Source organism: Janthinobacterium sp. GW821-FHT03C10 (assembly GCF_059420865.1).
This window is the reverse complement of the sequence record NZ_JBWKUN010000005.1, coordinates 454,621-512,291: the sequence shown is the minus strand read 5'-3', so window position 1 is coordinate 512,291 and position 57,671 is coordinate 454,621. Positions and strand designations below refer to the sequence as shown.

Here is a 57,671-nt window from a genome sequence, read left to right as displayed (position 1 = left end):
CTTTGCCTTCCAGCGCCATACGTGCCGAACCTTTGATGATAGGCAGGTCGTCGCCTGGGAATTCGTACTTCGACAACAGCTCGCGCACTTCCATTTCAACCAGTTCCAGCAGCTCTGCGTCGTCGACCAGGTCGCACTTGTTCAGGAACACGATGATGTATGGAACGCCAACTTGGCGGGCCAGCAGGATGTGTTCGCGGGTCTGTGGCATTGGGCCGTCAGCTGCGGAGCACACCAGGATCGCGCCGTCCATCTGGGCAGCACCGGTAATCATGTTCTTGATGTAGTCGGCGTGGCCTGGGCAGTCAACGTGCGCGTAGTGACGCGTTTCCGTTTCGTACTCGACGTGGGCGGTGTTGATCGTGATACCGCGCGCTTTTTCTTCTGGAGCCGCATCGATCTGGTCGTATGCTTTGGCTTCGCCGCCGAATTTCTTCGACAGAACCGTTGCGATTGCAGCGGTCAGCGTGGTTTTACCGTGGTCGACGTGGCCGATGGTGCCGACGTTGACGTGCGGCTTGGTCCGTTCGAATTTACCTTTTGCCATTTTATTCTTCCTTAGAACAATGATTTAAATGTAGGGACCGGCATTCTCGTGAAAGCCGGCCCGGAACTTCTATTACTTAGCTTTCGAGCTTACGATTGCTTCAGTCACATGCTTAGGTGCTTCAGCATAGTGCTTGAATTCCATCGTGTAAGTCGCACGACCTTGGGTCGACGAACGCAACGACGTGGCGTAACCGAACATTTCCGACAGAGGCACTTCGGCCTTGATGATCTTGCCGCCACCGCCAGCAATTTCATCCATACCTTGCACCATGCCGCGACGCGACGACAGATCGCCCATCACGGTACCGGCGTAGTCTTCCGGCGTTTCCACTTCCACGGCCATCATCGGCTCCAGGATGACTGGCGATGCTTTGCGGCAGCCATCTTTGAATGCCATCGAAGCGGCCATGCGGAATGCATTTTCGTTCGAGTCAACATCATGGTACGAACCGAAGAACAGCGTGACTTTCACGTCAACGACTGGGTAGCCAGCCATCACGCCCGAAGTCAGCGTGTCGCGCACACCTTTTTCAACTGCAGGGATGTATTCGCGAGGAACGGTACCGCCCTTGATCGCGTCAACGAATTCGAAGCCCTTGCCCGGTTCTTGCGGCTCGATCTTCAGAACCACGTGACCGTATTGACCACGACCACCCGATTGCTTGACGAATTTGCCTTCCGACTCTTCGCACACTTTACGGATCGTTTCGCGGTAAGCCACTTGTGGCTTGCCGACGGTGGCTTCAACGTTGAATTCGCGCTTCATGCGGTCAACGATGATGTCCAGATGCAACTCGCCCATACCGGCGATGATGGTCTGGCCCGATTCTTCATCGGTACGCACGCGGAACGATGGATCTTCTGCTGCCAGACGGTTCAGCGCCAGGCCCATTTTTTCCTGGTCGGCCTTGGTTTTTGGCTCGACTGCCTGCGAAATCACCGGCTCAGGGAAGACCATGCGCTCCAGAACCACGCTGGCTTTTTCGTCGCAAAGCGTATCGCCCGTGGTGGTGTCTTTCAGACCCACAACGGCGGCGATGTCGCCAGCGCGCATTTCCTTGATCTCTTCGCGTTCATTCGCTTGCATCTGCACGATACGGCCGATACGCTCTTTCTTCTGCTTCACGGAGTTCAACACCGAGTCGCCCGAATTCAGGGTACCCGAGTAGCAACGGATGAAGCACAGCTGACCGACGAACGGGTCGGTTGCGATCTTGAACGCCAATGCCGAGAATTTCTCATTGTCGTCGGCAGCGCGCTCGACTGGCTGCTCGTCGTCATCCAGACCTGGGACAGGCGGAATGTCGATTGGCGATGGCAGGTACTCGATGACCGCGTCCAACATGGCCTGTACGCCCTTGTTTTTAAAGGCGGTACCGCACAACATTGGAACGATTTCGCTGGCGATGGTACGCTGACGCAGAGCAGCCTTGATCTCGGCTTCCGACAGGTCGCCTTCTTCCAGGTACTTGTTCATCAGGTCTTCGGACGCTTCAGCAGCGGCTTCCACCATGTTCTCGCGCCACTTGGCAGCATCGGCGGCCAGGTGTGCAGGAATGTCGCCGTATTCAAACTTCATGCCTTGCGAAGCGTCGTCCCAGATAACCGCTTTCATCTTGACCAGATCGATCACACCGGTGAAGACGTCTTCAGCGCCGATAGGCATCTGAATAGGTACTGGGTTGGCTTTCAGACGCGAACGCATCTGATCGTAGACCTTGAAGAAGTTGGCGCCGGTACGGTCCATCTTGTTCACGAAGGCCAGACGTGGCACTTTGTACTTGTTAGCCTGACGCCATACCGTTTCCGATTGTGGCTGCACGCCGCCGACTGCACAGTAAACCATGCAGGCGCCATCCAACACGCGCATCGAACGTTCCACTTCAATGGTGAAGTCAACGTGGCCTGGGGTGTCGATGATGTTGATGTGGTGCGCTGGGAAGTTGTTTGCCATGCCTTTCCAGAAGCACGTAACAGCAGCCGAGGTAATCGTGATACCGCGCTCTTGCTCCTGAGCCATCCAGTCGGTGGTGGCAGCGCCATCATGGACTTCGCCCAGCTTGTGGTTCACGCCTGTGTAGAACAGGACGCGCTCGGTCGTGGTCGTCTTACCTGCATCGATGTGAGCGGAAATACCGATATTGCGGTAGCGCTCAATGGGGGTCTTGCGGGCCATAATTAATCCTAAATGAATGGACAAAACCGAGCAGCATTTTTTTGCAAAAATGAGCCCGGCCTCGAACAACAGATGCTTGACAGCCGCCTTGCGGTAGCTGGCTTTATATTAGAAGCGGAAATGCGAGAACGCTTTGTTCGCTTCAGCCATACGATGGACTTCGTCGCGTTTTTTCATCGCGCCGCCGCGGCTTTCAGCCGCTTCCATCAGCTCACCGCCGAGGCGTTGTGGCATCGATTTTTCGCTGCGCTTGTTAGCAGCTTCACGCAACCAACGCATGGACAAGGCCATACGACGGACTGGGCGAACTTCGACCGGCACCTGGTAGTTTGCACCACCGACGCGACGGGATTTCACCTCAACCAGCGGCTTGGCGTTGTTGATTGCGGTAGCAAAAACTTCGAGCGGATCTTTGCCCGATTTTGCTGCGATGTGCTCGAAAGCACCGTAGATGATGTTTTCTGCAACCGATTTCTTACCGGACAGCATCAGCACGTTTACAAATTTAGCGACATCAGTGTTGCCGAATTTTGGATCTGGCAAAATTTCGCGCTTGGGTACTTCACGACGACGTGGCATATCAATTCCTTTCAATCTTCAGTTGAGCGCGCGTTCTTCGCACACTCGCGGACGACCATCATAGTCTTCCACTTACTCGACCAGATGCGGTCGACTACATTCACTTAGCTAGTTGCCACTGAGCGAAACTTGGGTTTGCTGCGTACAACTTATTACTTCTTGCCAGCTTTAGCGCGCTTGGTACCGTACTTCGAACGCGATTGCTTACGGTCTTTGACGCCTTGGGTATCCAGAGCACCGCGAACCATGTGGTAACGCACACCCGGCAAATCCTTGACGCGGCCGCCGCGCAACAGCACAACACTATGCTCTTGCAGGTTATGGCCTTCACCGCCAATGTACGAAATGACTTCGAAACCATTGGTCAGGCGAACTTTAGCGACTTTACGCAGAGCCGAGTTAGGCTTCTTTGGAGTCGTGGTGTAAACACGTGTGCAGACGCCACGTTTTTGCGGGCTGTTTTCCAGCGCCGGCGATTTGCTCTTCACGGTCAAAGCGACGCGTGGATTGCGAATCAATTGATTGATGGTTGGCATCGTTATAAATCCAACAAAAAACTACGATTAATAACCCGGGCAAGATGCCCGGCGACTAAAACCTCGTCCCGCTTTCATCTACTGCGCACCGGAGGCGCCCGCAGCCACTCGATAAGGAGCGGCCATGAAATGCCAAGTAATGCGTAAACGATGAGCAGAATAAAATCGAGAACTCGCTAGTTTAGACCTTGTGTTACAGGGGGTCAATCGGTTTACCGCTTTTTGCTATAAAAAAAGGCAAAAATCGCGGGCATTTGTGGCATTTTGACTAATCTTTGGCCGCGACGCGCGGGCGCTGGCACCTCCCGGCGATTGATGATTTGGCATTCTTTCCCTGCGGCCAAGGAGCGCACGGCCGCATTCTTGTATGACCGCAAGACAACAAAAGGATTGATAATAGCGGACATTTTTCGCTGCCTCCCTTTATGCGCTCCTTGCTTCGCCCCGCCAATCTGTTCCTGCTCCTGACGTATGCCTTGCTGACGGCCGTGCCCTTCATCCCCGCGCTGCTGGGGCGCGCGCTCGAGCATCCCTGGCAGATGCTCACCTTCGAGCTGCTGGCCTGGCTGGCCGTCTGGAGCGTGTTCCAGCGCCCCGCCTACTTCCACTGGCTGCTGGTGCCCGCCTTCCTGGCCCTGCCGACGGAAATCTACCTGTTCATCTTCTATGGCCAGGGCATTTCCACGCACCACCTGGGCATCATCTTCGAAACCAGCCCCAAGGAAGCGATGGAATTCCTCGGGCAAAAAGTATGGCTGATGGGCGCCGTCATGCTGGGCGTGATCGCCTGGTGCGCCCTGAGTTGGTATGCGGCCACGCGCACGCGCGACCTGGACTGGCGCGGCAAGACGCGCCCGGCCGCCTTCGTGCTGCTGATCCTGCTGGGCGGCTTCTGGTGGTATGGCTACGAATTCGGCTTCGAGGCCAAGGCCGTGCACAGCGCCCCCGCGCCCGCCAAGGCCAGCGGGCCGGCGGCCAGCGGCAAGGCGGGCGCCTCCGGCTTCGGCGACGCCAGTTCGGCCGACGACGACACGGCAGAGGAAGACGAAGAAAGCAGCAAGCCGGAGAACGCCAGCATCGCCGGCGCCGACGAAACGGGCCTGGGCTGGCCCAGCCTGCCCCACTGGGCGCGCCTGCCCTACGCCTTCGACACCGTCAGCAATTCCTGGCCCTTCGGCCTGGCCGTGCGCGGTTTCGACTTCTACAAGGAACGCAAATACCTGGCCGAGCTGGGACAGAAAAGCAGCACCTTCCGTTTCGGCGCGCACCAGCAGCAGCCCGATCCCCATCCGGAAGTGGTGGTCATGGTGATCGGCGAATCGTCGCGCTACGACCGCTGGAGCCTGAACGGCTACGAACGCGACACCAATCCCCTGCTGAAGCAGGAAGCCAACCTGGTGCCGCTGGCCGACGTCATCACGGCCGTTTCCGCCACGCGCCTGTCCGTGCCCGTCATCATCTCGCGCAAACCGGCCACGCAAAGCCTCAAGGATGGCTTCTCGGAAAAATCCTTCCTCACCGCCTACAAGGAAGCGGGCTTCAAGACCTACTGGCTGTCGAATCAGATCTCGTTCGGCCAGTTCGACACGCCCGTCTCCGTGTTTGCCAAGGAAGCGGACGTGGTGCAATTCCTGAACCTGGGCGGCTTTACCAACAGTTCGAACTTCGACCAGATCCTGTTCGACCCGTTCAGGAACGCGCTGGCCGACCCGGCGCCGAAAAAACTCATCGTGCTGCACACGCTGGGCAGCCACTGGAACTACAGCCAGCGCTATCCGAAATCGTTCGACAAGTGGCAGCCGTCGCTGTTCGGCGTCGACAAGCCCGTCTACACGGACACGGCCATCAAGCCGCAGCTGAACAACAGCTACGACAGCTCCATCCTGTACACGGACTGGTTCCTGTCGAACGTGATCGGCATGCTGAAGGACGATGGCCAGCGCACCGCCCTGCGCAGCTCGCTCGTCTACGTGGCCGATCACGGCCAGACCCTGTACGACGGCACCTGCCGCCTGGCCTTCCACGGGCATAACACGCAGTTCGAATTCCACGTGCCCGCCTTCGTCTGGTACTCGCCGCAATTCCAGCAGCACTATCCGGACAAGGTGACGCAGCTGCGGCGCCATCAGAAATCGCGCCTGTCGACGGAAAACATGTTCCACACCCTGCTCGACCTGGGCGACATCCGCTTCGCCGGCGAACAACCCGAATGGAGCATCGCCAGCCCCCGCTTCAAGCAGCACAAGCGCTACGTCGACAGCTACGGCTGGACCAACTACGACAACGCCATCATCCGTGGCGATTGCCGCGAAGTGATCGACAAGAGCACGCCGGAAAAGCAGGACAAGTAAGGGCGGCCATCAGGCCCGTTCCAGCACGCCGCCGCACTCGGCCGGTTGCGCCATGTGCGTGCTGAGCCAGTCGAAGACGCGCCCGGCCTTGTCCGCGATACCGGCGTCAAAACCGCGCTGCGCCAGCAGGGCGATGCCGTTCGTGGCCTGCAGCACGCCGGGCGCCAGCAGCAGCGCGCCCGCATCGTCGCGGCGCACGCACCACGGCGCCAGGCAGTCTTCCAGCAACGGCCCCAGCACCAGGTTGTGCGACGAGACGATCACCAGGTGCTGCGCTGCCAGGGAATGCAGCACGGCGGCGGCCGCCGCCACCGATTCGAGGTGGTTCGTGCCGCGAAAAATCTCGTCGATCAGGAACAGCGCCGGCGTTCCCTCCTCGGACCGAGCCAGCAATTCGCGCGCGCGACGCAATTCGGCGATATATAGACTTTCGCCGCCATCGAGAGCATCCTCGTTCTGCATGCTCGCATACAGGGGCAGCATGGGCACCTGGGCCGCCTGCGCGTAGCAAAAGCCGAAGGCGCGCGCACTGATCAGATTGAGGCCCACGCCGCGCAACAGCGTACTTTTACCCACCGCATTCTGCCCCGAAATGAAGGCGCCGCGGCCATTGAGCCGCAGCGACAGCGGCATGGCGCCTTCCAGCAGCGGATGCACCACGGCATCGAGCGACAACTGCCGCGCATCGGTTTCCTGCGCCCAACAAAACTGCGCGCGGCCGCGCAGGTGGCGCGCCAGGGCCAGGTCCGCTTCCAGGTCCGCCAGCAGCAGGAAACTCTGGCGCAGGAAGGCGCGTTCGCGCCGCACCACGCGCAGGCTGTGAAAGTAGCGCCGGATATTGCCCAGCATGAGCCAGTCGTCATATTCGCTCAGCAGGGGAATCATCTTGACCCAGCGCACTGGCGTGATCTGGCGGTTGATCACGCCGGCAGCCCGTCCACCTTCTCGCAGGTCCGCCGTGAACGGAGTATCGAGCGCGCCCAGGCGGCCATGCACCAGCAGTATCCGCTGCAGGGTAAAGACGCTGCGCTCCCACGGTTTGCAACGGTCGTGAAAGCGCATCTGCAAGGCCATCAGCAAGAGCCAGACGGGCACCGCGACGGCCCAGGCCAGTGGCGCAAACACCCACGCGGCCAGCAGCGACGCCAACAACGCCAATGTCGGCAGCAGCAGCCAGCGGCTCCACCACGGTGGTGCTGGCGGCGCTGCGCCGCACAGCAGCGCCGCCACCTCCATGTCTGCCGTCCGCAGCGGCTGCATGGCTTGCTCGATCACCGCCTGCTGTACCGGCGCGGCCAGCAGGGCCGCGATGCGCGCCCGCGAGGCGGCGTCCGCCGTGCCGCCCGCCAGTCGCTGATGCAATCGCTGCTGGCCAAGAATGCTGGTCTGCGTGGCCAGTTGCGCATGGTAGGCGTCGAGCAGCATTTCCTCCCACGTCTGGCTATCGAGCTGGGGCGAACCACCCTGGAGCCGCTGCAGCATGGCGATGTCGCTGGCGGCAAATGGATAATCGAATTCCGGCGGCTCGGGCAGGCTGGCGAACTGGCGCAGCCAGCGTTTTAAACTGGCCAACGGGGACGGCTTGGGGGACGAGGCAGGCATCATGCTCCAGAAAGGTGCCAGCATGGCGCCGCGCGCCATCACTGCCAGGCACAGATCAGGTCGATTGCCAGATTATCAAGATCCATACGTGCGCGGACACCCACTGGACGGCGCGGACACGCCGGACAACCGGACACTTTACATTTTCCCCTTGCAAATCAACACCTTGGTTCTGGCACGGAACCTGCATACAGAAGGGCATTGTCCACGAAATGTCCACCATGATCCGCGATACTTCTTCCCAAGATGCCGTAGTGAGCGCCCCACCGGGCCAGCGCCACAAGCAACGCGCCCTGCTGCTGGCCGGCGCCGTCCTCGTCATCGGCGGCACCGTCGCCGTGTTCTCCGGCTGGCGCAACAGCGAACATTCCGTCAACGCCAGCCGCCTGCGCATCGCCGACGTCACGCGCGGCACCCTGATCCGCGACGCGGCCGTCACGGGCCGCGTGGTCGCCTCGATCAGCCCCACCCTGTATTCGACCACGGTGGCCACCGTCACGCTGAAAGCGAAGGCGGGCGACACGGTGAAAAAGGGCGACATCCTGGCCGTGCTGGAGTCGCCGGACCTGTCCGACGCCCTCAAGCGCGAACAGTCGAGCGTGCAGCAGCTGGAGGCGGAAGTGGCGCGCCAGCAGATCCTGGCCAAGAAGCAGAAACTGCTGGCGCGGCGCGAAGCGGATACGGCGGAGATCGAGCGCCTGTCCGCGCAGCGCACCCTGGAGCGCTACGAAAGCGTGGCGCAGGTGGGCATCATCGCCAAGATCGACTACCAGAAAGCCAGGGATGCCCTGAATTCGGCCGATATCCGCAGCAAGCACGCGTCGCAGGCGGCGGGCCTGGAAAGCGAAGACGTGACCCTGGCACTGAAAACAAAAAGCAATGAACTGGAACGCCAGCGCCTCGTCCGCGACAACGCCCAGCGCAGGGTCGACGAGCTGACCGTGCGCGCCCCCGTCAACGGCTTTATCGGCACCCTGTCGGTGGCCAACCGCAGCGTGGTGCAAGCCAATACGGCCCTGATGACCCTGGTCGACCTGTCGCAGCTGGAAGTCGAGCTCGAGGTGCCGGAAACGTATGTGGCCGACATGGGCCTGGGCATGCGCGCGGAAATCGAAACGGGCGCCATCCGGGCGACCGGCAGGCTGTCGGCGCTGTCGCCCGAAGTGGTGAAGAACCAGGTGCTGGCGCGCGTGCGTTTCGACGGCGCACAGCCGGCCGGCCTGCGCCAGAACCAGCGCGTGGCGGCGCGCCTGCTGATCGATGAAAAACCGGACGTGCTGATGCTGGCGCGCGGCTCCTTCGTCGAAGCCGAGGGCGGCCGTTTCGCCTACGTCGTGCGCGATGGCGTGGCCATCCGCACGCCGATCAGGCTGGGCGCGACCAGCGTGGCGGCCGTGGAAATCCTCGACGGCTTGAAGCTGGGCGACAAGGTGGTCGTCGCCGGCACGGAAAACTTCGAGAACGCGGCACGCGTCTCGCTTAACTGAATCTCACTCATCTCACTCCCACAAGAGGCCCCGCCATGCTGCGCATGCACAACCTGAGCAAAGTCTACCGCACCCACATGATCGAAACCCACGCGCTGCGCGGCTTCGACATCCATGTGCAACAAGGTGAATTCGTCACCGTCACGGGGCCGTCCGGCTCGGGCAAGACGAGCTTTCTGAACATCGCCGGCCTGCTGGAAGAATTCACCGACGGCGAATACATCCTCGATGGCGTCAACGTCAGGGGCATGGACGACAATGCCCGCTCGCGCCTGCGCAATGAAAAGCTGGGCTTCATCTTCCAGGGTTTTAATCTGATCCCCGACCTGTCGCTGTTCGACAATGTCGACGTGCCGCTGCGCTACCGTGGCTTCAACCGCGCCGAGCGCAAGGAGCGCATCGAGGACGCGCTGGCCAAGGTGGGCCTGGCGTCGCGCATGAAGCATTATCCGGCCGAATTGTCGGGCGGCCAGCAGCAGCGCGTGGCGATCGCGCGCGCGCTGGCCGGCTCGCCCAAGCTGCTGCTGGCCGATGAACCGACGGGCAACCTGGACACGCAGATGGCGCGCGGCGTGATGGAGCTGCTGGAAGACATCAACGCGCAAGGCACCACCATCCTGATGGTCACGCACGATCCCGAACTGGCGCTGCGCAGCCAGCGCAATGTGCACATCATCGACGGCCAGGTGTCGGACCTGGTGCAGCACGGCGCCTCGCTGTCGGCCAGTCCGCAGCACGCCGCGACCGCGTAAGGAGAGACCATGTTCCGCTACTATTTCACGCTGGGCCTGCGCAGCCTGCGCCGCAACCGCGCCCTGACCGCGCTGATGGTGCTGACCCTGGCCGTCGGCGTGGCCGCCAGCGTGTCCACCGTCACCATCCTGCACGCCATGTCGGGCGATCCGCTGCCGCACAAGAGCGACCGTCTGTTCGTGCCGATGATCGATGTCGTCCCCTTGAAAAGTTATGTGCCGGGCGCCAAGCCCAGCTTCGGCCAGTCGCAGCTGGCCTATACCGACGCGAAGAATTTCATGGCCAGCAAGGTGGGCGTGCGCCGCACCGTCATGTACGGCGTGGCCGGCCCGGTCGAGCCGGCACGCACGGATATCGGCGCCTTCCAGGCCCAGGGCCTGGCGCCCACGCGCGATTTCTTCGCCATATTCGAAGTCCCTTTCCTGCATGGCCAGCCATGGAGCGAAGCCGATGACGCCAGCGGTGCCGACGTCATCGTGCTGAGCCGGTCGCTGGCGGAAAAACTGCTGGGTACGGTCAATCCCGTGGGCCGGCGCGTGATGGTACTGGGACAGCCCTATCTGGTCAGCGGCGTGCTCGATCACTGGGATCCCGTGCCGCGCATACACCGCATCATCGGCAGCAAGGGCGCCTTTGGCACGGAAGATGAATTCTTCATTCCATTTGCCAGCGCCATCCGCCATGAAACGCGGCATGACGGCGGCATGGCCTGCAGCGGCGTCGAACGCGGCCCCGGCTTCCAGGGCACCCTGGCGTCGGACTGCACCTGGCTGCAGTTCTGGTTCGAGATGGAAAGCGCGGGCCAACGTGGCGAGCTGCAGGCATATCTCGACAGCTATGCTGCCGAGCAGCGCAAGCTGGGCCGCATGCCGCGCCACGCGCCCAACGCACTGTACAACGTCAAGGAATGGATGGTGTTCCTGAACGTGGTCGACAACGACAACAAGCTGGCGGCCTGGCTGGCCTTCGGCTTCCTGCTGCTATGCCTGGTCAATACCATCGGCCTGCTGCTGGCGAAGTTTTCCGTACGCGCCAGTGAAGTGGGGATCCGCCGTGCGCTGGGCGCCACGCGGCGCGACATCTTTCGCCAGTTCCTGATCGAGACGGGCGTCATCGGCCTGGCCGGCGGCGTGCTGGGCCTGCTGCTGGCGTATGCAGCGCTGGCCGTCGTGCGTACGCAATCGAAGGAACTGGGCGCCGTGGCACACATGGATATTCCGATGCTGCTGCTGACATTTGCCGTCTCCGTGCTGGCCGCCCTGCTGGCGGGTTTGCTGCCCACCTGGCGCGCTTGCCAGGTGACGCCGGCGATACAGCTCAAATCCCAATGACATTTACCGTACCGCAATGAGGTTCAACATGGAAATCCGCCCCATCCTGTCGGCACTGATGCGCAGCAAAACCGGTGCCGTACTCGTCGCCGTGCAGGTCGCCATCAGTCTGGCCATCCTGGCCAACGCCCTGCATATCGTTAACCTGCGCCAGGCGATCGCCGCCCGCCCCACCGGCGTGGCCGCTGAAAACGACATCTTTTATGTCAACATCCAAAGCATGGACAAAGGCAGCCACCAGCGCGAGCTGGCCGACCAGAAACGCCAGGCCGCCTTGCTGCGCGGCCTGCCCGGCGTGCTTTCGGTGGCGCAGACCTCGCAGGCCGTGCTGTCGCGTTCCGGCAGCAGCACCAATGTCTCCATCAAACGTGGACAGCCCACGGCCAGCGCCACCACGTCGATGTATTTCACGCCTGACTCGCTGGTCAAGACATACGGACTCAAGCTGGTGGAAGGCCGTGATTTCCATCCCGACGAGGTGCTGGAAATCGATGAAAAAGTCGATGAGATCTTTCCCAAGGTGGTCATCGTGACGCTTGCCGCAGCGCAAAAGATCTGGCCTGGCGAAAGCAGCTTTGTCGGCAAGACCCTGCTCAACGGCACCGGTGACGATGACGACGAAATGCGCGTGATCGGCGTGTTGGAGCGGTTGCAGACACAGGTCGGCCAGGTCAGCGCGCACGGCGAGCATTCGCTGATCCTGCCGGCGCGCCTGACGGGTTCGCGCGATTCGCTGCTGTACGCCGTGCGGGCCGAGCCTGGACAGCGCGACCGCCTGATGAAGGAGGCCGAGCAAGCCATCCGCAGCGCCAGCAGCGAGCGCCTGCTGGTACGCACCGATACGCTGGAAAAGCACCGCACGTCACGCTACCGGGCCGACCAGGGTTTGTCCTGGATGCTGATCGCCGTCTCGGCCCTGCTGCTGCTGGTGACGGCCAGCGGCATCGTCGGCATCGCCAGCCTGTGGGTGACGCAGCGCAGGAAGCAGATCGGCGTGCGGCGCGCACTGGGCGCCCGCCGCATCGACATCCTGCGCTACTTCCTGACCGAGAATTTCATGATCACCAGCGTCGGCGTGGCGGCCGGCGTGCTGCTGGCCCTGGCGCTGAATCAGCTGCTGGTCAGCCAGCTGGAAATGGCGCGCCTGCCCTTGCCATATCTGCTGGTTGGCGCGCTGGTGTTCTGGCTGCTGGGCTTGGGCGCCGTGTACGGCCCGGCATGGCGCGCGGCCAGCATTTCGCCGGCCACCGCCACCCGCAGTACCTGAGCCGGCACCTGAGTGATATGCTGCGCGCATGCCTACCGTACTGATTATTGACGACAACGCCGCCGTGGCCATCGCGCTCGACGTGCTGTTTTCCCTGCACGAGATCGACGCCGTGCGCGCCGCCTCGCCCGAGGAAGGCCTGCACCTGCTCGAGCGCCACGCCATCGACCTGGTGGTGCAGGACATGAACTTCACGGCCGACACCACGTCGGGCGAGGAAGGCGGCGCGCTGTTCCACGCCATCCGCGCGCGCTACCCCGACCTGCCCGTGATCCTGCTGACGGCATGGACCCAGCTCGACGCGGCCGTCGAACTGATCAAGTCCGGCGCGGCCGACTACCTGGCCAAGCCCTGGGATGACCGGCGCCTGATCGCCAGCGTGCGGAACCTGCTGGAACTGGGACAGGCCAACCGCGCGCTGCGCCAGCGCGTGGTGGCCGAGCAGCGCCAGCGCCACGCCCTGGAACACGACTTCGACTTGCGCGGCATGGTATGGCAAGACCCGGCCACCGAAAGAGTCGTGCACCTGGCGTGCCAGGTGGCGCGCGCCGACGTTCCCGTGCTCATTTCGGGGCCGAACGGCAGCGGCAAGGAACGCATCGCCGCCATCGTGCAAGCCAATTCCCAGGTCGCCGGCGGCCCCTTCGTCGTGCTCAATTGCGGCGCCGTTCCCGTGGAGCTGATCGAGGCGGAACTGTTCGGCGCCGAGGCGGGCGCCTATACCGGCATCACGCGCGCGCGCGACGGCAAGTTCGACGCCGCCGACGGCGGTACCTTGTTCCTCGACGAGATCGGCAACCTGCCGCTGGCCGGACAAATGAAACTGCTGCGCGTGCTGGAAACGGGACGCTTCGAACGCCTCGGCTCGAACCGCGAGCGGCAAGTAAAAGTGCGCGTCATCAGCGCCAGCAACGCCGACCTGCCGGCGATGATCAAGGCCGGCACGTTTCGCGAAGACCTGTTCTACCGCCTGAACGTGATCGAACTGCGCCTGCCGCCGCTGGCCCAGCGCCCGGCCGACATCCTGGTGCTGGCGCGCCACTTCCTGGGCGGCGAAAAAACCCTGGACGCACAGGCCCAGGCCACCTTGCTGGCGCACGGCTGGCCGGGCAATGTGCGCGAACTGAAAAACGTCATGCAACGCGCCAGCCTGCTGGCGACCGGCCCGGTGATCGGCGCGCAGGAAACGGGCTTGCCGCTGGCTGGTGCCACATCGCCGCGCACGCCGCAGGATGTCGGCGCGACGGAACCGGACCGCGACAGCGTCGCCGCGGCGCTCGCGCGCGCGCATGGCGTGGTGGCGCAGGCCGCGCAGGAACTGGGGCTGTCGCGCCAGGCCCTGTACCGGCGCATGGAGCGCCTGGGCATCGCGCGCGGCTGATGGCAGACCGCCCCATGCGCCTCTCGCTGCTCACGCGCTGGACGGCGCTGATCGTCACCTTGCTGGTGCTGGGCATCGTCATCGCCCTGCTGCTCGCGCATTTCTTGCCAGGCCAGCCGCTGCTGGTGCTGGCCGGTACCCTGCTGTGCGTGCTGCCCGTGGCCGTCATTACCATCCGCGCGCAGCTGCAGGCGATGCTGTCGCTGTTTCGCGCCTTGAGCGGCACGGTGGCCAGCTACCAGGACGGCGACTTCGGCTTCAGCTTGCGCTGGCCGCAGAACGATGAACTGGCCGACCTGGTGGCGGCCCACAATGCGCTGGGCGACGTGCTGCGCAAGCAGCGCCTGGACCTGGTGCAGCGCGAACTGCTGCTCGACACCATGGTGCAAAACACGCCGGTGGCCATGCTGCTGGTGGCCGAGGGCAGCGCCATCGTCTACGCCAACCTGGCAGCGCGCCAGCTGCTGCACCACGGCCGCCGGCTCGAGGGGCAGCACTTGGCCGACATCGTGCGGCAGGCGGCGCCGGCCCTGGCCGAGGCGCTGGCGCGCCGCAACGACGGCCTGTTTACCAGCGGCGAAGGGGAACAGGAAGAGGTGTATCACCTGGCGCGGCGCAGCTTCAGCCTGAACGGGCGCAAGCACGAGCTGCTGCTGCTGCGCCAGCTGACGCTGGAGCTGCGGCGCCAGGAAGTGCAGACCTGGAAAAAGGTCATCCGCGTCATCAGCCATGAGCTCAACAACTCGCTGGCGCCGCTGGCATCGCTGGCCCATTCCGGCGCCGAGCTGGTACGCCGCGGCCAGACGGCGCGCCTGCCGCAAATCCTCACCACCATCGAGGAACGCACGCGCCACCTGGAAACCTTCATCCTCGGCTATGCGCGCTTTGCCAAGCTGCCCGCGCCGCGCCTGGCGCCGTGCGAATGGCAGCCCTTCCTCGACGGTCTGGCATCGCAAGCGGCCTTCACGCTCGACGGCCCGCCGCCCGCGCAGGCGGCCGTGTTCGATGCGGCGCAAATGCAGCAGGCGCTGCTCAACCTGCTCAAGAATGCGTTGGAGTCCGGCTCCAAGCTCCAGCATATCGGCCTGCACGTCAGCCAGGCGCATGGCCAGCTGCGCATCGAAGTGCGCGACCGCGGCCCGGGCATGAGCGGCGCCGTGCTGGAAAACGCGCTGGTGCCCTTTTACTCCACCAAGCGCAGCGGCACGGGGCTGGGCCTGGCCCTGGCGCGCGAAATCGCCGAAGCCCATGGCGGGCGCATCACCCTGGCCAACCGCGAGGACGGCGGCCTGGCGGTGACCTTGATTCTTCCCTTACTGGATAGAAATTAGTTCCTCGTGCAACTATCTTTACATCACAAAATCCCAGACTATTTTTAAGTAAAATATTGACAATAATAGTTTTAATTATCGCAACTCCTCGCGTCCTATGCCCGTGTGTTAGAAATAAGCTATTTAAGTTTGCATAATGATATAAAAATAGCTCATTGACAACGAATTATCTTGGCGATAATTTATCACTGCGGTACGGTTTTTTTGAAACATCAATCGTTTTTTCGCGGGGATCAACATGAAATTAAAATCACTCATCGCAGCGGCGGTACTCAGTGCCGCCTCCATCGGCAGCGCCAGTGCCGCCGCCTACACCGTCAACCTCGTCAATACCACGGGCAATCTGTGGACCAGCGGCTTCAACGCCGTGCCCAGTCCGCTCGGCGACTTCACCGATACCTTCACGTTCACACCCAACGCGACCTTCGGTTCCACCGCGCAAGCCTTCCTGGCCAACCTGTCCGTCACGGGCTCGGACAGTTCCTCCATCAGCTTCAGCAGCGCCAACCTGAACGGCATTTCGCTAAGCGGCTTTGGCGGCCCCACCGTCTTTGGCTATGCCCAGGGCGAAATCCTGGCGCCCACGAGCGTCCTGTTCAACGGCCCGCTGGTTCTGACCGTGATGGGCAACACCAAGGGGGGCAGCTATGGCGGCGTCTTCAACCTGAACCTGGCGCCCGTTCCCGAACCGGAAACCTATGGCATGCTGCTGGCCGGCCTGGGCATACTCGGCTTCCTGGCGCGACGCCGCAAGCAATCTTGAACGCTCCTCCCCAAAGACGCCGCGGCGTCTTTTTTCATGTGGCTGCTACACTGGCGCCATGACGACCGACTTTATCTCCACCAGCAACACCGCTTTCAGCCACCCGGGCCACCCGCCCGCCACCACCACCGAACACCGCGGCATCCGCTACCTGCACCTGGGCACCAAGTGGGTGCAGGGCGCCATGCGCCTGGATAAACCCGACGCCATCGAGCTCGAATACGTGCAGATGATGATGATGTGGATGCTGTTCAAGACGCAGCCCAAACGCATCGTGCAGCTGGGCCTGGGCAGCGCCGCACTGACCAAGTTCAGCTACCGCCGCTTTCCCGACGCCACGGTCACAGCCATCGAACTCAATCCGAACGTGATCGCCATCTGCGGCGCCCAGTTCGCGCTGCCGCCCAATGATGATCGCCTCGACGTGCGCGAAATGAATGCGCTCGACTTCGTGCTCGACCCGGCCAACCACGGCACGGTCGACGCGCTGCAAGTGGACCTGTACGACGAAGACGCGCGCGGCCCCGTGCTCGACACGCCCGAGTTCTACCAGGCCTGTTACGACTGCCTGACGGACGACGGCATCATGTGCACGAATGTCTTCGGCGACTTCCCCAACTACGACAAGAATTTGCAGGCGATGGAACTGGTCTTCGACGCCGTCGTCTGGGTGCCGGAAATGGAAGATGAAAACATCGTCGTGCTGGCCTTCAAGAAATCGCCGTCGCTCGACTTCAGCGACTTGTACGAACGCGCCGCCACCATCAGGAAACAGTTCAACCTGCCCGCCAAGAACTGGGTCAACGGCTTGAAGCAGTGGATGCTGGACCAGCAGTAAGGCAGTAGCACGGCATCACGCCGGCAGCAGCGCGCCCAGGCGGCGCGCCAGGCCATCCATGTTCTCGGCCGGCACCTGCGCATAACCGAGCAGGAAACCGTTCCAGCCCGCCCCGTCTCCCGTGCCGTGCGCGGACAGCGCCAGCGCCACGATGCCGTCCCGCGCGGCGCGGCGGCTCAGCGCCAGGTCATCCCATTCCGTGTCGTGAAAACGCAGCGCCAGGTGCATGCCGGCCGTGCCGCCATGGATGGCCGCGCCCGCGCACGCATGGCGCTGCAATGCCTCGCTCAAGGCGTCACGGCGCTGGCGGTACAGCCTGCGCATGCGGCGCACGTGGCGCGCAAACAGGCCGCTGCGCAGGAACTCGGCCAGCGCCAGCTGCTCGGCCACGCGGCCGCGCGCGGCGCCCTGCGCCTGCATCTGCGCGAAGGCCCCGGCCAGCGCGGCCGGCACGACGATAAAGGCGATGCGCAAGGCGGGAAACATGGTCTTGCTGAAGGTGCCCAGGTACACGACGGGCGCGTCGGCCACCAGTCCCTGCATGGCCGCCAGGGGCGGCCCCCCATGGCGAAACTCGCTGTCGTAATCATCCTCGATGATCAGCGCGCCCGCCGCCCGCGCGCGTTCGAGCAGCGCCATGCGGCGTGCGGGACTGAGCACGCTGCCGGTCGGATACTGGTGCGACGGCGTCGTGTAGATCAGGCGCGGCGGCGTATCGCGCCAGTCCTCGTCCGTCGGCGCGATGCCATCCATGTCGACGGCGATACCGGTCACCTGCAAGCCGGCACCACGGCCCGCCGCCAGCGCGCCGCCATAACCGGGATGCTCGATCCACAAGGTATCTCCCTGGTCGGCAAAGGCGCGCAGGCAGACATCGAGGCTGCTCTGCGTGCCGTCCGTGATGAACACCTGGCGCGCATCGCAGACGACGCCGCGCGCGGCGCGCAAATGGTCGGCGATGGCCATGCGCAGCTGCGGCTCGCCGGCAGGGTCGCCATAATTGAGCTGGCGCGGCGTCAGCGCGCGCCACGCGCGGTCCAGCATGCGCCGCCACTGCGCCAGCGGAAATTCGTCGAGCGCCGGCACGCCAGGCGCGAACGCGCCCATGGCGTCGGCGGGAAACACCACCGCCGCATTCACATCCTGTCCCGCCACGCCGCGCAAATGCCGGGCGCGGCGCGACAAGCCATCCTGGCCAGCGCTCGCTGGCGATGCCACCGGCACGCCGGCGCCGCCGGCGACGACGGTGCCGCGCCGGTCCGGCAAGACAAACCCTTCGCTGGCCAGTTGCTCGTAGGCGTACAGCACAGTATTGCGCGCCAGCCCCAGTTCTGCCGCCAGCACGCGCGTGGCGGCCAGGCGCGTGCCCGGCGCCAGCTGGCCGCTGCGGATCGCCGCACGCAGGCATTCATGCAGCAGGCGCTGGCGCGGCCAGCCCTGCTCGCGGTGCGTGCGCTCGAACGCGCCCAGCAGCAAAGCGAAATCCATGTGTCCCTCTCACCGTGGCTCCATATTATTTATCGGCTCTGGATCTTTTTTCAGGGCCAGATGCCGATTATAGTGCGGCCTGCTTCTTCAACCAACCGGACCTCCGCCATGACCGCTACCGCCCTGCCTCCCAGCCCCCGTACCCGCGTGCGCCGCGTCGCCGAACTGGCCAGCTATGAGCAAGCCGCCCTGTACGCCATCGTCGATGCCGCCTACCTGTGCCATATCGCCTTCCACGACGACAAGGGCAGCCATTGCATCCCGACCGCCTGCTGGCGCATCGAAGGCCACCTGTACATCCACGGTTCGAACGGCAGCCGCATGCTCAAACGCTTGCAAGACAGCGACGTCTGCGTGACCATCACCCATCTCGACGGCTTGGTGCTGGCGCGCTCGGCCTTCAATCACACGATGAACTACCGCTCGGCGATGGTGTACGGTCAGTTTGAAAAAGTAAGCGATATCGGCCAGCAGCATGCGGCCATGGACGCGCTGATGGAAAAGCTGGCGCCGGGGCGTCTGCCGCACGTGCGCGGCGGCAGCGCCAAGGAATACGCGGCCACCACCGTGCTGCGCATCGCGCTCGACGAATATGCCGTCAAGCAGCGTCAGGGCGGCCCGCTCGACGACGCGGGCGACATGGCGCATATCGTCTGGACGGGCGAACTGCCGTTTACCCACGGCCGTGGCGCGGCCATTGCCGATGCGCTCAACACCAGCGACATGCCCGCGTATGCCGCCGCCTGGAGCACGGAATCCGCTTGACCGGCCAGCGTGCTTGCCCGATGATCGGCATTGATGGCGATCGCCACCAAGTTAGCAACCGATCCAATCACGCATGGAGCATATGATGATGAAGCGAGTATCCCTGGCCGCGGCCCTGACGGTCATGCTGGCCTGTGGCGGCAGCGGCGCGGCGCTGGCCGCCGATGCGGGCGACGCGGCGCTGAAGGCGGCCATTGCCGGCAGTGCGCGCACGCCAGCCAATGCGCTGCGCGACAGCGCCCGCCACCCGTATGAAACACTGACGTTCTTCGGCATCAAGCCGACCATGACGGTGGTGGAACTGGCGCCCGGCGGCGGCTGGTACACGGAGATCCTGGCGCCCTACTTGCGCGACAACGGCAAGCTGATCGCCGCCGGCAACGACCCGCAATCGGCCAGCGAAGGCGCCCGCCGTGGCGCGGCGCGCTTCCAGCAAAAACTCGACGCCAACCCGGCCGCCTTCGGCAAGGTGGAAATCGGCGCCTTCGCGCCCCCCACCACCTACCGCATCGCGCCCAAGGGCACGGCCGACATGGTGCTCACCTTCCGCAATATTCACAACTGGATACCGATCGGCGAAGCGGGCATGCAGACCCTGTTCAAGGAGGTGTATGACAGCCTGAAACCGGGCGGCGTCTTCGGCGTCGTCGAGCATCGCCTGCCGGCGCACAAGGCGCAGGACGCCACGGCCAGCAGCGGCTACATGCACGAAGCGTATGTGATCAGGCTGGCCGAAGGCGCGGGCTTCAAGCTGGCGGGCAAGTCGGACATCAACGCCAATCCGAAAGACACGGCGGACCATCAGGGCGGCGTCTGGGCGCTGCCGCCCACCTACGCCAACAAGGATGTGGACCGGGCCAGGTACGCGGCCATCGGCGAGAGCGACCGCATGACCTTGAAGTTCGTCAAGCCATAGTCAATCCAACGGCGGCGTGCCGATCCGGCGCGCCGCCCGAGCACGGATCTAGATCCAGCTACAGGTGGATGCCGTACACGCCGCACAGGCGCTTGACCAGGGTGCAGGAACTGGCATCGCCATCCACCACGCACGCGGTGTAGGCTTCCTCGCAGGTTTCGCGCGATGGCAGGGCATACGCGGAAGAACTGACGGCGCCGGCAAAACCGACGGCGGCGCAAAAGACGAATACAGCTTTTTTCACATTGATCATTTTTATCCCATTCCCAAGAGTTGAGTCGTTATAAAAACCATGGCACAAGCGCCAGCCGCCCGCATTCAGCTATCTCCCAGGCATATGGCGCATGGAAATAGTAGCAGCTTGAAAAGTTAGTAAATGCGCAAACAAGAAATCAAGATAACGTTTCTTTTTCATCCCTTTTCATGGAATAAAAACCGGCCCGCCCCCCCTCCCGTCGCGCATTTGCATGGCGACAGGCGAAAAAAAACCGCAGCCCAGGCTGCGGTTCTTGTAGCGACCCCTTACTTCTTCGCTTCCTTCGGCTTCACGGGCACCAGGCTCAGGTCCTGGAAGTCGTAGCTGAAATCCGTCTCGGCCGACACGGGCGCCATCTTCACGCGGTCGATGCTGCCATCGGGGTTGAGCGAGAACGTCACGTAGGCATCGGCATTGAAGTTGCGCTCTTTCCAGCGCACGATGAAGGTGTCGTGCTGCCAGTGTTCCAGCTCGCCCGTCAGGTCCGGCGTGCGCGTGAAGCTGAGGATGTGTTTTTTGCCTTCCGGCCTGATCACGACCTTGCCATACCAGGCGTCCTCATACTCGCCGTCGTACGCCGCCAGCGGCAGCGACGGTTGCGATTTCGCCGCGCGCGCGCTCGACGCCTTGCCCTGCTTTTTCACTTCTTCAGCATGCTGGTCCTGCTCCACCTTGGCCACCAGCGCCAGCCAGTCCGACGGCGCCGCCTGCAGGTAATGGTCGAGGATGCGCCATTGCAGCGCCGTCATGGAGCCGCCATTTTCCGCATTGGTAAGGATGGCCACGCCCAGTTTCGCTTCCGGCACCATCACCACGCGCGAATAGAATCCCTGCAGCGCGCCGCCGTGCATGGCGACCTTCATGCCCTTGTAGTCGCGCAGCTGGAAGCCCAGGCCATATGCGCTGAAGTTCGGTTTCGTCGCGGCCAGCGCCGGCTTCGGCTCAGGAATCTTGATCGGCGTTTGCGCCGTCCACATTTCGCGGCCCTGCTTTTCGCTGAACAGGCGCGCTTCCTTGCCGTCCTTGCCCTGCACGCCGGCGATCTTGCCGCCGTCGAGCAGCACCATCATCCACTTGGCGATGTCTTCCGCATTCGTGTTGATGCCGACGGCGCCCACGGCGTTCGGCACGGGCATCGATTTGACGGCGGCGATCCTGCCGTCGATCTTGCTGTGCGCGCTGGCGACGTCGGGATTGCCCGCATTCTCGGCCAGGCTGGTGGTGGTGCCCGTCATGCCCAGCGGCGCCAGGATGCGTTCGTGCATGGCCTCGCCCCAGCTTTTTCCCGCCTTGTCGGCGATGATCTTGCCGGCCACGATATACAGCAGGTTATCGTAGGCATAGCTGTTGCGAAAACTCGTGGCCGGACGGATGTAGCGCAGCTTCTCGATGATCTCGTCGGTGCTGAACGTGGTGGTGGGCCACCACAGCAAGTCGCCGGCGCCCAGGCCCAGGCCGCTGCGGTGCGTCAGCAGATCGCGGATGGTCATGGCGCCCGTGACGTAGGAATCGTGCATCTGGAAGCCGGGCAGATGCTTGGTGACGGGATCGTCCCAGGCCAGCTTGCCCTCGTCGACCAGCATGGCCAGCGCGGCGGCCGTGAAACCCTTCGAGTTCGATGCCACCTCGAATACGGTCTGCGCATCGACGGCGGCCGCTTCGCCCAGCTTGCGCACGCCAAAACCCCTGGCGGTGACGACCTTGCCATCCTTGACGATGGCGATCGCCATGCCGGGCACGTCGAACACTTTCAGGGCGGTGGCGACGTCGCGCTCAAGATCGAAGGCCGGCGCAGGCGCGGGCGCTGCGGCAACGACGGGGGCGGCGTCAAATGCCAGCGCCGGCACGGTGATGCCGGAAAACGCCAGCACGATGGCGGCGGCGAGACGGTTCATGGTATGCATGGTCAAGGTGTCCAAAGAAAGGTTCAATGCGCTTGCGCGGCCATCAATTTATCGACGCTTTCCTGCGTCACCGGGTGGTAGCGTTCGCGCGCCTGCGCATACACGTCCCTGGCCCAGGCATGGCCTTGCGGCGTCTTCATCAAGGCGCTGTACAGGGGCACGACGAACTTCTGGCGACCCACGCTCAGCAGGAATGCCTGCAAGGGCTGGCGCACGTCGTAGCCGGCGTTCACGGAGGCCAGATAGAAGCGGTAGGCGACTTCATTGTTCCCGCTCTTGCCCACGCCGTAGACCTGGTCCAGCTCACGCAATTGCGCCGCGCTGGCCTTGTTGTTGATGTCGTTCAGGAAGTGCATCGATTCGATGGCGATCCACTTGTCCATGCCCAGGTCTTTCGTCGCCAGCTCGCCTTTCAGCCAGGCGTCGCGGTGCTGGTCGAGCAGCGCCAGGCGCGGCGAGACGACGCGCTGCGCGCTGGCCGGCACGCCCGTGCCATACAGCCATTCCTCGAGCTCCGCTTCCGGCATGACGTCCGGATGCCGCGCCAGCAGGTTCTTGCGCAGGTAGGCGATGAACTGCTCCGTCGTCACGCTCTGGAACGCATGCTGGTCGAACCAGCCGCGCAGGAAGGGATCGAACACGGCGCGGCCGGCGCGGCGCTCCATGGTGGCCAGGAACCAGGCGCCCTTCGGGTAGATGATGCCGTCATCCGTGTACGTTTCCGCCGGGTTGGCGTCGGCGTCGCGCGTGATCAGCGCCGTTTTCGCGGCCGGCAATTCGCGGATCGAGGCGGCCAGTTCTTCCTGGTCGACCTGCACGCCCATCTGCGCCACGTCGCTGCCGTACAGCTGCTCGACGATGCGCGTTGTGACGTAGGTGGTGAAGCCTTCGTTGAGCCACATGTGCTTCCACGAGGCGTTGGTGACCAGGTTGCCCGACCACGAGTGGGCCAGTTCATGCGCGATCAGGTCGACCAGGCTGCGGTCGCCCGCGATCATGGTCGGCGTGAGGAAGGTCAGGCGCGGGTTTTCCATGCCGCCGTAGGGGAACGACGGCGGCAGCACGATCATGTCGTAGCGCCCCCAGCCATACGGGCCGTACAGCGCCTCGGCAGCCTGGATCATCTTTTCCGTGTCGGCCAGTTCGTATTCGGCCGCCTTGATGCGCGGCGGTTCCGCATACACGGCGGAGCGTGGGCCGAGCTTGCGCACTTCCAGTTCGCCGATGGCGATCGCCAGCAGGTACGAGGGAATCGGCTGCGGCATCCTGAATTTCCAGCCGCCCTTGCCGGTCGCCTTTTCGTCGTTCTCGGCGCTCATCACGACGCGCATGCCAGCTGGCGCATCGATGCGCGCGCTATACGTAAAGCGCACGGCCGGCGTATCCTGCGACGGCACCCAAGAGCGGGCGTTGATGCTTTGCGACTGGCTGAACATGAACGGCAGCTTGCCAGACATCGTCTGCTGCGGCGTGAGCCACTGCAGCGCAATCGCGTTCGGCGCCGTGTGATAGTAGACGCGCACCTTGCCCGGCTGGCCCGTGGTGGTGATGCGCAGCGCCTGGCCCTTTTCCGGGTCAGCCTTGTCCAGCTGGTACGGCGCCATCTGCCAGGCGCCGCGCTTGTCCTGTACCTGCACCTTGGCGATCGACAGGTCGCGCGTATCGAGCACCAGCGTGCGCGCCGCCGGGTCGATCCAGTTCAAGGACAGCTCGGCATAGCCGGACAGCGTCTTTTGCTTGAAGTCGGCTTTCAGGTCCAGCTGCAGGTCGCGCGTGCGCACCTGGTCGTAACGCGCGTAGCTGAGGGGGTCGGCGTGCGCAGCCAGGGTCACCTGGCAAAGTAGCGCACAGCCCAGCGCGCGCAGGAAGGTCAAAGTTTGCATGGTCGTCTTTTGAATGATTTGCGAAAGCCCCGGTCCGTGTGCGCCGGGGCGTCGCGCAGAATAGCACTTCCGGCGCAGGCCGGCAGAAAAAAGCGCCGGACTGGCCGGCGCTGTTTCGCTATTTTGCTTCTGCCCTGGCTTGCGGCTTGGCCTCGGGCGCCTTCAGCGGCACATTAAAATCCTTCATCAGGTTATGCTTGTCCCGGTCCTGCTTGAACAGCTCCAGGCGCGACGGCGTGATCTTTCGCGGCCAGCTATTGTTGCTGGTGTCGATGTCGGCCGTCTCCCAGTACGGGTCCTGCACCAGGCCCACCATCGGCTCGTCCGTGATGATCACCTTGCTGATCTTGTGCGGCGCGTAGCGCCACACTTCGGCCGGCACGCGCTCGATAATTTTCTTGCCGCTTTTCAGTTCGATTTCCAGGATCAGCGGCATCACCAGGCCGCCGAGATTCGAAAAGTCGACCAGGTACAGATGCTTGCCCATGTTGTGCTGTTCCAGCAGATTTTTCTCCCACGGCTCCAGCGTTTCCTGCTCTTCCGCATAGCTGTTGCGGTCCTTGTTGGTGACCGTGAATTCATCGTGCCGGTTATAGAAATCCTTCAGCGCCGGATCGGTATCGACCTTCTTCGGCAGCGCCTTGTTGCGCTGGTCCGAGATCGAGATGGGCTGCGCCGCCTTCTGCGCCTTCTTCCACGCCTTTTCCGTTTCCGGATTCTTCGTGCTCACGCCATATTCACTGATGCCGTCGATGCTGATGTCGACGGCGTCGGTGGTATAGAACCAGCCGCGCCAGAACCAGTCCAGGTCCGTGCCGGAAGCGTCTTCCATGGTGCGGAAAAAGTCGGCGGGCGTCGGGCGCTTGAACTTCCAGCGCAAGGCGTACTGCTTGAAGGCGAAGTCGAACAGCTCGCGCCCGAGGATGGTTTCGCGCAGGATGTTGAGGGCCGTGGCCGGCTTGTCGTAGGCGTTCGCCGTGAACTGCAGCAAGGACTCGGAATTGGTCATGATGGGCACCTGGTTCTGGCTGCGCATGTAGTCGACGATCTTGCGCGGCTCGCCATTCCAGGACGGGAAATGCTCTTCCCACGCCTGTTCGGCCAGGTACTGCAGGAAGGAATTGAGGCCCTCGTCCATCCACGTCCACTGGCGCTCGTCCGAGTTGACGATCATCGGGAAATAATTGTGGCCCACCTCGTGGATGATCACGCCGATCAGGTCATATTTGGCCGTCTTCGAATACGTGATTTCACCCGTCTTCTTGTCCTTCACGGGACGCCCGCCATTGAACGCAATCATCGGATACTCCATGCCGCCCACGGCGCCATTGACGGAGATCGCGTTCGGATACGGATAGTCGAAACTGTACTTGTTGTACTGCTCGATCGCGTGCACGACGGCGCGCGTGCTGTACTGCTGCCACAGCGGATTGCCCTCGTTCGGATAGTAGGACATGGCCATCACGCGCTTGCCGCCGCTGTCCAAACCCTGCGCATCCCAGATGAACTTGCGGCTCGAGGCCCATGCCACGTCGCGCACATTGGCCGCCTTGAAGTGCCAGGTCTTCATCCCCGCCGGCTTGCCCTTTTCCGCCGCCAGCGCCTCGGCGGGCGTGATCACCAGCAGCGGCGTCGCGCTGTTTTTCGCCCGCGCCAGGCGCTCGCGCTGCGCCGCGCTCAACACGGCAGCAGGATTTTGCAGTTCCCCCGTGGCGGCCACCACGTGGTCGGCAGGCACGGTCAGGTACAGCTCGTAGTCGCCAAACTCCAGCGTGAATTCGCCGGAGCCGAGGAATTGCTTGTGCTGCCAGCCGGCGGTGTCGTAATACGCGGCCATGCGGGGAAACCACTGCGCGATCTGGAAAATCGCGTTCTTGTCGTCTTCAAAATACTCGTAGCCGGAGCGCTCGACGAGCACCTTCTGGTCATTGATCTGATACGACCAGTCGATATTGAACGTGATGCTCTGGCCGGGCGCCAGCGCCACCGGCAGATCGATGCGCAGCATGGTCTGGTTGACCACATATGGCAGCGGCTTGCCGCTGGCCGCTTTCACGGCGCTGAGCTTGAAGCCGCCGTCAAACTCGCGGCCCGCATGGATGGCGCGCAAGTCCTCGAATTTCAGCGCTTCGTCTTCGTTGCCGCTCAGCCAGGCCTGGCGCGACGGCGCGCTCAGGACGCGGCGCTGGTCGGCATCCTGGCGCAAGCCATTCTGGTCCAGCTGCAGCCACAGATACGCGAGGCTGTCGGGCGAGCGGTTGTGATAGGTGATCTGCTCGCTGGCCGTGATGGCGCGGCGCGCTTCATCGAGCGTGGCGCGGATCACGTAATCGGCGCGCTGCTGCCAGTAGGCGTGACCGGGCGCGCCGGACGCGGTGCGGTAGCTGTTCGGCGTGGGCAGCAGTTCTTCCAGCTGGCGGAACTTGTCGTCGAAGGGCGCGGCGGCGCACAGGCCGGGCAAGGGAGCAAACAAGGTCAAACACAAGGCAAGCAAGCGGACAAGGACCGGCATGGCGCATTCCATCTGGGAGTCGTGGACAGAACTGCATTCTAAGTCGAGTCTGTTTGCAATCGATCATTGTTGTGGAAGTCCCACACGCAGCACGGCGCCGGCGGCCGGCAGCACTGGCGCAGAAACAGGCATAGGCGTATGATGCGCCTCGAACATTGGGGAGTAGTCGTCCCGCGGTCCTGCCGCGGGAACCTGTATCAACATGATTGGCCCGCAGGCCATGGTGCAGGTGGTTGCAAAACTTGACGAGACCATTGATCCAGGGCGGCCGCATGGGCCGGAGTCGCCCGTGGATCATTGGTTAATTCGTCCGGCCCACGTACCTCTTGCACTCTCATGGAAGCATTCCTCATCTCCACCGGCATCGTCGGTCTCGCTGAAATCGGCGACAAAACCCAACTCCTGGCCTTTCTGCTGGCCGCCAAATTCCGCAAGCCCCTGCCCATCGTGCTGGCGATTTTCGTCGCCACCGTCGCCAACCACGCGTTCGCCGCCGCCGTCGGCGCCTGGATCACCAGCATGCTGGGCCCCGACGTGCTGCGCTGGGTGCTGGGCGTGTCGTTCCTGGCCATGGCCGCCTGGACCCTGATCCCCGACAAGCTCGATGAAGACGAGACGAAACTGGCCAGGTACGGCGTCTTCCTGACCACCCTGATCGCCTTCTTCATGGCGGAAATGGGAGACAAGACGCAGGTGGCGACGGTGGCGCTGGCGGCGCGCTACCACGATATCGTTTCCGTCGTGCTAGGCACCACCTTCGGCATGATGCTGGCCAACGTGCCAGCCGTCTACCTGGGCGACAGGATCGCCAACCGCGTCCCGCTGCGCCTCGTGCATGGCATCGCGGCCCTGATCTTTGCCGTGCTGGGTGTCGCCACCCTGCTGGGTGCGGGCGCGGCGCTGGGATTTTGAGACAGCCTGGATAATTTCTCATTTACAATATTCATGCTCATAATTACAATGTCGGCGACATGAATACCGGCGCGCCGATCCGGAACGGTCAGCGCGCTTTCTTGAGGAATATATGCAGTTGAACAGAAAAGCGGCGGCGCTGTGCCTAGCCGCTTGCGCCAGCCAGCTCCCCGCCGCCATGGCGGCACCCTTGCACCGCCACCGGACGGCAATGCCATCCGCGCCCGAAGTACGCACGCGCGACCTGCTGCTGTTCGGCGCCGGCCTGGTCCTGCTGGCAGGCCGGCGGCGCCCCGAGCAAGAGAAGTGGCAAGACACAACGACAAGACTACAGCAGCAGTAGCACCGCATACTCGCGGCCCTCGTCGCGCAGGGCGATGCTGTTGCCGCCCTGTGCCACGCCATCGAGCGACAGCCCCGCGGGCCGCCCCTGCGCCAGCTCCACCGTGATGGCATAGCTGCTGGCGCCGAAGCGGTAATGCAGCTTGAAGCTGTCCCATTCGGCCGGCATGGACGGCGCCAGGCGCAGCACGTTCGCTTCGCGCGTCAAGCCGAGCAAGGATTCGACGATCAGGCGATACAGCCAGCCCGACGATCCCGTGTACCAGCTCCAGCCGCCGCGTCCCACGTGCGGCGCCACGGCATACACGTCGGCCGTCACCACGTACGGTTCCACCTTGTAGCACGCCACCGCCTGCGCGTCGACGCCATGGCGCACGGGATTGATCATGCGCAGCAGCTCCCACGCCTTTTCGCCATCGCCCATGCGGGCAAACGCCATCGCCGTCCAGATGGCAGCATGCGTGTACTGCCCGCCGTTTTCGCGCACGCCCGGCACATAGCCGCGGATGTAGCCGGGATTGAGGTCGGCCTTGTCGAACGGCGGGTCGAGCAGCTGGATCACGCCGGAATCGCGGCGCACGAGGCGCGCATCGACCTGGCGCATGGCGCCGGCGACCCGCTCCTTGTTGGCGGCACCCGACAGCACGCCCCAGCTTTGCGAAATCGAATCGATCTGGCATTCCTCGTTCGTGTGCGAGCCCAGTGGCGTACCGTCGTCGAAATACGCGCGCCGGTACCACTCGCCATCCCATGCATGCTCCTCGACGTTGGCCGCCAGTTTCACGGCTTCGTCGCGGCAGAACTGGGCGAACGCAGCGTCGCCGCGCAGCATGGCCACTTCGGCGAAACGCTGCAGCACTTCGTACAGGAAGAAGGCCAGCCACACGCTCTCGCCCTTGCCATGTTCGCCCACCTTGTCCATGCCGTCGTTCCAGTCGCAGGAACCGATCAGCGGCAAGCCGTGCACGCCCATGCGCAAGCCATGGCGGATGGCGCGTACGCAATGCTCGTACAGGTCGGCCGACTCGCCCGAACGCACGGGCAAGTCATAGTAGGAATCCTCTTCCGGCTTGACGGCCCGTCCCTCGATGAAGGGCGCCACTTCCGACAGCACGTTGACGTCGCCCGTGGCGATCACATAGCGGCAGGCGGCCAGCGGCAGCCACAGGTAATCGTCGGAGCAGTGCGTGCGCACGCCCCGGTCCGACGGCGGATGCCACCAGTGCTGCACGTCGCCTTCGACAAACTGGTGCGCCGCGCACAGCAGCAAGTGCTTGCGCAGCAATTGCGGCGCCGTGTGGATCATCGCCATCGCATCCTGCAGCTGGTCGCGGAAACCGTAGGCGCCGCCGGACTGGTAATAGCCGCTGCGCGCCCACAAACGGCAGGCGATGGTCTGGTACATCAGCCAGCCATTGGCGATCACGTCGAGCGACGGATCGGGCGTCTCGATGCGCACGGCGCCCAGAGTGGTGTCCCAGTGCGCGTGTACCGCGTCGAGCGCCATGCGGGCCGCTTCCTTGCCCGCATGGCGCTGCACCATGGTGCTGGCGTCGGCATTGCGGCGCCCGCCCACGCCGAGCAGGAAGACGATCTCGCGCTCCTGTCCCGGCTGCAGTTCGAACGGCACCTGGATGGCGGCACACTGGTCCAGCCCCGTGCCCGCCTTGCCGGACAGGCGCACGCGGCGCAGCGCCGCCGGCTGCGCCAGGCTGCCGTTGCGGCCGATGAATTCATTGCGGTCGCAGGTAATCGAGCGGATGCTGGCGTCCGTATTGAAAAAGCCGACGCGGCCGGAAAACTCCGTGTTGTAGTTATTGCGCGCAAACAGCGCGCCGCTGATCGTATCGACTTCGGTGGCCACATGCATGCCGGACTTGGCGCGCAGGTCGGCCATCACCCATTCCACGTAACCGGTGACGGACAGGCGGCGCGGCACGCCGCTGTCGTTGCGCACCTTGATGACCGAGTATTTGACGGCCGCATCGAGCGCCACATAGGTGCACAACTCGGTGGCGATGCCGCCCTCGCTGTGCTCAAAAATGCTGTAGCCGAAACCGTGGCGCGTCACGTAGTCACCGCTGCCGCGCGCGGGCAGGGACGAGGGCGACCAGAACTGACCGCTCTGCTCGTCGCGCACATAAAACGCTTCGCCCGACAGGTCGGACACGGGGTCGTTCTGCCATGGCGTGAGGCGGAATTCATGCGCGTTCTCGCTCCACGTGTACGCCTGCCCGGCTTCCGACACCACCGTGCCGAACTGCGCATTGGCCAGCACGTTCGACCACGGCGCCGGCGTCTGTTTGCCTTCTGCCGTGGTGATCACGTATTCGCGCCCATCGGGCGTGAAACCGCCGAGGCCATTTTCCAGGATCAGCTCGCGCTGCGGCGCCCGGTGCGGCACGCCGCCATGCTCGCGCGCAGGGTCCTGCAGCAGCGGCGGCATGCGCAGCACGGGGCTCGGCGGGCGCTTGACCTGCTCGGCCAGGGTGCCGCGCAAATCGCTGATGATGGCGCGCGCCACCGATTGCAGCAAGATGCGGTCTTCATTGGCGATCTGCTCGGCCAGGCGCACGAAGATGCCGCCCGGGCGGTCGATCGCCTGCGCATCGATGCCCGAGGCGATCAAGCCCATGATCTGGTCGTGCAGCAGCTGGCGGTAGCCCGACTGCTCTTCGTACCAGATCACCAGGTCGACGATCAATCCTTTCAGGCGCCAATAGGCATGCGCCTGCACCATCTGGCGCGCCAGTTCGATATTGGCCGCGTCGCGTATCTGCAGCAGCACGATGGGCAGGTCGCCGGAAATCGCATACGCCCAAAGGCCGGACTGGCCGCGCTGGTTCTTGATCAGGATGCTCGCTTCGGCACGCAGGGCCGCATTCGGGTAGATTACGGCGTTGGCCAGGCGCGCATACAGCTGCGCGTCCGCTTCGCTGGCGTTCAACTGGCGCAGCACCACCTGGCTGTGCGTCCAGGCCAGTTCGAAGACGCGGTCGGCCAGATGGCGGTCCTGGTATTTGTCGATCAGGTGCAGCGCCGCCTCGCGCTGCTCCACCATGCCGGTGACGCTGTCGACGGTGACGGCCTGGTCGGGTTCGAGCGTGATGACGTAGCGGATGGCCACGATGGGGTCGAGCACGGAACCGTGGCCGCCGCTGAGCGGCCCGTCGTCCTGCAGCGCCTGCGGCAGCTGCGCCGTGTTGCCGCGGCCGATGAAGCGCGCGCGGTCCGTCTCGAACGACACTTCGTAGCGCTCGATATCGTGCACGGTCATCACATGCAGCAGCCACGGCATCTGCTCGTCTTTCGAGCGGGGCCGGCGCGTGCACAGGATCGCCTTTTCATGCGCAAGGATTTCCGTCTGCACGAACAGTTTGCTGAACGCGGGATGGGCCGCGTCGGCCGCCGCCGGCGCCATCACCACTTCGGCAAAGCTGGTGATCTCGATGCGCCGCTGGCGGTTCGAATTATTGCTGATGCGGGTGCGGCGGATTTCGATGTCGTCCTCGGGCGAGACGACGATTTCCGTGTACAGGTCGAGGCCATGGTCGGCGCGGCGGAACTCGGCCCGCCCTTCCGAAAAAATCACTTCGTATTTCTTCGGTTCGGCCAGGGTCGGCTGGTACATGGTGGACCAGACTTCACCGTCGTCGAGGTCGCGCAGGTAGCAGAAATTGCCCCAGTTGTCGCGCGTGCTGTCTTCGCGCCAGCGCGTCACGGACAGGTCTTTCCAGCGGTTGTAGCTGCCGCCCGCATTGCTCACCATGACGTGGTAGCGGCCATTCGACAGCAGCTGCGTTTCGGGCACGGCGCTGTTGGCCTGCGTAAGGATGCGCATCGGCATGGCCTGCTCGGGCGCGCCGCTGCGCAGCACCGCCAGTTCGGCCGTGTTCGAGTAAAACGCGCCGGCCTGCGGCGTGCGTTCCTGCAGCACCAGCAAGGCCGATTGCAGCAGCGGATCGGATTCGAAACGGCGCTGCATCGGGCGGTCGTGCAGCAGGTAGCTGAGGGCCAAAAAGCCCATGCCCTGGTGGTGCACCATGAAGGAGCGGATGATGGCGCTGCCCTGCCCGCGCGGCAGGCGCGCGGTGGTGAAATCGATCGCTTCAAAGAAGCCGTAGCGCCCCATGTAGCCGGCCGCCTGCATGCGCTGCAGGTTCTGGCACGACGCTTCCGGCTGCACCATCAGGCCCATCATGCTGGCGTACGGCGCCACCACCAGGTCGTCGGCCAGGCCCCGCTTCAGGCCCAGGCCGGGCACGCCAAAGGCGCGGTACTGGTAATTCAGGCTGGCGTCGACCGTGTTGTAGCCGGACTCGGAAATCCCCCACGGCACGTCGCGCTGGCGCCCGTAATCGATCTGCGCCTCGATGACGGAATGGTAGGTCTGGTCGAGCAGGGTATTCGGGTAGTTCGGCATCACCAGCAGCGGCATCAGGTACTCGAACATCGAGCCGCTCCACGACAGCAGCACGGGCTGGCCGGCCACCATGCACAACTGGCGGCCCAGGGCGAACCAGTGCTCCTGCGGCAGCTGCCCCTGGGCGATGGCGATGAAGCTGGCCAGACGCACTTCGGAAGCCAATAAATCGTAGTAGCTGGGATCCAGGCGCCGTTCGCTGACGTTGTAGCCGATGGCCAGCAGCTTGGTCGACGGGTTGTACAGGAAGCCGTATTCGATCTGCGCGAAGTCGCGCGCCTGGCCCGCCGCGTGGGCGATGTCGCGCATGTGGCGGCCCGCCTGTTCGCGTCCCTGCGCCAGCAAGGTGGCCAGCTCGGCAGGCGTGTCTTGCGGCGCTTCCAGGTTGGCCAGTTCGCGCAGGGTCGGCACGCGCAGCCATGCCGCATCGATGCCGGCCTGCGCCGCCCACGGCGCCAGTTGCAGCAGCTCGGCCAGCGCCGCGCGGCACTGGCGCGCCAGCGCGCCCGTCCACATGGACAATTCGCCATCCTCGCTGTGCAGGGTCAGCGACAGCAACGCCTCGGCCGCGCCGTTCGCGGCACTCAGGTAGGCATGCCATTCGGCCAGGGTGGCGGGCGCGGCGGGTGCCTGCAGCAGGCCCATGCTCTCGCGCATGGCCTTGCCCTCGCCTTCGGCGGCGATGAATTCCTGCAGCACCTGCGCCGTCGTGCGGATGCCCTGCGCCACCTGCGCGCCGATGATGGGGGCGTCGTACAGTTCCACCAGTCCCGGCTGCAAGGTCAGCAGATGGCCGGCCAGGTTGCCGCTGTCGACCGTCGAGATATACATCGGCTGCAACGCCTTGAGCGTTTGCGTGTCGTACCAGTTATAGAAATGGCCCTGGAAGCGCTCCAGCTCGCCCATGCTGTGCAAGGTGGCGCGGCTGCGCTCGATCAACTGGCCCAGGGTCACATAGCCGAAATCGTAGGCCGTCAGATTGGCCAGCAGCGCCAGGCCGATATTCGTCGGCGAGGTGCGGTGCGCCACCACCAGGTTCGGATGCTCCTGCATGTTATCGGGCGGCAACCAGTGGTCGTCCGGCCCGACGAAGGTATCGAAATACGCCCAGGTCTTGCGCGCCACGCCATGCAGGAAACGTCCCTGCTCGGCAGACAGGCGCGCCACGGCCCGCTCGATGGGACGGCTGATCCACCAGGCGATGGCGGGCGCGGCCAGCCACAGCAGCAGCACCACGGCGGCGGCGGGCAAGGCGGCCGGGCGCCAGTACAGCAAGGCGCCGAAGGTGGCCAGCGCCAGCGCGGGCGAGCACCACATGGCGCGCCAGCTGTCGGCTTGACTGCCGGAAGAGCTGTGCAGGTTCGAGGCGCGCCAGTCGAGCAAGTGCTTGTGCGACACGCCCAGGCGCCACAGGGTGCGCGCGATGGCGTCCAGGCTGATCCACGCTTCGTACGGCAGGAAGACGAGGGTCAGCATGGCGTGCGAAAACTGCACGCCGCAGCGCCGCTCGAAGGCCGCCAGATGCTGGCGCCACAGGGTGTCGCGCGGCTTGCGCAGCAGATCGTACAGGGCCGAAAAGACGGGCGGCAGGAAGATGATGGCCAGCACGGCCGCGCTCCAGAAGGCCACGTGCGGCAGGAAGCCCCACACCAGCAGCAGCGACAGAGTGGTGGCCGGCGCCACGACGCTGCGGCGCAGGTTGTCGAACAGCTTCCAGCGCGACAGCATCGACAAAGGATTGCGTTCGCGCTTGCCGGCGCGGCCCGGCACCCGGCCCAGCAGCCAGCCGATCAGCTGCCAGTCGCCGCGGATCCAGCGCTGGCGGCGGCTGACGTCGGCGTCGTAGCGGGCCGGATATTCTTCATACAGCTGCGAGTCGCTGAGCAGGCCGGCGCGCAGGTAGCAGCCTTCCAGCAGGTCGTGGCTGAGGATTTTATTGTCTGGCAGGCGCTGGCCCAGCACGCGCTCGAACATGTCGAGGTCATAGATGCCTTTGCCGATGAAAGAGCCTTCATAAAACACGTCCTGGTACAGGTCGGAGACGGTGCGCGTGTACGGGTCGATGCCCGGTTCGCCGCCGCACAGCAGCTCGTAGCGCGACGCGTTCGCGCTGGGCAGGGCCACGGCCACGCGCGGCTGCAGGATGCCGTAGCCGGCCACCACGCGCGTGCCGGCCGCGTCGAGCACGGGACGATTCAGCGGATGCATCATGGTGGCGATGAATTCGCGCGCCGCGTCGCGCGGCAGCTGCGTATCGGTGTCGAGCGTGATCACGTATTTGATCGTGCGCAGGCCGCGCAACTCGCCTTCCACCAACGAGAATCTGTCGCGCGCGCCGCCGCGCAGGAAGGCGTGCAGGTCGGACAATTTGCCGCGCTTGCGCTCCTGCCCCATCCACGCATTCTGCTGCGAATTCCACAGGCGCGGACGGTGCAGCAGCAGGAACGGCCCCACATGGCCCAGCTCTTCCGGGTCGGCCGGGTCGCCGTTGTCCTTGAACTCGGCGCCCTCCACGCGGTATTTCTCGTTCAGGCCACGGATGGTCTCCTGCGCCTGGCGCAGCAGGGCTTCGTCGCCGGGCATCGTTTGCGCGGACGCATCGACAAAGTCCGTCAGCAGGCAGAAACGCAGGTTCGGGTCGCGGTTGGCGAGATAGCGCACTTCCAGCGCCTCGCACAGGGCCGCCACGTTTTCCTGGCTGTAGATCAGGGTCGGCACCACGACGATGCCGCGCGCATCGGACGGAATGCCGGCCTGGTAATCCATGCGCGGCAGCGGATGCGGCGACGTCATCAAGGTTGCCAGCCAGTTCACCACGGCCACGGCCAGCTGGCTGCTGCCCAGCAGCGCCAGCGCGCCCAGCGCCGCCAGGGGCCAGCCCTGCACGCCATGGCGCACGGCGCGCTCGAGCAGCAAGGCGCTCGTCGCCAGGGTCAGGAACGAGATCGCCCCCAGATAGACGGCCAGCGGCGCGGCGCGCGCCGTATGCTGCAGCGCCTCGATGAAGGGCAGCCTGGCGCCAGCCTGCTTTTCCAATACCAGCGCGCCGCGCCCGACCAGGTAAAAGCCGATATGGCCGCGGCGCGCGTCATTGCCGTTGCCGTGCGTGTGCGCCAGCTGCACCACCATTTCGGCCACTTCCACTTCGCTGCGCGCGCTGCGCCTGGCGATGCGTTCGATGGCGTGGCGGTAGCTGTCGCGCGTGGCGAAATCCATCAAGCCATACGTGCCGGCCGGGTCCAGGCGCAGGGTCTGCTCGACCACGCTCATGGTCTCGACGAACTCCTGCCAATCCATGGTGCCGAGAAAACGCAGGCTGCCGATGCTGTTGGCGATCGAGACCTGGTCGGCCGCCTGCTGCCCGATCTCGGACTGGATCTGCTGCTCGATGGTGAGGCCCGACTCGGCCAGCTTGTGCGTCAGCCACGACAGCGCCAGGGTCAGCGAGGAGCTCTGTCCCTGCAGGCGGCGCGACAATTCGGCCACGAAGGCGCTGGTCATCGGCGGATTCGAACGGGCCATGTCGGCCACCAGCAGGATCAAGCCGCTGGGATTGCGCTCGGCGATCTCCGTCATCTGGTCGGCCCAGGTATTGGCCAGGTCCCGCTGCATGCGGTCGTCGGCCACGCGCGCGGCGACGCGGCGCAGGTTTTCGATCAGGGCCAGGCGCAGCATGATGGGCACGGCCCACAGTTCGCCCAAGGTCAAGGTGGCCACGTCCTGGTACGCCTCGACGAAGTGGCACAGGTTTTCCAGGTCGACGCGGCCATCGCCGTGCGAGATGATTTCCAGCGCGATTTTATACACGCGCGGGCAGCCCGCATCCACGCCGGAACTCAGCCGTGGCAACTCCTTGCTGTAATTCTTCGGCAAGTGGCGCCGCGTGGTGCGGATCTGCTCTTCGATCAGGTAAAAATTATCCAGCAGCCATTCCGAGGCGGGCGTGACCTGGCGCCCGCTTTTGACGGTCGCCGTCAGCTCATTGACGGTGGCCGTGATCAGGGCCGCATTGTCGGCCAGGCGCGCCAGCAGGCGGTCGCGGCCATGATGCCTGCCCACCGCATGACCGGCGGCCACGTGCTTGCCGTGGGCGGCCATCTGCATGGCGCTGAATAATTCCGAACGCAGGGGCAAGGCATCGTCGCGCGCGGCGTCGAAGGAGTCCGGTGCAAGGGAATGGTCGCGGAAGATTTCTTTGACTTTGGAAACCTGTTCCTTGATCTGCTGCGTGACAACTGCTGTGTACTCTTTCAACTTGGGCCTCGCTAGGTGCGCGCAGGCAACCAGCGGCCACCGTCATGCGGGCCCAGTCTGGAAGAACACGATCGGACACTGGCGAAGACGGAAAGCGAAGCGCCGGAGCGTTGCGACGAATCTCAGGGTATAGGGAGATTTTCTGAACTTCATCGTAGGGGTGCCCTGTGCGCAAGACCGTGCGCTAGCGTACATACTCGACGCATTGGGGAGGTTTCAGTACAGAAATCAGCGCCTTGAATGGCAGAAAGATGCCGACAGGAAATGAATGGAAGAAAAGGCGCGGCGCGCACCGTGCCGATGATGGCACGGTGCAATATTTCATGGAAGAAAGTTCAAGAAGTTCAGGCCGCAATCGCCAGCGGATGGCGCGTCGCCTCCGCCATCGCCATGCCGCCGTTGAGTTGCCACGCCGCGCCGTGGCCGAGGCGGCGCAGGCAGGCGGCGGCGCGTGCGCTGCGGTTGCCGCTGCGGCAGAAAAACACCAGCGGGCGCTGCGGCTGCTGCAGCCAGGCGGCCACCTGCCCCGCCAAGCGGCTCAGCGGTACGCTGCGCACCGCGCAGCCCTCGAACACGGTGCCGGCGCACGCCGCGTGTTCATACGCTTCGCGCACGTCGACGAGGATGGCGTCGGGATGCTGGCGCAGGAAGGCGGGCAAAGCGGCCGCGTCAAGCTGCAGTGCGCTGGCGGCGGCCTCGCCTTCGCGTGCGGTGCCTACGGTGCCGCAGATGCCGCCGTCGTCGCCGGACGCGCACAGCACCGTGTCTTGCGTCAGCAGCGCCGCATCCAGCAAGGGCGTCAACGCCTCGGGCGCCAGGGCGCCGATGAAGGCGAAATGCTGCCCCAGCAGGTACACATGGGTGTCGCCGCACTCGATGCGGCGCAGGCGCTGCTGGCCCAGCGCCAGCTCACCGTCGATATCGACGTGACCGACTTGTTCGATCTCGAGTTCCTGCAGCAGCGCCAGACGCGCGGCGCCATGGTCCAATGGCGCCGCCGTGTGCACGATGGCGCGCAGGGCCAGGTGCTGGCAGCGGATGAAGGCGGCCAGGCGCGGCACGAGCGCGGCGGCGGGATCGATGACGACGCAACTGGCGCTGGCGGCATCGCTGATCAGCCAGGTGCACTGGCCATCGACGCTCAGCTGGATTATGCCGTCCTGCGCGCCGTCCTGCGGCGATGGCGCCAGCGCCGACGGCAGCAGGCAGCTGCTGCGCAGCGCTGCGCCGCAGCGCTCGATGCGCGCGCAGGCGGAAGCGACCGTCGCCGCATCGATCAGGGGGCCGAACGACAGGCGAATGGCCGAGCTGGCGCGCCATTGCGGCACGTGCATGGCTTCCAGCACATAACTGGGCAGCGCCTTGGCGGCGGAACACGCGCTGCCCGAGCTGACGCGCACGCGCGCCGCGTCGAACAGGTCCAGCAGCTCTTTCGAGGACAGGCCCGGCACGGAAAAATTGAGCGTCGTCGGCAAGGACAAGTCGAACGGCATATTGAAAACGATGCCGGGAAAAGCGCGTTCCAGGCTGGCCACCAGCTGCTCGCGGAAAGCGGCCAGGTCGGCGTGGCTGCGGAAGGTCTTGCCATCGTCGAGCGCGGCCAGCACGGCACCCAGCGCGGCGATGCCGGCCATGTTTTCCGTGCCCGAGCGCAGGCCCGCTTCCTGGCCGCCGCCCATCATCAAGGGCGTAAACGAGGCGCCGGCGCGCACATACAGCATGCCGATGCCCTTGGGCGCATACAGCTTGTGGCCGGAAAACGGCGCATAATCGATGCGCGTGGCGGCCAGGTTCAGCTTCAGCTTGCCCAGCGCCTGCACGCAATCGACCATCCAGTAGGCGTCGGCGCCCCGTTCCTGCAGCAGCTGGGCGATGGCGGACAAGTCGCTGACGACGCCCGTTTCATTGTTGGCCGCCATCGTGCACAGCATGGCCGCCTCGCCGATCAGCGCATCGAGCGCCTGCAGATCGTGGCGCCCCTGCGCATCGACGGGCAGCTTGCGCACTTCCAGGTTCAGGCCCAGTAACCGGTTCCAGTGCGCCAGGCTCTCCGGCACGGCCTTGTGCTCAGTCGCGCCATACAACAGCAGGCTGCCGATGCGCTTGCCCGCATCGCGCCGTTCGCGCAGCGCGCACAGGGCCGACAGCACGGCCGTCTGGATGCCCTCGGTGGCGCCGCTGTTGAACATCAATCGGCCGTCGCCCACGCCCAGCAAGCCGCCGGCGCGCCGGCGCACGCCATCCATCATAGCCTTGGCCTGCAAACCCGTGGCATGGGTGCTGCTGGGGTTGCCATAGCCCTGCTCCATCGCTTGCCGGGCGGCGGCAACGGCGGCGGGCAGCACGCAAGTGGTGGCATTGCTGTCGAGGTAGATTTCTTTCATGATGGCAGTCCGAATATTCTATAAAAAAGGCGCAGTTAAAAAGGCGCAGCGCAAGCGGCTGGAACATCTCGATAGTCTACCGGCCTGCCCCCGTGAAGATATGCCAAAAGACACTGCAAACACGGTACTATGCAGCATGTTCATGCCATAAAAACCGGAATACTAAAATGAATTCACCAAACTTCTCGCTCGACAAATTCGACTGCGCCATCCTCGCCGCCCTGCAGCAGGACGGCACCCTGTCGATCGCCGCCCTCAGCGAAAAGATCGGTTTGTCCAGCACGCCATGCTGGAAGCGGGTCAAGCGCCTGGAGGAAGAGGGTTATATCGAAAACCGCGTGGCCATCGTCAACCGGCAAAAGGTGGGCTTGCCCGTGACCGTCTTCGTCAGCGTGCGCACGGGACAGCACGATGAAAAATGGCTGCGCCGCTTTGCCGCCGCCGTCATCGTCTTGCCCGAGGTACAGGAATTTCACCGCATGAGCGGCGACATCGACTACCTGCTGAAAGTCGTCACCACCGATATCAAGGGCTACGATACCTTCTATAAAAAGCTCATCAAGGCCGCGCAGCTGACGGGCGTGTCGTCCGCCTTTTCCATGGAACAAATCAAGTGCAGCACGGAATTGCCGCTGGAATTGATCGCCCACGGCTTGCCGGCCTGAGGCGTTTTCCGGCCACGCGGGGCCAATGTGGAAAAACGCGTTGCTGCAACGCAACATTAGTGAACGAAAAGCAGCAATGGTGCGGTGGGACGACAGGCCCGGCCGGTATACTGGCCGCTCGCCTGCCCGCTTTTCTGTCTATTGTGCAGGCCATCCTCCAAGGTCTTCCATGTCTCTGCTGCGCCGCCTCTCCATCCAGAAAAAACTCTTGTTCAGCATGGGCTTGTGCCTGCTGCTCTTCATGGCGATCTCGTCTTTCCTCAGCGTGCGCATGAGCAGCGATTACGTGCGCGAGCGCGTCGTCAGCCAGGAATTGCCGGCGCAAGTGGGCGAGATCCGCAACGACGTGCTGCGCCAGATCAGCCAACCCCTGTCCGTGGTACAGACCATGGCCAACGATGTTTATCTGCAAGACTGGGAAGACGCCGGCTTGCCCGACAGCGGTATCGCCACCTTCCAGCGCTACGCCACCGTGGTCAAGGAAAAGAACAAGGCCGCCTCGATCAACTGGGCCTCGGCCAGCACGGGCAAGTATTTCACCACCGAAGGCTTGCTGCGCACCCTGGACAAGAACCAGGCGGCCGACCAGTGGTTCTATGGCTTGCTGGCCGGCGACAAGGCCTATACGCTCGACATCGACAAGGCGGACAATTCCAGCGACCTGATGCTGTACCTGAATGCGCGTGGCCGGACGGCGGGCGGCAAGCAGATCGCGGCCGGGCTCGGACTGTCCATCAATGCGCTGGCCGACACCATCCGCAGCTACAAGATCGGGCAGACGGGCCATGTCTACCTGGCGCGCGCCAATGGCGTGCTGCTGGTGCACCGCGACACGGCCCTGGCCGACGGCAAGCACGCCCTCAAAGATCTGCCCGGCTTCAGCGATACGCTGAGCAAGAACCTGCTGACGGGCAACAAATACGCGTACGCCGTCTACGACGCGCCCGCGGGACGCCAGTTCGTCGCCGCCTCCTTCGTGCCGGAACTCAATTTGTATGTGATGGCCGAAGTGCCGCAAGCGGAAGTGCTGGGCAATGTCACGCGCTCGGCCCTGATCGCCGCCCTGATCGCCGGCCTGGTCGGTGGCGGCATCGCCCTGGCCATCATTTATGTCATCAGCCGCGCCATTGCCGCCCCTGTGGCGCGGGCAGCGGACATGCTCAGCGAAATCGCCAGCGGGAATGGCGACCTGAGCCGCCGCATGCCCGTCGAATCGGAAGACGAGGTCGGTGCGCTGGCGGCTGCCTTCAACCGCTTCGTCGCATCGCTGAACGTGACGATACGCGAAGTTCGCGACAGTACCGGGGCAATTGCCAGCGCATCGAGCCAGATCGCGTCGGGCAACCTGGACCTGTCGGCGCGCACGGAAGCCCAGGCGTCGAGCCTGGAAGAAACGGCGGCAGCCATGGAAGAACTGACGTCGACCGTGAAACAGAATGCGGACAATGCGCGCCAGGCCAATCAACTGGTGGTGTCGGCCTCGAGCCACGCCGTCAAGGGCGGCGAAGTGGTCGGGCAAGTCGTGCAGACGATGGGCGCGATTACGGAAAGTTCGCGCAAGATCGCGGATATTATCGGCGTGATCGACGGCATTGCCTTTCAAACCAATATCCTCGCCCTGAACGCGGCCGTCGAGGCGGCCCGCGCGGGCGAACAGGGCCGCGGCTTTGCCGTGGTGGCAACCGAGGTGCGCAACCTGGCGCAACGCTCAGCGGCTGCAGCGAGGGAAATCAAGGACTTGATCGTCGACTCGGGCGGCAAGGTGGAAGCGGGCAGCAAGCTGGTCGACTCGGCCGGCGCCACCATGCAGGACATCGTCGGCTCCGTGCAGAGGGTGGCCGACCTGATGGGAGAGATCGCTTCGGCCAGCCAGGAGCAAAGCCAGGGCATCGCGCAAGTCAATGCCACGGTCACGCAGATGGATGACGCTACCCAGCAAAACGCGGCCCTCGTGGAAGAGGCGGCGGCGGCAGCCCAGTCCCTGCAGGATCAGGCGGGCCGGCTGGCGCAGGTGGTCAGCGTCTTCAAGCTGGAAGAAACGGGGCATGCGGCGCCGCAGCAGCCTCGGCAGCCAGCGCACAAGCCCATGCTGCCCACGCCAGCGCGCCCGAAAGCGCCGGCCAGCGATGCGTGGGAAGAATTTTAGAGAATGTTGGAAGACGCTTAAATCGCCGGCGCTTTCACGCTGGCGGCTTGTTTAAAGAAATCATAGATGCCGCTCTCGCTCATGCGGCGGGCATTCGCCAGTTCGCCGCCCTTGGTGGCGTACAGCACCTGGTTGTTGTCGCTCGATACGAGCACGGCAGCCGGGATGCCTTTCTTGAGCGGATTGCCATAGGCATGCGCCACGTCCAGGTTATGGTCGAAGTTGCCCACGTCGACCTTGACGACCTTGAACTGCTGTTGCATCAACTCGGCATTCTTGCCTTCCTTCAAGGCCTTGTCGAGCGCACGGCAATCCTCGCACCAGTTGGCGCCAAAGATCAGCAAGACAGGCACGTGCGCCGCCTTGGCCTCGGCCAGCGCGCGGGCCACGTCGGCCTTGGCGTCGGCCGCCGCGTTGTACGGCAGATGCGGCGTGGCGACCGGGTTGGCCGGTGTGGGGGCGGCGGCAATGGCGGTACCGGCAAGCAGCAGGCTGGCAAAGAATGGGGCGACGAAACGGGAAAGGCGCATGCAGGACTCCTGAAAGAAATCGTGAAGCCAGCTGAACAGCTGCCAGCGGGCGTGATTGTCTAGAATATGCCTGCTTGTAGGAAATATCCACCATTTAATTGCACTGTGCTTATGCGGAAAACGTATAAGCGCGTATCAGCGCCACCAAGGAGTCGCCGCTTGAGCACGCCAGATATATTACCCCCAACGCTGTCCGGCGCCGCGCGCATGTTGCGCGACGCCTATCCCGGCGGCATGCCCGATACGGCATATTTCGCCGTGCTGGCCCTGCTGTATGAACACTTTTCCGACCGCAACCTGGCCGAGCTGATGGCCGCCGTCACGGGCAAAGATGCGGCGGTGGTCCTCAATGACATCTATGCCTGCGCCAGCAGCGAGCCGGCGCCGTCGACCATCGCAGCCGTCAGGACGCTGCTGGCGCGGCACGGCTTGCAGGCCGTCTGCGCCGAGGATTAATGCCCACCGGCAGCGAAATGGAACGCATGGGATAATATGGGGCTCACACTGAGCAACGCGGCCCGAACGCGCCCTCCCCATGACGACTTCTTTCCTGGCACGCTGGCTGCCGCAACCGAACAACGGCAGTCGCCGCGAACAATTGCGCGCTTGCGCGGGCGCCATCTGCGGCTTGCTGCTGACGGGCCTGATCTGCCATTTCCTGCTGGCCCCTGACAGCGCCAGCGTCTACCTGATCGCGCCCATGGGCGCCTCGGCCGTGCTGCTGTTCTGCCTGCCGGCCAGCCCGCTGGCGCAACCGTGGTCCGTGGTGGGCGGTAACGTCGTCTCCGGCCTGGTCGGCATGGCCTGCGTCAAATGGCTGGGGTCCAGCGTGGGCGTGGCGGCGCTGGCCGCCTGCCTGGCCATCGGCGCCATGTTTGCCCTGCGCTGTCTGCATCCGCCGGGCGGCGCCGTGGCGCTCACCACCGTCGTCGGCGGCGCCAGCGTGCATGCGGCCGGCTTTGAATTCGTCTTCATCACCGTGCTGTTCAATTCCGCCGTGCTGGTCGCCTGCGCCGTGCTGTACAACAACCTGACGGGACGCCGCTACCCGCACGTCCAGCAACTGGTCACGCCGCATCCGCACGCCACCAAGGATGACGTGCCCAGCAACCGCCTGGGCTTTTCGCCGGACGACCTCGATGCCGTCTTGCGCCAGCACAGCGAAGTGCTCGACATCAGCCGCGACGATCTGCAAGCGATCTTCCTGCAAACGGAAATGCGCGCCTACCAGCGCCGCTTCGGCGTCGTCACCTGCGCCGACATCATGTCGAAAGACGTGCTCAGCGTGGAATTCGGCACGCCGCTCGATGTTGCCTGGCGCACCATGCGCGAGCACGATGTGGGCGCCCTGCCCGTCGTGAACCGGGCACGCCGCGTCATCGGCATCATCACGCAGACGGATTTCCTGCGCCATGGCGGCCTCGACGATTACCAGGGCATGCGCCAGCGCCTGCGCGGCTTGCTGCAGCGCAGCGGCCTGTCCCACGGCGACAAGCCGGAAGCGGTGGGGCAGCTGATGACGCCGTCGCCGCACACGGCCCGCCTGGGCACGCCCATCATCGACCTCGTGCCGCTGATGGCCGACGCCGGCTACCACCATATTCCCATCCTCGACGATGAAGAGCGCCTGGCCGGCATCATCAGCCAGTCGGACCTGATGGCGGCACTGTACGAAAGCCGCTTTGCCGAGGCGGCAGCATGACGCCATTCCAGGCACTGCTGACCGGCCCCGACGGCGGCCCGGCGGGCATGGCCGTCAGCGCGCATTTCTTCGGCAGCCAGCTGGCCATCGACGCGCCCGGCCCCACGCTGGACGTGGCGCAGCTGGTCGTCAGCGTGGGCGGTGTCGACGGGCCGGAACTGTTCCTGAACTGGCTCGACGCACAAGGACGGCAAGCGTCGCTCAAGCCGCTGACGGCGGACGACATCGCCATCGTCTTGCGCGCAGCGCCGGCCGCGCTGCAGCCGCAACTGCAGCGACTGTGGGGCGAGCGCCAGCGCAACCGGCGGCAAGTGTCGGGCTGGCTGGCCGGTTTGACGGGTGCGGCCGTCGTCGCTTCCGCCCTGCTGTGGTGGCAAGGCGGCCATGCCGTCGGTGCGCTGGCGGGACTGATACCGATGTCGACGGAGAAGCAGCTGGGCGAACTGGCCCTGGCGCAAGTGCGCGCGCAAGGCGGCATCGTTGAGAGCGGCGTGGCGCAGCAGACGGTGCAGGACATCGGCGGCAAGCTGACGGCCGGTTCGCGCTACCCGTACCGCTGGCTGGTCAAGCAGGACGACACGGTCAACGCGTTTGCCATGCCGGGCGGCATCATCGTCGTGCATACGGGCTTGCTGCGCCAGGCGGGGGATCCGGGCGAGCTGGCCGGCGTGCTCGCGCATGAAGTGCAGCATGTGGAACAGCGCCATTCGCTGCGGCAGATGATCAGCAGCCTGGGCTGGGGCGCCCTGGTGGGCGTGACCATCGGCGACATCAGCGCCGTGGCCGCCATGCTGGCGCACCAGGCCGGCACCCTGTATTTCAGCCGCGACATGGAGGAAGAGGCGGATCGCCTGGGCTTGCTGGCCTTGCAGCGTGCGCAGATCCGCCCCGACGGCATGCTGCGCTTTTTCCAGCAGCTCGATGACAAGGACCAGGCCGGCGTGCCCGGATGGATTTCCTCGCACCCGCAAACGGCGGCGCGCGCGCAGCAGATCCGCAGCCTGATCGCCGCCACGCCCTGCCCGGCCTGCCTTCCCTTGACCAGCAGCCACTGGCAAGCGATGAAAGCGGCCCTGCCGCCTACGGCAAAATAGCAACATTCCTCCCGCACAATTTATCCAAACGCACCGGGCAATGGCGTATGCTTACGCCCCGGCTGCTCCTTCGCGAGCGGCCACCCCGCCCCCCAACGCCTCCGTTCATTCCCTCCTTACAAAGGATCTCGCGCATGAAGCATCGTTTTGCCGCCGGCACCCTCGGCACCCTGGCCATCTCCCTGTTGCTCGCCTACGCCCCCACGGCGCAAGCGGCCCAGCCCGCTGCAAAAACCGCAGCCGTGGCCGTCAGCGCGCCAAAAGCCAAACAACAGCTGCAAGTGCTGGCCGACCAGTACTACGATGCGCAGGCCCGTTTCGAGCCGATCAATGCCACCGAGAGCGGCGACAACCGTTTTGACGATCAGCTCGGTTCAGCCATCGTGCCCGCCGCGCGCGCAAAGCAGTTCGCCCTGTACCGCCAGTACCAGAAGACCCTGCGCAGCATCGCCCGCGCGCAGCTGTCGCATCAGGACCAGATCAACTACGATATCCTCGACTATGAACTGACGACGGCGCTGAGCTTCGAGCGCTTCCCCGAATATTTGCTGCCGCTCAACCAGATGGACAGCATGCCCGTCACCCTGGCCAATTATGCGGGCGGCGAGGCATCGCAGCCTTTGACCACGGTCAAGGAGTATGACGCTTACCTGAGCCGTATCGGCCAGTTGCCGGGCTGGATAGACCAAGCCATCGCCAACATGAAAGTCGGCATGCAAAAGGGCATCGTGCTGCCGAAGGCGCTGACGCAGTCGGCCCTGCCGCAATTCAAGAAGCTCGTCAGCACCACGCCGCAGGAGAGCGTGTATTACACACCCATCAAGAACTTGCCGGCCAGCTTTTCCGACGTGGACAAGGCGCGCCTGACGCAAACCTACACCGTCATCATCGAAGCCAAGCTGATGCCTGCGTTGCAGCGCCTGGCCACCTTCATGGAACGCGATTACCTGCCGGCCGGCCGCACGAGCAGCGGCTGGAGCGCCCTGCCCGATGGCGCGGCCTGGTACCAGGCGCGCGTGGCCAGCAGCACCACCACGGATTTGAAACCGGAGCAGATCCACGCCATCGGCCTGAAGGAAGTGGCGCGCATCCAGGAACAATATGCGATCGTCGGTCCGAAGATGGGCTACAACGGCCCGGCCGCCGGCTTGCCCGTGTGGGTCTCGGAACAGGCGAAATACCGTCCGTTCAAGACGGAGCAGGAAGTGCTCGACGTCTACCGCAAGCTGAACGTGCTGCTTGACAGCAAATTGCCCGCCCTGTTTACCCTGGTGCCGAAAGCACCGCTGGACTTGCGCCTGGAACCTGAACTGAGCCGCGACACGGCCGCCGACCATTACACGGCCCCGGCCGCCGACGGTTCGCGTCCGGGCGTGTTCTGGTCCGTCGTCACCGATCCGAAACTGTATGGCGATACGGGCATGACCACCCTGTTCTTGCATGAAGGCAAGCCGGGCCACCATTTCCACCTGGCGCTGGTGCAAGAGATGGACTTGCCGAACTTCCGCCGTTTCGGCGGCAACAATGCCTTCACGGAAGGCTGGGCCCTGTATGCGGAAACCCTGGGCAAGGAAATGGGCCTGTTCGACGATCCGGCCCAGTATTTCGGCCATTTGAACGACGAGATGCTGCGCGCCGTGCGCCTGGTGGTCGACACGGGCTTGCACACCAAGGGCTGGACGCGCGAGCAGACGATCAAGTACATGCGCGACACCCTCGGCTATGACGCCGTGGCGAGAAGCGAAACGGAACGCTACATGGCCTGGCCAGGCCAGGCGCTGGGCTACAAGATCGGTTCGCTGAAAATCGTCGAACTGCGCCAGCGCGCCCAGCAGGCGTTGGGCGACAAGTTCAGCCTGCCGAAGTTCCACGAAGTGGTGCTCGGCGACGGCACCCTGCCCCTGAAACTGCTGGAAGCCAAGGTCGACCGGTGGATCGCGCAGCAGAAGTAAAGCAGTAAGGTAAAGCCCTCCCGCCACAGCGGCAGCGCCAACCGGGGCTGCCGTTTTTTTTTCGTGCCGATGCTTGATCTGGCACAGACCGGCCGCATCTCGCGCACGCCTGCCGGAACGCGTACCAGGCAATGCTGCCTAACTCCCAGACACGCAAGGGAGGCAGCATGCAAAGCGAAGACAGGAACGATGGTGCCATGGCTGGCCCGCCCGCCTGGCAAGCGTCAGCGGAGACGCCCTATCACGGGCATGACGCCATTCTTCACTACACCAGCACGCGCGGCCAGGCCGATGGCCGGCCGCAGCGGCACATTCCCGACGATACCGCGCACGGCCGCCATGCCATGATCAGAGCCCTTGGCTGGCTCAGCATCGGCCTGGGCCTGGCCCAGCTGCTGGCGCCGCGCGGCCTGGCGCGGGCCAGCGGCCTGCGCGGCGTCTCGTCTTTCTGGATACGCGCCATCGGCCTGCGCGAAATGGCGTGCGGCGTGGCCTTGCTGCGCGGCGACACCGCTCCAGCATGGCGCTGGTCGCGCATCGCCGGCGACGCCATGGACCTGTCGCTGCTGGGCGTGGCCATGGCCAGCCGGCGCCATGCGCGCGCGCGCCTGGCGGCGACGGCAGCCGTGGTGGCGGGCGTGACGGCCATCGACTATATCGCCAGTGCGCAACTGGCGCCGCGCAAGTTGAGCCAATTACCGGCGCCCGGCGAACAGGGGCTGGCGCTGCAAAAGAGCGTCATCGTCAACCGTTCCGCCGACGATTGCTACCGCGCCTGGCGCGACCTGCAAAACCTGCCCCGCTTCATGCCGGGCCTGAAGTCGGTGCAGCTGATCGATGCGCGCCGCTCGCGCTGGCACAGCGTCGCAGGCGAGTGGATAGGCGAACTGACGCGAGAGCGTCCGGGCCAGGGCATGCGCTGGCGCGCGGCGGAAAACCATGCGGAAACGGGGGCGCTGGAACTGTCGCCCGCACCCGGCGGGCGCGGCACCGTGGTCACCATGCAACTGCACATGCAGCCGCCAGCCGGCAAGGTGGGTGCGGCCGTGGCAGGCCTGTTCAGTCAGGCGCCCGCCTACCAGATCGAAACCACCTTGCGCCGCTTCAAGCAGTGGATGGAAACGGGCGAGGTCAGCACCACCGAGGGCCAGCCGTCGGGCAAGCGCAGCTTCAAGACGCGCTTGCTGCACAAGGCTGGCGGCACGGCCGCTGCCCCTCGGCCGCAAGCAAACGGAGGTGTGTCATGAAAGCCAATTGCTGGCACGGCAAGCGCGACGTGCGGATCGAACAAGTGCCCGATCCCGCCATCCTCAATCCCGGCGACGCCATCGTCAAGGTCAGTTCCACGGCCATCTGCGGCTCCGACCTACACCTCTACAATGGCGTCGTGCCCAGCATGGAACAAGGCGACATCCTCGGCCATGAATTCATGGGCGAGGTGGTGGAGGTGGGCTCCGCGGTGCGCAAGCGCAAGGTGGGAGAACGGGTGGTGGTGCCGTTTCCCATCGCCTGCGGACGCTGCTTCTTTTGCGAGCAACAGCTGTACTCGGTGTGCGAGAATTCCAATCCCAACGCCTACATGGCGGAAAAGATGTGGGGTCACTCGGGCGCAGGCATCTTTGGCTATTCCCACCTGACGGGCGGCTATGCGGGCGGCCAGGCGGAATACGTGCGCGTGCCGTTTGCCGACGTCGGCCCCATCCAGGTGCCGGACGAGCTCAAGGATGAACAGGTGCTGTTCCTCTCGGACATACTGCCGACCGGCTACATGGCGGCCGAAGCCTGCGCCATCGCGCCGGGCCAGGTAGTGGCCGTGTGGGGCTGTGGCCCCGTGGGACAGTTCGCCATCCAGAGCGCCTTCCTGCTCGGCGCCGAACGCGTCATCGCCATCGACCATTACCCGGAACGCCTGCGCATGGCACGCGAACTGTCCGGTGCGGAAACCTTGCATTTCGATGCGGTGGACGTGCCCGACGCCCTGCGGGAAATGACGGGAGGACGGGGTCCCGATGCCTGCATCGATGCCGTCGGCATGGAAGCGCACGGTTCCGGCGTCAGCTATATCTACGACCGCCTCAAGCAGACGATGAGACTGGAATCGGACCGCCCCACGGCCCTGCGCGAAGCACTGATGGCGTGCCGCAACGGCGGCGTCGTCTCGGTGCCGGGCGCGTATGGCGGCTTCAGCGACAAGATCCCGTTTGGCTCCATCATGAACCGTTCATTGACCATCAAGACGGGGCAAACACACGTGCAGCGCTACATGCAGCCGCTGCTGGAACGGATACAGCGGGGTGAACTCGATCCCGGCGCCATCATTTCTCACCACTTGAGCCTGGACGAAGCGCCGCACGGCTACGAGATCTTCCAGAAGAAACAGGAGCAATGCATCAAGGTCGTGCTGCATCCCGGCCCTTGAGCGGCGCCGGCAGGCAGCACCAGCAGCTCAGACGAGCAGCGCGGCACTCATCGAGCGCACTTCCTCGGCCGATTCGGCCAGGATGCTTTGCAGGGTCTCGTTGTCGATAATGAAATCGATGACGGAATCGGCGGGAGTGAGCATTTCCACGTACGTCACCTGCAAGGGCGACGGCACGGGCGACAGTTGCTTGGCCAACAACAAGGTGTCGAGCAGGGAGTCCGGCGGGATGGATAGCAAGCCATCGCGCAAGCCTTCGATGGCTTCGCTCACGGCCAGCGGGATCAGCAGCTTCTTCATGACTTCGCGAGAAATGATTTCTTCGGCGGACTCTATCCAGTGATCGGCATCGTCGTCAAGCAGGCCGGGGAATTCATCGGCACGCGACAACAAGTAAAAACCGCCCACTTCATGCACGATGCCGGCGAACAGCGCCGTGTCGGCATCGACGTGCGTCACGCGGCGGGCAAGGATGTGCGCCAGCGCCGCCACGTGCGCAGTGTGCTCCCACAGCTGGGTCGCCTTCTGGCGCAGGACGGGGTCGATGATCTTGCTGCCGAACTGGCGCACCACCATCGCCGCCACCAGCGCGTACAGATTGCGGTAACCCATGCGCATGACGGCCGCGCGCACGCTGGTTACGGGTGCCGCGTCGCCGCGGCTGTACACGGCCGAGTTGGCCAGCGCGACCGTGCGCGCCGCCAGCAGGGGCTCGGCCAGTACCAGTTTGATCGCATGGTCGATATGGCAGTCCGGTTCAGCCAAGGCCAATTGCAATTGCAGTGCGGAATTAACGCTGGTGGGAAACGTTAATTCTCCGCGCACCGCCTGGGAAACAATTAAACCAAACGCCTGTAATTTGTTCATCATACGATCTATCCGCCTCAGATATTATTCCAGCAAACAATTTCACTTTATAGCAGAAACTGCTTTCCAGTCCCGACCTTTAGAATACAGATGGCATGTCATTCGTCTGCATTGGGGAATCCGGCAATGCCAGGGCATGCAATAGCGATTCATCGCCGATAACAAACAACTTCGGCTGCTGTAATACCTGCAGCAGAAATGGCTGGCCCTCACGCAGGCGTCGGCGATAATCGGCCAGCGTATAGAGATTGGGATTGATTTTACGCCGTAAGGTTCGCTCGGCCGGGGCCAATCCCGTCAACAGATCGCCATAATTGGCTTCCTCTCCCACCAGCAACAAATCGATGGCGCTGCCAGGCAGGTCCTGTCCCTTCGCCGTGGCCCCCGACACGAATGCCAAGTGCAACTGGGCACGCAAGGGCGCCAGAGTCATGCTGAGCACGCCAACGATGCCGAAGGTTTTCTGCACCAGTCCGCTCAACTCCGGATACACGAGACTTTCCTTGTTGGGCCAGAAGCGCCGCACGTTGCCGATCCGCTCCGATGTGATCAGGCCGGACTCATGCAGCCGGCGCAATTCCCGCTGCGCCGACGCGCTGCCCAAGCCCGTCAAGCGCATGATCTCGTTCAAGTGAAAGCCCTCGTTCACGCGGACAAAGAGCAAACCCAGCAGTTTCTGCTGGGCGGGAGTAAACAGGGCTTGGGCAATCATGTGCCAAATCTTAGCATGAATGCACCGGAAATTGGCACGGCAAGCGTGCTTTGCGCTGCTACAACAGAGTGTGGCGGCGTGACGGCATCGTGCACCATCGCCATGGTTGCGCACTCCTGATCGATCGAAAAACCGGCGTGCCATCTCACACTCGCAGTTGTCGACGAACCTTTCTTTCAGGGGAGCGCTTGTATGTCATCAGCAGCGTGGCCGGGTTTGTCGCAGGACAACTCGATACGGCGGCCTTTGAACGCCTTCTATATCAAGACGCAGATACGGAGCGCCTGTTGTCCGCGCAGCCAGCGCCCAGGTATGCGCATGCGGGGCACACGCTGTATCACTATCTGATATCGCTCGACCTGCGCAATCCGGCAGACGTGCTGAACGCGCAGGGCGCCCTGGCTGAATTTGTGCACGCCGCCGGCATTCCGGTAGCGGTCTCGGAAAAGCCCACCCGGCTGCACGCGCTTTTGCTGGCGGCGCAGCCGAAGTGGCTGGATGTGGATCTGGCCTACGCAGCGGCACTGCTGGACCAGGCGCCACCGCATGCGAACAAAAGTGAACGGACGCAGTGGTTGCGGGCGCAATGGCGCAATTTGTTTCGCTATGCGAAGAAGCCTTCCCCGTTGGCTGCAAGCGCCGAACTGGTCCATCGAAGCGCACGGTCCGCTGATATTTCTGGGACAACTCACGGTGGATGGCTATTTTCATGACGAGGCCGCCGTCTATATATTTTACGATGCAAGCAAAAACGCGTGCCGATCGATACTGCAGACTTGCTGATGCCATGGCGTCCCTGGACGCTGCTTTCTGTTTGCGCGCTAAGACCGCAGCAAGAAACATAAAAAATACCATCAGGAGTTTCTCCCTGGTGCCGTTCTGGTCAGCTACCGGCGCCTGGTGCGCGACTACGAGCAGCGCATTGATGTTTCGGAAAATATGATTTACCTGGCCATGGGTTCGTTGCTGCTGCACCGACTAAATTTCCGCTAAGTTATTAAACCGTTTCTGAAGGCATACGCAATAACTTTTCTGATTACCTGGAATTTTCATCAATTAAATTATTGCAAATTCCCGGGGAAATAAAACGAATGACATCCATGCGATTGCAATTAATAGCAAATTGTACGCTGCTTGATAAAATTCAAAACGGCACCCGAAGGTGCCGTTTTTGTCAGCTGGCAGCGTAGATTACGCTTCGTCGCCGTGGTGTTGCTGGGTCTCGATGGCCAGCAGATCGTCGCTAGCGTCACCGGCCAGCGTGGCTTTATCGGCCAGCAGCGGGGCTTGACGCTCTGCCATTCCCACGCGGCCGTCTCCTTGCCTGTGCGGTGGAAGGCCGCAGTCAGGAACATCGCAGTGACGAGCATAAAAAAACGGCACCCGAAGGTGCCGTTTTTGTCAGCTGGCAGCGTAGATTACGCTTCGTCGCCGTGGTGTTGCTGGGTTTCGATATCCTGCAACGCTTCGGCAGCTTCGCCGGCCATCGAGGCTTTCTCGGCCAGCAGCAGCGCTTGACGCTCTTCCACTTCCCACGCTTCTTTCTCTTTGCGTGCGCGGTGGAAGGCCAGGCCCGTACCGCCAGGAATCAGGCGGCCGACGATGACGTTCTCTTTCAGGCCGCGCAGACCATCGCGCTTGCCCATGATCGCCGCTTCGGTCAGCACGCGGGTGGTTTCCTGGAACGATGCGGCCGAGATGAACGAATCGGTCGACAGCGATGCCTTGGTAATACCCAGCAAGACGTTCTCGTAGGTCGCAGGAATCTTGTTCTCCGACGTTACGCGATCGTTCTCGTCCAGCAGTTCCGAACGCTCTACCTGCTCGCCAACGATGTAGTTGGTGTCGCCGGCATTGACGATCTGCACACGGCGCAGCATCTGACGCACGATGACTTCGATGTGCTTGTCATTGATCTTCACGCCTTGCAGACGGTACACGTCCTGCACTTCGTCAACGATGTAGCGGGCCAGCGCTTCGATACCCAGCAGGCGCAGGATGTCTTGTGGATCGGCCGGGCCGTCCACGATCATCTCGCCCTTGTTCACGACTTGGCCGTCATGCACCAGCACTTGTTTGTCCTTGGTGATCAAGAACTCATGCTTGTTGCCGTCCATGTCCGTGATTTCCAGACGCTGCTTGCCCTTGGTTTCTTTACCGAACGCAACCGTACCCGTGACTTCCGCCAGCATACCGGCATCTTTCGGCGAGCGCGCTTCGAACAGTTCCGCAACGCGCGGCAGACCACCGGTAATATCGCGCGTTTTTTGCGATTCGGTCGGGATACGTGCCAGCACTTCACCCACCGATACCTGTTGACCGTCCTTGACCATGATCAGCGCGCCGACCTGGAAGCCGATCGCCACCGAGTGTTCGGTGCCGGCAATCTTGACTTCTTCGTTCGCGTCGTTGATCAGCTTGACTTGCGGACGCAGGGTCTTGGTCAGCGAGCCGCGACGTTTCGCATCGATCGCCACCAGGGTGGACAGACCGGTCACTTCGTCGACCTGACGGGCCACGGTGACGCCTTCTTCGACGTTCTCGAAACGCACTTGACCGGCGTATTCGGTAATGATCGGACGGGTCAGCGGATCCCACGTTGCCAGGGCCGTACCGGCCTTGATGACCATGCCGTCCTTGACGATCAGGGTCGCGCCGTACGGTACTTTATGACGCTCACGCTCACGGCCATGGTCGTCGGTGATCAGCACTTCGCCGGAACGGGAAATGACGATTTGCGCGCCCTTGCCGTTCGTCACGTAACGCATGGTTGCCGTGAAGCGGATGGTACCGTTCGACTTGGCTTCCACCGACGATGCCACTGCCGCACGCGATGCCGCACCACCGATGTGGAAGGTACGCATGGTCAGCTGGGTACCCGGCTCACCAATCGACTGCGCTGCCACCACACCGACGGCTTCGCCGGCGTTGACCAGCATGCCGCGGCCCAGGTCGCGGCCATAGCACTTGGCGCACAGGCCGAAGCGCGTGTCGCAAGTCAGTGGCGTGCGGACCTTGACTTCATCGATGGACAGACGCTCGATCTCTTCGACCATGTCTTCATCCATCAGGGTGCCGGCGTCATACAGGGTTTCCTGGGTTTCAGGATTGACGACGTCATGCACCACCACGCGGCCGAGGATACGGTCGCGCAACGGTTCGATGACTTCACCACCTTCAACCAGGGCCTTCATGACGGTACCGTTCATGGTGCCGCAATCGTCCTCGATCACCACCAGATCTTGCGTCACGTCGACCAGACGACGCGTCAGGTAACCGGAGTTCGCCGTTTTCAGCGCCGTATCGGCCAGACCTTTACGCGCACCGTGGGTCGAAATGAAGTACTGCAACACGTTCAGACCTTCGCGGAAGTTCGCGGTAATCGGCGTTTCGATAATCGAGCCATCCGGTTTCGCCATCAGACCACGCATACCGGCCAACTGGCGAATCTGGGCTGCGGAACCGCGCGCGCCGGAGTCGGCCATCATGTAAATGGCGTTGAACGATTCTTGCGTCGACTGGGTGCCGTCGCGGCGCACTACGTCTTCGACTTTCAGCTGGTCCATCATGGCCTTGCCGACTTCATCCGAGGTCTTGCCCCAGATATCGACGACCTTGTTGTAACGCTCGCCGGCGGTCACGAGACCCGAGGCGTATTGCTGTTCGATCTGCTTGACTTCCGATTCGGCCGTCGCGATCAGGGTGACTTTTTGAGGCGGTACCAGCATGTCGTCGACGCAGATCGAGATACCGGCGCGTGTCGCCAGGCGGAAACCCGATTGCATCAGTTTGTCTGCGAACACCACGGTGGCGCGCAGGCCGCACTTGCGGAACGACGTGTTGATCAGCTTGGAAATTTCTTTCTTTTTCAGCGCGCGGTTCAAGACGGAGAACGGCAGGCCTTTCGGCAGAATTTCCGACAGGATCGCACGGCCGATCGTCGTTTCGTAGCGCGTGACCGTTTTCTCGAATTCGCCCGTTTCGGCGTTTTTCGGGTATTCGGTAATACGCACGGTGACGCGGGTCGTCAGTTCGACTTCCTTGTTGTCGTAGGCGCGGATCACTTCCGACACGTCAGGGAACATCATCCCTTCGTTCTTCGCATTGATCGCTTCGCGGGTCGCGTAGTACAGACCCAGCACGATATCCTGCGACGGCACGATCGACGGTTCGCCGTTCGACGGGAACAGGATGTTGTTCGATGCCAGCATCAGCGTGCGTGCTTCCATCTGCGCTTCGATCGACAGAGGAACGTGGACCGCCATTTGGTCACCGTCAAAGTCGGCGTTGAATGCGGCGCAGACGAGCGGGTGCAGCTGGATGGCCTTGCCTTCAATCAGGACTGGCTCGAACGCCTGGATACCCAGACGGTGCAAGGTCGGTGCGCGGTTCAACATGATCGGATGTTCACGGATCACGTCTTCCAGGATGTCCCACACGACCGGCTCCTGGATCTCGACCAGCTTTTTCGCTGCCTTGATCGTGGTTGCCAGACCCATCAGTTCCAGTTTATTGAAAATGAATGGCTTGAACAGTTCCAGCGCCATCAGTTTCGGCAAGCCGCACTGATGCAGTTTCAATTGCGGGCCCACGACGATGACCGAACGACCGGAGTAATCGACGCGTTTGCCCAGCAAGTTTTGACGGAAACGGCCGCCCTTGCCCTTGATCATCTCGGCCAAGGACTTCAGCGGACGCTTGTTGGCGCCGGTCATCGCTTTGCCGCGACGGCCGTTGTCCAGCAGCGAATCGACCGCTTCCTGCAGCATGCGCTTTTCGTTGCGCGTGATGATCTCCGGAGCGCGCAGCTCCATCAGGCGTTTCAGACGGTTGTTACGGTTGATGACGCGGCGATACAGATCGTTCAGATCCGAGGTCGCGAAACGGCCACCGTCCAGCGGTACCAGCGGACGCAGTTCCGGCGGCAGCACCGGCAGCACTTCCATGATCATCCAGTCAGGCTTGATGCCCGAACGTTGGAACGCTTCCAGCACTTTCAGGCGCTTCGCGTATTTCTTGATCTTGGCTTCGGATTTCGATTCCTTCAGTTCCACGCGCAGGGTCTCGGCATCGCGGTGGATGTCGATCGAGCGCAGCAGTTCACGGATACCTTCGGCGCCCATGAAGGCGGTGAAGTCGTCGCCGTACTCTTCGTACTTGGCGGCGTAGTCGTCTTCCGACATGATCTGGCACTTCTTCAGCGGGGTCATGCCTGGATCGGTGACGACGTATGCTTCAAAGTACAGCACGCGTTCGATGTCCCGCAGGGTCATGTCCAGGACCATGCCCAGACGCGACGGCAAGGACTTCAGGAACCAGATGTGCGCGGTAGGCGAAGCCAGTTCGATGTGGCCCATGCGCTCGCGGCGCACCTTGGCCAAGGTGACTTCGACGCCGCACTTTTCGCAGATCACGCCGCGGTGTTTCAGGCGCTTGTACTTGCCGCACAGGCATTCGTAATCCTTGATCGGGCCAAAGATCTTGGCGCAGAACAGGCCATCGCGCTCAGGCTTGAAGGTACGGTAGTTGATGGTTTCCGGCTTCTTGACTTCGCCGTAGGACCACGAACGGATTTTCTCAGGCGAAGCGAGACCGATCTTGATTGCATCGAAGGTCTCGTTGGTCTGTACTTGCTTGAATAGATCGAGCAGTGCTTTCATGTATCACTCCAGAGGTGATTAAATTTCTATATTCCTGAGACTACATTGCCCGGCGTGGTTTCCCAGCCGGGCTTTGTGTTTCCCAAACCAAATGACAGGGTGCTGTCGTTTAGTTGCGTTCGAGGTCGATATCGATACCGAGCGAACGGATTTCCTTGACCAGCACGTTGAACGATTCCGGCATGCCGGCGTCGATCACGTGGTCGCCCTTGACGAGGTTCTCGTACACTTTGGTACGGCCATTCACGTCATCGGACTTGACGGTCAACATCTCTTGCAAGACATACGACGCGCCATACGCTTCCAGTGCCCAGACTTCCATCTCACCGAAACGCTGACCACCGAACTGGGCTTTACCGCCCAGTGGCTGTTGCGTCACCAGCGAGTAAGGACCGGTCGAACGCGCATGCATCTTGTCATCGACCAAGTGATGCAGTTTCAGCATGTGCATGACGCCGACAGTAACCTTGCGCTCGAACGCTTCACCGGTGCGACCGTCATACATGGTCACCTGGTTTTTCGATGCGGTCATGCCCAGGTTCTTGGCGATGTCGTCCGGATACGCCAGGTCCAGCATGCGGCGGATCTCTTCTTCATTCGCGCCGTCGAACACTGGCGTAGCGAACGGAACACCTTTTTTCAGGTTTTCCGCCAGCTTCATGATCTCTTCGTCGTCGAAGTCGTTCAGCTCTTCCGCGCGGCCGTTGTCGTTGTAGATCGTCGTCAGGTACTTGCGCACTTGCTCGACCTTGGTTTGCGCCTTCAGCATTTCGCCGATGCGGATACCCAGACCCTTGGCAGCCCAGCCCAAGTGCGTCTCGAGAATCTGACCAACGTTCATCCGCGAAGGAACGCCCAGCGGGTTCAGCACAACGTCGGCTGGCGTGCCGTCGGCCATGTATGGCATGTCTTCCACAGGAACAATACGGGAAACCACACCC

General features: G+C 63.4%; 39 protein-coding genes, 1 pseudogene and 1 riboswitch (2 of these 41 only partly in view). Of the genes and pseudogenes, 23 read left to right on the top strand and 17 right to left on the bottom strand.

Annotation, left to right across the window (positions count from 1 at the left end):
- The 4 genes from tuf to rpsL form a co-directional block, all read right to left on the bottom strand.
- Positions 1 to 547 carry the start of an elongation factor Tu gene (gene tuf / locus AC07VH_RS19350; RefSeq protein WP_100428800.1) on the bottom strand. It extends 644 nt beyond the left edge of the window, so only the first 547 of its 1,191 coding nucleotides appear in the window; the start codon lies at positions 545 to 547; the stop codon falls past the left edge of the window.
- Between the two features lie 72 nt (positions 548 to 619).
- Entirely contained in the window at positions 620 to 2,725 is a 2,106-nt protein-coding gene (fusA, locus tag AC07VH_RS19345) for an elongation factor G (protein WP_070223447.1), read from the bottom strand.
- Positions 2,726 to 2,833: 108 nt separating this feature from the next.
- Positions 2,834 to 3,304 carry a 30S ribosomal protein S7 gene (gene rpsG, locus AC07VH_RS19340; protein ID WP_010394377.1) on the bottom strand — a complete coding sequence of 157 codons (471 nt, stop codon included), beginning with the start codon at positions 3,302 to 3,304 and terminating at the stop codon, positions 2,834 to 2,836.
- A 152-nt stretch (positions 3,305 to 3,456) separates the two neighbouring features.
- A complete protein-coding gene (gene rpsL / locus AC07VH_RS19335) occupies positions 3,457 to 3,840 on the bottom strand; it encodes a 30S ribosomal protein S12 (protein WP_010394376.1) in 384 nt (127 codons plus the stop codon).
- A gap of 425 nt (positions 3,841 to 4,265) precedes the next feature.
- On the opposite strand from rpsL, the gene AC07VH_RS19330 reads away from it, so the two are divergent.
- Positions 4,266 to 6,191, top strand: a complete 1,926-nt coding sequence (locus AC07VH_RS19330; RefSeq protein WP_494787464.1) for a phosphoethanolamine transferase — start codon at positions 4,266 to 4,268, stop codon at positions 6,189 to 6,191.
- A gap of 9 nt (positions 6,192 to 6,200) precedes the next feature.
- Here the strand turns inward: AC07VH_RS19330 and AC07VH_RS19325 are convergent, their stop codons facing one another.
- Complete coding sequence (locus AC07VH_RS19325) at positions 6,201 to 7,817, bottom strand: MutS-related protein (protein ID WP_494787465.1); 1,617 nt, start codon at positions 7,815 to 7,817, stop codon at positions 6,201 to 6,203.
- Positions 7,818 to 8,047: 230 nt separating this feature from the next.
- Between AC07VH_RS19325 and AC07VH_RS19320 the strand changes: the two genes are divergently transcribed.
- The 8 genes from AC07VH_RS19320 (at position 8,048) to AC07VH_RS19285 (ending at position 16,944) form a co-directional block, all read left to right on the top strand.
- Complete coding sequence (locus AC07VH_RS19320; protein WP_494787466.1) at positions 8,048 to 9,280, top strand: efflux RND transporter periplasmic adaptor subunit; 1,233 nt, start codon at positions 8,048 to 8,050, stop codon at positions 9,278 to 9,280.
- A 35-nt stretch (positions 9,281 to 9,315) separates the two neighbouring features.
- Positions 9,316 to 10,032, top strand: coding sequence for an ABC transporter ATP-binding protein (locus AC07VH_RS19315; protein WP_494787467.1), 717 nt, complete (start codon positions 9,316 to 9,318; stop codon positions 10,030 to 10,032).
- A 9-nt stretch (positions 10,033 to 10,041) separates the two neighbouring features.
- A complete protein-coding gene (locus tag AC07VH_RS19310; protein ID WP_494787468.1) occupies positions 10,042 to 11,364 on the top strand; it encodes an ABC transporter permease in 1,323 nt (440 codons plus the stop codon).
- 28 nt (positions 11,365 to 11,392) lie between these two features.
- A complete protein-coding gene (locus tag AC07VH_RS19305; protein WP_494787469.1) occupies positions 11,393 to 12,631 on the top strand; it encodes an ABC transporter permease in 1,239 nt (412 codons plus the stop codon).
- Positions 12,632 to 12,659: 28 nt separating this feature from the next.
- Positions 12,660 to 14,012, top strand: a complete 1,353-nt coding sequence (locus AC07VH_RS19300; protein WP_494787470.1) for a sigma-54-dependent transcriptional regulator — start codon at positions 12,660 to 12,662, stop codon at positions 14,010 to 14,012.
- 14 nt (positions 14,013 to 14,026) lie between these two features.
- Complete coding sequence (locus AC07VH_RS19295) at positions 14,027 to 15,343, top strand: sensor histidine kinase (protein ID WP_494787471.1); 1,317 nt, start codon at positions 14,027 to 14,029, stop codon at positions 15,341 to 15,343.
- A 238-nt stretch (positions 15,344 to 15,581) separates the two neighbouring features.
- The gene (locus AC07VH_RS19290) at positions 15,582 to 16,106 is read left to right on the top strand and encodes an FxDxF family PEP-CTERM protein (RefSeq protein ID WP_475413851.1); all 525 of its coding nucleotides are present in this window, start codon (positions 15,582 to 15,584) and stop codon (positions 16,104 to 16,106) included.
- Positions 16,107 to 16,164: 58 nt separating this feature from the next.
- On the top strand, positions 16,165 to 16,944 hold the full coding sequence (locus AC07VH_RS19285; RefSeq protein ID WP_494787472.1) for a spermine/spermidine synthase domain-containing protein: 780 nt from the start codon (positions 16,165 to 16,167) through the stop codon (positions 16,942 to 16,944).
- 15 nt (positions 16,945 to 16,959) lie between these two features.
- On the opposite strand, the gene pdxR is transcribed toward AC07VH_RS19285, so the two are convergent.
- Positions 16,960 to 18,432 carry a MocR-like pyridoxine biosynthesis transcription factor PdxR gene (pdxR, locus tag AC07VH_RS19280; protein WP_489629154.1) on the bottom strand — a complete coding sequence of 491 codons (1,473 nt, stop codon included), beginning with the start codon at positions 18,430 to 18,432 and terminating at the stop codon, positions 16,960 to 16,962.
- A gap of 108 nt (positions 18,433 to 18,540) precedes the next feature.
- On the opposite strand from pdxR, the gene AC07VH_RS19275 reads away from it, so the two are divergent.
- A complete protein-coding gene (locus tag AC07VH_RS19275) occupies positions 18,541 to 19,197 on the top strand; it encodes a pyridoxamine 5'-phosphate oxidase family protein (protein ID WP_494787473.1) in 657 nt (218 codons plus the stop codon).
- An 88-nt stretch (positions 19,198 to 19,285) separates the two neighbouring features.
- Positions 19,286 to 20,113, top strand: coding sequence for a class I SAM-dependent methyltransferase (locus tag AC07VH_RS19270; RefSeq protein ID WP_494787474.1), 828 nt, complete (start codon positions 19,286 to 19,288; stop codon positions 20,111 to 20,113).
- Between the two features lie 58 nt (positions 20,114 to 20,171).
- Here AC07VH_RS19270 and AC07VH_RS19265 read toward each other — a convergent pair whose 3' ends face one another.
- From AC07VH_RS19265 to AC07VH_RS19250, 4 genes are all read right to left on the bottom strand, one after another.
- Positions 20,172 to 20,357 carry a hypothetical protein gene (locus AC07VH_RS19265; protein ID WP_489629156.1) on the bottom strand — a complete coding sequence of 62 codons (186 nt, stop codon included), beginning with the start codon at positions 20,355 to 20,357 and terminating at the stop codon, positions 20,172 to 20,174.
- 278 nt (positions 20,358 to 20,635) lie between these two features.
- The gene (locus tag AC07VH_RS19260; RefSeq protein ID WP_494787475.1) at positions 20,636 to 22,273 is read right to left on the bottom strand and encodes a serine hydrolase; all 1,638 of its coding nucleotides are present in this window, start codon (positions 22,271 to 22,273) and stop codon (positions 20,636 to 20,638) included.
- 23 nt (positions 22,274 to 22,296) lie between these two features.
- Complete coding sequence (locus tag AC07VH_RS19255) at positions 22,297 to 24,156, bottom strand: M1 family metallopeptidase (RefSeq protein WP_494787476.1); 1,860 nt, start codon at positions 24,154 to 24,156, stop codon at positions 22,297 to 22,299.
- A 118-nt stretch (positions 24,157 to 24,274) separates the two neighbouring features.
- A complete protein-coding gene (locus tag AC07VH_RS19250) occupies positions 24,275 to 26,668 on the bottom strand; it encodes a M1 family aminopeptidase (protein ID WP_494787477.1) in 2,394 nt (797 codons plus the stop codon).
- Between the two features lie 145 nt (positions 26,669 to 26,813).
- Positions 26,814 to 26,983: riboswitch (yybP-ykoY riboswitch) on the top strand.
- A 21-nt stretch (positions 26,984 to 27,004) separates the two neighbouring features.
- On the opposite strand from AC07VH_RS19250, the gene AC07VH_RS19245 reads away from it, so the two are divergent.
- Complete coding sequence (locus AC07VH_RS19245) at positions 27,005 to 27,580, top strand: TMEM165/GDT1 family protein (protein WP_436497821.1); 576 nt, start codon at positions 27,005 to 27,007, stop codon at positions 27,578 to 27,580.
- A gap of 112 nt (positions 27,581 to 27,692) precedes the next feature.
- Positions 27,693 to 27,923, top strand: a complete 231-nt coding sequence (locus AC07VH_RS19240; RefSeq protein ID WP_494787478.1) for a hypothetical protein — start codon at positions 27,693 to 27,695, stop codon at positions 27,921 to 27,923.
- On the opposite strand, the gene AC07VH_RS19235 is transcribed toward AC07VH_RS19240, so the two are convergent.
- Positions 27,909 to 36,536 carry a glycoside hydrolase family 94 protein gene (locus AC07VH_RS19235; protein WP_494787678.1) on the bottom strand — a complete coding sequence of 2,876 codons (8,628 nt, stop codon included), beginning with the start codon at positions 36,534 to 36,536 and terminating at the stop codon, positions 27,909 to 27,911. The genes AC07VH_RS19240 and AC07VH_RS19235 overlap by 15 nt on opposite strands.
- A 407-nt stretch (positions 36,537 to 36,943) precedes the next feature.
- Positions 36,944 to 38,983, bottom strand: coding sequence for an aminotransferase class V-fold PLP-dependent enzyme (locus AC07VH_RS19230; RefSeq protein ID WP_494787479.1), 2,040 nt, complete (start codon positions 38,981 to 38,983; stop codon positions 36,944 to 36,946).
- A 167-nt stretch (positions 38,984 to 39,150) separates the two neighbouring features.
- On the opposite strand from AC07VH_RS19230, the gene AC07VH_RS19225 reads away from it, so the two are divergent.
- A complete protein-coding gene (locus AC07VH_RS19225) occupies positions 39,151 to 39,648 on the top strand; it encodes an Lrp/AsnC family transcriptional regulator (RefSeq protein WP_494787480.1) in 498 nt (165 codons plus the stop codon).
- Positions 39,649 to 39,817: 169 nt separating this feature from the next.
- Positions 39,818 to 41,794, top strand: coding sequence for a methyl-accepting chemotaxis protein (locus AC07VH_RS19220; RefSeq protein ID WP_494787481.1), 1,977 nt, complete (start codon positions 39,818 to 39,820; stop codon positions 41,792 to 41,794).
- Between the two features lie 17 nt (positions 41,795 to 41,811).
- Here the strand turns inward: AC07VH_RS19220 and AC07VH_RS19215 are convergent, their stop codons facing one another.
- Positions 41,812 to 42,324 carry a thioredoxin family protein gene (locus tag AC07VH_RS19215; protein WP_217494244.1) on the bottom strand — a complete coding sequence of 171 codons (513 nt, stop codon included), beginning with the start codon at positions 42,322 to 42,324 and terminating at the stop codon, positions 41,812 to 41,814.
- A gap of 159 nt (positions 42,325 to 42,483) precedes the next feature.
- Here AC07VH_RS19215 and AC07VH_RS19210 point away from each other — a divergent pair, with 159 nt between their 5' ends.
- From AC07VH_RS19210 to AC07VH_RS19185, 6 genes are all read left to right on the top strand, one after another.
- Positions 42,484 to 42,780, top strand: a complete 297-nt coding sequence (locus AC07VH_RS19210; RefSeq protein ID WP_475413864.1) for a DUF3349 domain-containing protein — start codon at positions 42,484 to 42,486, stop codon at positions 42,778 to 42,780.
- A gap of 79 nt (positions 42,781 to 42,859) precedes the next feature.
- Complete coding sequence (locus tag AC07VH_RS19205; RefSeq protein WP_475413865.1) at positions 42,860 to 44,026, top strand: HPP family protein; 1,167 nt, start codon at positions 42,860 to 42,862, stop codon at positions 44,024 to 44,026.
- The gene (locus AC07VH_RS19200; protein ID WP_494787482.1) at positions 44,023 to 45,120 is read left to right on the top strand and encodes a M48 family metallopeptidase; all 1,098 of its coding nucleotides are present in this window, start codon (positions 44,023 to 44,025) and stop codon (positions 45,118 to 45,120) included. Before AC07VH_RS19205 ends, AC07VH_RS19200 begins: the two co-directional genes overlap by 4 nt.
- 134 nt (positions 45,121 to 45,254) lie before the next feature.
- Positions 45,255 to 47,072 (top strand): DUF885 domain-containing protein, encoded by a 1,818-nt coding sequence (locus AC07VH_RS19195; protein ID WP_494787483.1) that lies wholly within the window; start codon positions 45,255 to 45,257, stop codon positions 47,070 to 47,072.
- A 167-nt stretch (positions 47,073 to 47,239) separates the two neighbouring features.
- On the top strand, positions 47,240 to 48,319 hold the full coding sequence (locus AC07VH_RS19190) for an SRPBCC family protein (protein WP_494787484.1): 1,080 nt from the start codon (positions 47,240 to 47,242) through the stop codon (positions 48,317 to 48,319).
- Entirely contained in the window at positions 48,316 to 49,491 is a 1,176-nt protein-coding gene (locus tag AC07VH_RS19185) for a zinc-dependent alcohol dehydrogenase (protein ID WP_494787485.1), read from the top strand. Before AC07VH_RS19190 ends, AC07VH_RS19185 begins: the two co-directional genes overlap by 4 nt.
- A 27-nt stretch (positions 49,492 to 49,518) precedes the next feature.
- Here the strand turns inward: AC07VH_RS19185 and AC07VH_RS19180 are convergent, their stop codons facing one another.
- A complete protein-coding gene (locus AC07VH_RS19180) occupies positions 49,519 to 50,358 on the bottom strand; it encodes an HDOD domain-containing protein (protein WP_475413873.1) in 840 nt (279 codons plus the stop codon).
- Positions 50,359 to 50,437: 79 nt separating this feature from the next.
- Positions 50,438 to 51,070 carry an ArsR family transcriptional regulator gene (locus tag AC07VH_RS19175; RefSeq protein ID WP_475413870.1) on the bottom strand — a complete coding sequence of 211 codons (633 nt, stop codon included), beginning with the start codon at positions 51,068 to 51,070 and terminating at the stop codon, positions 50,438 to 50,440.
- 188 nt (positions 51,071 to 51,258) lie between these two features.
- Between AC07VH_RS19175 and AC07VH_RS19170 the strand changes: the two genes are divergently transcribed.
- Both AC07VH_RS19170 and AC07VH_RS19165 read left to right on the top strand, forming a co-directional pair.
- A complete protein-coding gene (locus AC07VH_RS19170) occupies positions 51,259 to 51,783 on the top strand; it encodes a hypothetical protein (protein WP_494787486.1) in 525 nt (174 codons plus the stop codon).
- Positions 51,784 to 51,949: 166 nt separating this feature from the next.
- Positions 51,950 to 52,063: pseudogene (locus AC07VH_RS19165) on the top strand (IS5/IS1182 family transposase); the annotation flags it as partial.
- A 425-nt stretch (positions 52,064 to 52,488) separates the two neighbouring features.
- Here the strand turns inward: AC07VH_RS19165 and rpoC are convergent.
- Both rpoC and rpoB read right to left on the bottom strand, forming a co-directional pair.
- Complete coding sequence (gene rpoC, locus AC07VH_RS19160; RefSeq protein WP_230542354.1) at positions 52,489 to 56,730, bottom strand: DNA-directed RNA polymerase subunit beta'; 4,242 nt, start codon at positions 56,728 to 56,730, stop codon at positions 52,489 to 52,491.
- Positions 56,731 to 56,839: 109 nt separating this feature from the next.
- Positions 56,840 to 57,671 carry the final stretch of a DNA-directed RNA polymerase subunit beta gene (gene rpoB, locus AC07VH_RS19155; protein WP_152282015.1) on the bottom strand. Its footprint extends 3,275 nt past the window's final position, so 832 of the gene's 4,107 nt are visible here — the last part of the coding sequence; its start codon lies off the right edge, out of view; its stop codon occupies positions 56,840 to 56,842.

Excerpts from the sequence above, each read along its gene's own strand:
- fusA (WP_070223447.1), bottom strand. The coding sequence starts at position 2,725 with ATGGCCCGCAAGACCCCCATTGAGCGCTACCGCAATATCGGTATTTCC.
- rpsG (WP_010394377.1), bottom strand. The coding sequence starts at position 3,304 with ATGCCACGTCGTCGTGAAGTACCCAAGCGCGAAATTTTGCCAGATCCA.
- rpsL (WP_010394376.1), bottom strand. The coding sequence starts at position 3,840 with ATGCCAACCATCAATCAATTGATTCGCAATCCACGCGTCGCTTTGACC.
- AC07VH_RS19330 (WP_494787464.1), top strand. The coding sequence starts at position 4,266 with ATGCGCTCCTTGCTTCGCCCCGCCAATCTGTTCCTGCTCCTGACGTAT.
- AC07VH_RS19325 (WP_494787465.1), bottom strand. The coding sequence starts at position 7,817 with ATGCTGGCACCTTTCTGGAGCATGATGCCTGCCTCGTCCCCCAAGCCG.
- AC07VH_RS19315 (WP_494787467.1), top strand. The coding sequence starts at position 9,316 with ATGCTGCGCATGCACAACCTGAGCAAAGTCTACCGCACCCACATGATC.
- AC07VH_RS19310 (WP_494787468.1), top strand. The coding sequence starts at position 10,042 with ATGTTCCGCTACTATTTCACGCTGGGCCTGCGCAGCCTGCGCCGCAAC.
- AC07VH_RS19305 (WP_494787469.1), top strand. The coding sequence starts at position 11,393 with ATGGAAATCCGCCCCATCCTGTCGGCACTGATGCGCAGCAAAACCGGT.
- AC07VH_RS19300 (WP_494787470.1), top strand. The coding sequence starts at position 12,660 with ATGCCTACCGTACTGATTATTGACGACAACGCCGCCGTGGCCATCGCG.
- AC07VH_RS19295 (WP_494787471.1), top strand. The coding sequence starts at position 14,027 with ATGCGCCTCTCGCTGCTCACGCGCTGGACGGCGCTGATCGTCACCTTG.
- AC07VH_RS19290 (WP_475413851.1), top strand. The coding sequence starts at position 15,582 with ATGAAATTAAAATCACTCATCGCAGCGGCGGTACTCAGTGCCGCCTCC.
- AC07VH_RS19285 (WP_494787472.1), top strand. The coding sequence starts at position 16,165 with ATGACGACCGACTTTATCTCCACCAGCAACACCGCTTTCAGCCACCCG.
- pdxR (WP_489629154.1), bottom strand. The coding sequence starts at position 18,432 with ATGGATTTCGCTTTGCTGCTGGGCGCGTTCGAGCGCACGCACCGCGAG.
- AC07VH_RS19275 (WP_494787473.1), top strand. The coding sequence starts at position 18,541 with ATGACCGCTACCGCCCTGCCTCCCAGCCCCCGTACCCGCGTGCGCCGC.
- AC07VH_RS19270 (WP_494787474.1), top strand. The coding sequence starts at position 19,286 with ATGAAGCGAGTATCCCTGGCCGCGGCCCTGACGGTCATGCTGGCCTGT.
- AC07VH_RS19260 (WP_494787475.1), bottom strand. The coding sequence starts at position 22,273 with ATGCATACCATGAACCGTCTCGCCGCCGCCATCGTGCTGGCGTTTTCC.
- AC07VH_RS19255 (WP_494787476.1), bottom strand. The coding sequence starts at position 24,156 with ATGCAAACTTTGACCTTCCTGCGCGCGCTGGGCTGTGCGCTACTTTGC.
- AC07VH_RS19250 (WP_494787477.1), bottom strand. The coding sequence starts at position 26,668 with ATGCCGGTCCTTGTCCGCTTGCTTGCCTTGTGTTTGACCTTGTTTGCT.
- AC07VH_RS19245 (WP_436497821.1), top strand. The coding sequence starts at position 27,005 with ATGGAAGCATTCCTCATCTCCACCGGCATCGTCGGTCTCGCTGAAATC.
- AC07VH_RS19240 (WP_494787478.1), top strand. The coding sequence starts at position 27,693 with ATGCAGTTGAACAGAAAAGCGGCGGCGCTGTGCCTAGCCGCTTGCGCC.
- AC07VH_RS19230 (WP_494787479.1), bottom strand. The coding sequence starts at position 38,983 with ATGAAAGAAATCTACCTCGACAGCAATGCCACCACTTGCGTGCTGCCC.
- AC07VH_RS19225 (WP_494787480.1), top strand. The coding sequence starts at position 39,151 with ATGAATTCACCAAACTTCTCGCTCGACAAATTCGACTGCGCCATCCTC.
- AC07VH_RS19220 (WP_494787481.1), top strand. The coding sequence starts at position 39,818 with ATGTCTCTGCTGCGCCGCCTCTCCATCCAGAAAAAACTCTTGTTCAGC.
- AC07VH_RS19215 (WP_217494244.1), bottom strand. The coding sequence starts at position 42,324 with ATGCGCCTTTCCCGTTTCGTCGCCCCATTCTTTGCCAGCCTGCTGCTT.
- AC07VH_RS19205 (WP_475413865.1), top strand. The coding sequence starts at position 42,860 with ATGACGACTTCTTTCCTGGCACGCTGGCTGCCGCAACCGAACAACGGC.
- AC07VH_RS19200 (WP_494787482.1), top strand. The coding sequence starts at position 44,023 with ATGACGCCATTCCAGGCACTGCTGACCGGCCCCGACGGCGGCCCGGCG.
- AC07VH_RS19195 (WP_494787483.1), top strand. The coding sequence starts at position 45,255 with ATGAAGCATCGTTTTGCCGCCGGCACCCTCGGCACCCTGGCCATCTCC.
- AC07VH_RS19190 (WP_494787484.1), top strand. The coding sequence starts at position 47,240 with ATGCAAAGCGAAGACAGGAACGATGGTGCCATGGCTGGCCCGCCCGCC.
- AC07VH_RS19185 (WP_494787485.1), top strand. The coding sequence starts at position 48,316 with ATGAAAGCCAATTGCTGGCACGGCAAGCGCGACGTGCGGATCGAACAA.
- AC07VH_RS19180 (WP_475413873.1), bottom strand. The coding sequence starts at position 50,358 with ATGAACAAATTACAGGCGTTTGGTTTAATTGTTTCCCAGGCGGTGCGC.
- AC07VH_RS19175 (WP_475413870.1), bottom strand. The coding sequence starts at position 51,070 with ATGATTGCCCAAGCCCTGTTTACTCCCGCCCAGCAGAAACTGCTGGGT.
- rpoC (WP_230542354.1), bottom strand. The coding sequence starts at position 56,730 with ATGAAAGCACTGCTCGATCTATTCAAGCAAGTACAGACCAACGAGACC.